Raw genomic sequence first — 57,671 nt, forward strand, 5'->3', positions numbered from 1 at the left:
TGCCCGCAGACTTGCCATCGACTACGAGTGATGCATTGGGAACGGAGCTTACGATCAGGTAAGTAGTCTCCGTGATTGCGCCGCTTCCCTTCTCCAGGGAGAATGCCAGTGCCGATTCGGAACCCTCGGTGATCTCGACTGGCAACGTCGTGGGCTGGTAGCCGGACTTCTCTAGGCGAATCTGATGGCTGCCGGCGGCTACCGTGATCCTGGCGTTCTTGCCGTGGGCTCTATCCTTTAGTTGTCCGTCGACAAAGATATCGGCACTGTCAACATTGATTGCTAGAGCCAGTATGCCCACGGGTGCTGGACGGGCTGGTCCAGCTGAAATCGCAGTGAGCGTTAGCGATTCCGTATACGGCTTGGTGACGTCGATTTGTTTCCTTACCGTCGTGTACTGATCGTGCGTGGCTTCAACGGCGTACTTGCCGGGTTTCAGCTTGGCCGCGCAGGGTGCGGAGCAGTGCTCGCCATTCACGAAAATATCAGTTCCGGCGGGATTCGCCTCGAAGCGAACTTGGATTGTCGAGCTTCCGTGAATCACTACGTAGATGATCAGCGCGGCGACTACTACGATGGCGGATCCCACGGCCGGGATCAGCCACGGTGTCTTTTTGGGAACTGGTAGCGGGGCGACCGGCTCGATTGGAACTGGACGAGGCGCTGTGCCTGTGCGCGGAGGCGCGTCGAGCCGTCGTGTTTCCTGTTCTGGTTCCCTGATCGGCGCTCTTGCTGGGGCGGCGGCGGATCCGCTTGGCGAAGTCCGGATCGTCATTGCGTCTGCATCGAATTCGGATGATGCAGGCGGCGGTGGGGCAACGGCCGATCCCTGAATGATCCTGGTCGCGGAGGTTTCCTGCTCCTGCTGGGCTCTGCGGATCTGCTGCTCGGCGGCTTTCAGCTTCGCCACTGCGGCGGGGGCAGCAAACTCGATGAAGGTCTTGGCGCGCTCGATGGCGTTGAGTGCCGCTTGGAAGCTGTTGGTATCCGCTTCCCTGTCAGCTTCTGCGATCAGCGTTTCGATGTGCGCGGTGACGTCGGCGGTGCGGGCAGACTTGATTTGATTCGCGGCTTGCGCCAGCTCGGAGCGCATGCCGAACTTGCTCGCGCTCTCCTCGATGAGCCTGACGCCGAAATCGTAATTTCCGTGTTGCGCAGCGGCTGCGGCATCGGCGATGGCCGCGTTGATTTCTTCGCGCTCGGCAGCCAGGCGGAGTGCTTCGCGCTCTGCCGCTTTGCGCTCCTCTTCCCGCTGGGCAGCCTCGCGGGCCTGGCGCTCGGCGGTGCTGCGGGCTTCGTTCAGCAGAGAGAGAATCTGCTGGTCGTTGGCCCCGAATTCACTCTGCGCCATCTCCAGTGTGACTACGGCGGAAGCAGCGTCGCCTCGTGCCAAACTGGTCCTGGCGCTCTTGATGTATTGCTCGCGGCGCTTCTCGCCGGCCTGCTCCTGGGCCTTCTTCTTGGCGGTCCCGAGAAGGCTTTCGAGTCTCGAATCGGGAACGCGCAGACGGGCCTGCTCGAGGATCGCGATCGCGTCGACGTAGTTTTTGGACTGGATTGCCTGTTCGCCGGCTCGCACCTTCTCTTCGAGAAATTGACGGCGGGCGAATTCTTCCTGCTGCTTCTCGACGGTAGCGCGAAGCTCGAGCAGCGAGCGCTCGTCAGGATACTTGGCGATGGCTTCGTCGAGCTTGCTGCGAGCCTGCTGCAGAGTTCCGGGAACAGCGAGTTGCTGCGCTTCATTCAGATAGGCCGCGATCTCGGCGCGTCGGACGTATTCGCGATATTCGCGAGTTGCGAGTTCTTTGAGCGCCAGCACTCGTTCGGACCGCGGCGCCATGCTCTCGAGTTCGCGAATTACCGTGGACGCTTCGCGGAAGCGCTGCTCGTGCACTAGTGCGCGGGCTTGTTCGACTAGGTTGTGCTCTTGTGCGCAACGGCGATCGATTTCCGCCTGAAAGCGCAGGACTTCGGTGTTGCTGCGGTCCAGTGAGGCCGCTTCTCTGATGGCGGTGCTGGCTTGATCGAGGTTTCCGCTGATCTGCGCTTGCTGCGCTTGGCGCACCAGTTCGTCGATGCGAGCTTGCACGCGGCGAATGTCGGCTAGCTTCTGCTGGAGTTGCGCAACAGTCGGGCTTCCAGGATCGATCTGCAACGCTTCTTGCAATTGGCGCTGGGCCTCGTCGAAGCGCTTTTCGTGGATGGCGCCTTCGGCGCGCACGCACATGTCGCGCAGTTTTTGATTGCGCTTGCTCTCTTCCAGCAGCTTCTTGAGTTCGAACTTCTTGCGATTCGCCGGGGTATTCTTGGGATCGACGCGGAGGATGCCGTTGACGAGTTCGTAGGCTCCGGTGGCGTCCTGTCGCTTGATGGCCGCGTCGACTTCAGCGAGGCGCTCGCTCACGTATTGTGACTTGACTATGTCATGTATGCGGGAGAGTTCGAAGAGGAACTCTTCTGCCGTCTCATACGCTTTGAGCTTTTGTTTGCAGATTGCCTTGGCAACGACTTCTTCCAGTCCCGATGGAAGGTTCGCTACATGATGGCTGAGCGGTAGAGCCGGATCCTGGCTCATCAGCTTGCCGTATGCTACGGGCAGTTCGTCGCGATCGGAGGCATAAGGGACAATGCCACCGGTGAGGAGTTCGTAGAGAACTACGCCCATGGAGAAGACGTCGCACCACGGCGTGCGGCGCTGGACAAAGTGCTCGGGCGACATGTAAGGCAAGCTGCCGGCGATGGACTGGCTTTGCGATTTGCTGGCCTCCCCCTGAGCAATGCCGAAGTCGATGAGCTTTACTACCAGTGACTTCTCGGCGCTCTCCACCACCATCAGGTTGTGCGGCTTGATGTCGCGGTGGATGACGTTGTTCTCGTGCGCGTGCTTGAGCCCTTCCGTGGCTTGGATGATGATGTCGAGTTTCTCGACCAGGTGGAGCTCGCGGCGCGTCTTGATGATGGCGCTGAGCGGCTGCCCTTGGAGGTACTCCATCGCCAGGTACGGGCGCATGTTGTCTACCCCGAACTGGTACACCGTGACGATGTTCGGGTGCTGCAGTTTGGCAAGGGTCGCGGCTTCTTTTTTGAAGACGTTGATCGTGGTAATGTCGTCGCCGAAGCCAGTCAGGATTTTGATGGCGACGTCGCGGCTGAGGGAGTCGCGGGCCTTGTAAACGGCGCCGTATCCGCCCTGTCCGAGCTTTTCCTTAAGCTCGAATTCGCCGATCTTGGTCAGCAGCTCCGGTGACATCGGAATATATGGCCGCAGTTAACCTTTCAGGAACATTGACATTGCAGGGAGCTGCTCCGGGGAGTAGCGGGGGGAAGCGCTTTAGAACTATCACCCAAAAGTATCGAAATCAAGAAAATTCAGAGACAAACGTTAGCTTTCGGTAAATAGCTTATCTTCCCTGCTATGAGTACGCAGGTGAGGATCACATAGAAGCTGTGAGCGGTAATCTTTTGACGTTGCAGGATGTCGTGACAGTAACCGCTACGGCGTTACCTTCGGTGAGGCGCTGACTCGCTGGCCTAGCGCTTGGCGGCGGACCAGTTCTTCGGCGGCCGAGATGGGATCTTCCATCAGCTTGCGGACTTGAGAATCGACATGACCGTAGGGATCGATGAGGAAGCTCTGCGCCACTTGCCCCACGCTGGTTCGAGCTGAGCCTGCGGAGAGCAATGCGGAGTTCAGAGCGTTCGTGAGATCCGTTCCTTCCGGTGCAGCGGCCAGAGCATAGAGGTTCCCCTGCAGGCCATTGAGCGAGGTGAGATACGCCTGTATGTCGGTTCCGATGGGATGATCCTCGCTTGCGCCGTTGGCGACGCGCTGCACGGCGTCGAAGGATTTGGCGGCGCCGGGGAGATCGACCTTCGTATTCACCGCGGTGATCCAAAGTAATTGCATGAGCGGGGAGCGATTGCCGGAAAGCAGGCGCAGTTTATTGGTCGCGTCGCTCACGCTCGCGAAGTGCAGAACGGTGGCGGCTTTCAGAAAATCACGCCATTGATTGAGGTAGTCCTTGGTGTAGCGCTCCGTGAGCTCTTGTCCTAACTGCTCTTTTGATTCGTTGAGCGCGCTTGCCTCCCCGAGAACCCATTCTTCTGCGCCATAGAAGCGGTCCGGATTGTTAAGTGCATCCTTCATTACCGTGAATCCGCCATGGGTGAATGCGCCGGGAACAATGCGTGAGTCGATCACGACTTGTGCCGATCCGGGATAGAGCCGGTTGAAGTCGATCTCAGGATTGTTTTTGGCTGCAGCTGCGAGCATGCCCTCATAGATACGCTCCATGCCGTTGAATTGCTTCAGGTACTGTCGCGCATGGGCGACGACGCTGCTGTCTACGTGCTGGGGTAACGGATTCGATGTAGCGAGATGTTCGCTGTAAAACGCGAATTGACCTTGCGCGAGCGATTGTTGCTCCGGCTCTGGAATGTTTCCTGCAGCCCAGAGATTCGCGAGCATGGGAGCAAGGAACTCTGCGGTGCTCTTGTCTGGATTGCTGGTCGTAATTAAATAAGCCTTAAGCTTCGTGTAGGCAGAGCCGAAGTCCTCTCCCGAAGTTGGGGATAGGCTATTCAGTTGCTGGCTCAGCGACAGTTCGGTCGGATGCAGCAACACCTTTTTGAAATTCGTGAAATAAATTCGAGAGAGGTCGTTCCTGATCTGCTCGCCGGTGTACAAGCTCAGGCGTTGCAGCATTGGCTGGGCGTTGCGCTCCGAACTCTCGATCGCGGCCAGGCTGGAGCGCAGGCGTTCGAGTTGGCGCAGTTGGTCGGTGCTCGCCAACTGCCCGGCTGCTGGTTCAGGAATTCCCGAAAGGGAACGAGCGGTGGCGATCACATTCTTCTGTAAGCTACGGCTCTGCAGATAGGAGAAGGCGAATAGTCCAGCTACACACAATAAACCGGCAGCTACTGCGAACATCATTGCCGCGGCTGCGCGGCTACGAACGCGGCTTTGCTGCCCTATCTTCAATGCCGACTCATCGCGAAGGATGACTTCGCTGAATAGCCGCGAGGCAAACGTCCACTCGGGAATCTTGCGAGCCTCTATCACCGGACCAGAAGGCTTCGAGAGCGCATTGAGTTCTTCCATGCTGAACATGCGCGTAGCGGCCGCGACCGATGCGGCGGCAGCCGAGACCATTGGAGCTGTGACCGTCTCCGAGATCATTAAGGCGCGCACTCCGGAGAAGTAAAATCCGCGCAAGAAGCATGCCGCGTCGGCATTCACCGGACGCGAGACCTCGACGAGAAAGTTCGCAACCCCTTCTCTGAGCTTGCGAATCTCGCGCGGAAACTCGTAGAGCGCCGGTAGCTTCTCCGGCATGCGCTCGCGACGAAGGAATTCGAGTCTCTTCTCCGCAAGAGCGCATGTCATTTGATCGAATGCCTTCATCACGAGCGCTTCTTCATCCCCAACAAAGAGCGCCTCGCCGACTTTTTCGCGTGCCAGAGTTATGCCGAGAACCTGAGCGGCTTCTTCTTGCGACAGTGCTCGGGCGAACTCGGCAAAGTGCGAGACTTGGTCGAGCTTAGTGAAGAGCACATAAACGGGAAACGAGGAGCCCAGAGTGTCTTCGACATCCCGCAGGCGCTCCGAGAGGCGCCGGCCCGAGGCGATGGCGAGATCCTTTGATTTGAGCCGATCACAGTCGCAACAGATAACTAATGCCCGTGGCGGCAGTCCTGAAGCGGAGAGCTCATTTGGCTGCGTCTTGCTAAGCAGATATGTCCATAACTGCGAATCCGTCGAGACCTTGCCGCCGGTCTCAATGAAGATCACGCCACCGGCGGTCCAGATATTAATGCTGGTGGTAGCTGCAATTTCGCCATTTTGTTCCGGCTCGCCGGCTAGTAGTTCGGGACGGAGGCCCCCATGCTGGATGGTTGTCGTCTTGGCAGTGTTTGACTCGCCCAGAACGTAAACAATCGGAGATTTCGCCAGCTTTCCGGCATTCGCGGCTTCCAGCTTGTTCTCGGCCTCCTGTAGCAATCGGTCTACATCAGCAAAATAAACAGCATTCTGACCGCGCATCCGTGCATCCTGTGCCAGGCGCTTCCGAAACCAGAGGAATGTGCTAGCGGCAACAATACCGATTAGGACAAGAGCACCGCGAAGGACCCACAAGCGCGCGCCGGCAAGACCCATCAGCGATGCCACAAACCACGCCGCCAAGAGGTAGAGCATTAGAACGGTGCCCGCTATGAGATTGGTCATCATGACTTCTTCTTCAGCGACTCCTTACCTTGCCAGCGAGTGGAAACTCGCTGCTTCCGACGTCAACAAGAGCTTTCCTATAACGAATGTAAGTACACATAGTGCGACGGAAACTCCAATTGCAGCGATCCCCAGACGCCGCGCTCCATCTACAGGGAGCGGCTCTATCGGCTCAGGAGGGACGCCCCAATCAGGCACTAGCGATTCGCGGGCACCCCGGATATGCAGCATCTTCGCGCTAATTTTATCGAGAAAATCCGAGAGTTCCTGCGCTCCATCCTCAGCCAAGACGCCGCGATAGCCCAGCAGAAGACAAAGGTACAAGACTTCAATCGTGTCGCCAACTTCAGCCGAGTCCCGCGTCGCTAGCAAATTCTCGAGACTTTTGTAAACGGTGTCTGCGGAAGCGTCCGGAAACAGCTCGTTTGTGAGTGGTAAAGACCAGCCACTCGAAAAAGCAGTGTTCTGTGACAGAGCGACGGTCTCATCTAAGAATGCAATCACCGCATGTCCCGCAATCCTTATGTATTCCGATTGATACCCATTGCTCTCCGCCTCCAGCGCAGACAGACGATATGCTTCACGCATGTGTGCCCGGAAGACAGCTGGTTTGGGAGCAGCCTGGCGATTAAAGCGAAGCCTTACAGTTGCCGTAAGCAGTTCCTGGAAAGCGAATGCGAGATTGCTCTTTTGCTGACTGATTTGCTTCATTGGCATCGGGATCTGCTTGCTGAAAGGTGTGTGCCGCCCGGAGTGTTGAAGACAGAGAAGAAAATTAAACTTACTCGGTTAGAAATCCGCAGACGATGTTTCTGAACGAGTGTGGCACCAGACTCCGGGAGCAATATTCGCATCAAGAGCACCATCGACAGCACCCGAGTTCATAAAGGACACTCCCGCGACGCGCTCCTGATTTTGTTGACCTATAGGCCAAACCGGAACAGTGAACTAGCAGGTGTTTATGGGGAACGAATCGTATGCACGATTCGTTCCGAAGTCAAGAAGAACGTGTTTACTGCACACAATTCCCAGAGTAAGCTAGCTGACTATCTCTGGAGACAACCTGAATGGGCGAGCACAACGATACGGAGCGAGAATTCGAACGAGTTTTCGGCATGGTGCAAAAAAACTCAGATCAGGATGCCTCTAAGTCCGAATCGATGTATGGGGCGACGCAGAAATTGCCTGGAGACTCAGATGTCCTTGGCATCCGAACAGATTCCGATCGGTTTATTTTCAAGGACCCAATTCCCGAGCGCCTGCCGGTAGTCCCCCCGGCGTCAGCGGAAGCTTCGAGTGACGGCTCAAGTCCCAAAAAGGGAAGTAATGCTCCACCCCCCGATGCAATGACGATCGCTCTCAACGTCAACGTTTTTGCAAACATTCCCAAGCCAGGCGAACCCGGAGACCTAAGCAACGTTGCGTGGTCCGAAGCCACTCAGCTCTTCGCCATGAAACCAGAGACTCCGGTAGCCAACGGTCCAACGTTTACGTCCCCACGTAATAAACAAGGCCAAGGCGGTGATATTCTCAGACGCCCATTGCAGTCAGCTTCCGGAGTTGGGGAGCCTGTGCCAGTAGCGAAATTTACACGCGTGATGCATGTGCAGGACTCAGTGTCGCTCCCGCAATCTTCGATATCGCCGCAGCCCACAAATGTATCTGCAGCTGTAGCTCCCCCTGCTGAGACTTCGAGTGATCCCACTCCTGCTGCCTCTCATGTGGAAGCTGGTCCGAGCGACTTTACTCGAATTGTGAGGGGATCGGAATTACGTTCGCTGCAGGAGAAGTTTGCTGCGTCCGAAAATCAAGCGGCACCTGTTCAAGGCACTTGGTCGGCGCAGCAGAACGCGCCTCCCTCATTAGCGGCGGGAATCGCAACGCAGATTTGGTCCGCGAGTTCCAGTCAAACTCAACGGCGGGTGATGCGAAACTCCCAGACTTGGCCGACACAACCCACGCCTGTGCCACCGACAACAAGAGAACCAGAGCGTCCTGTAGCGGAGCCCTCGAAATTTTCTCAATACCTGCCGTTGATACTTCTTCTGAATCTGCTATTTCTTCTTGCCATCCTTCTGATCGTGTTATTCGCTATTAAGAAATAATTCGAGAGCTTGGGGGATCATAATTTGTGGATCCCCATCGGCAGCTCGTGGATTGACGCGTACCTCGAAGCTCCTCATCCCGAGTAGCTGAAATAAAAACGGCACCCACCTGCGTAGCTGTTCGTGAGTTCAGTCGCGTAGCGAACTCCGCGAAGGCGCCGGTTCCTAATCTTTGTAATTAACGAGGCAAGGGCAGATTAATTCGAAAAGCAGAGCTGCACGCCTCCAGCGCACGTTATGAAGACGATGAGCGCACTCGGCAGTCGCTTGTTGCATCTTTAAGTAAATACGAAGACAGACGACACCAGTGTCTGCTGAGGAATCTGAGGAGGAAATTCATGCGAAGACTCGCATCTCGTGTTGGACTCTGCGCGATGTTCTTGTTCGGTTTTGGAGCGTTTGCGCAATCGACGACGCTGCCGGCGGGCACCGAAGTGCACGTCCGCGTCGATCAAGACATCAATGCAAAGAACGGTAATCTCTCGCCGGGAGCCCAGTTCCCCGGAACGGTCTCACGGGACATCACCGACGCCAGCGGCAATGTCGTAATTCCGCGGGGTGCGCATGCCCAGCTTGCCGTAGTGCAGGCCAGCAACAATGCTAGTGACCTGACGCTTGATTTGCGCTCTGTCGAAGTGAACGGACGCACTTTTCGTATGGATACCGAAGGCACCAGCGCCGCGGGAAGCAGCAAGCGAGGCGGCTTGGGAATGAACAAGCGCACCGGTGAGTACGTAGGCGGCGGTGCACTCGCAGGTACGTTGCTCGGCGCGCTGGCCGGGGGCGGAAAAGGCGCTGCGATCGGCGCGGTCGTTGGTGGAGCCGCAGGAGCCGGCACGCAAGTGCTGACGCGTGGCAAAGAACTCAATGTTCCCGCCGAAACCGAGCTCAATTTCCGGCTCAACCAGAGCGTGCGCCTGCCCGGATATACTGGATATCAGGGCCATGGCCGCGAACTGCCACCGCCAGACAGGTACAACGAGCAAAATCGCGATAACAGCAATCCGCCTCGCGATTACAGCAGCCCAGCTACTAACCCTCGTTAGGTATCAACAAAATGAACGCCGGGCACATAGTCCGGCGTTTTCTTTTGGTAATTGATCATCCTCGCGGCCCATCGGGCACATTTATAGCCGGATTATTTAAAATCTGTGCTAATCTCTCGCGCTCCCGACCGTACTCCTCATATGAGCGCAATTCCGCAACTTCAGCCTGAGAATTATCCCATTCGACTTGGTACGGACCAGCAGTTTTCGCGACTGCGGGAGCTGCTTTCACAAGCCGGCTATGTGGAAGAAAACATGGAGGGCCACTTCAGTCTGCGTCACGTGGGCGAAGCCGAATTTGAGGTAGAACCGCGCAAGACTGAAAAGTCGGCGTCGCTTGTACTGCTTGCAAGCCTGTTTCTTCAAGGAAAGAGCGCTGATTGGAATGAAGTGCAGGGCGTTCTGGGACAAGAATTGGCAAATTTGCTGCTTAGCTTAGGCCTCGTGGACCTGCAAAACGGGCGCTCTGTCGCAACCGTAGCTCTGTATGCGACCGGCGGCTTGTTTGTGGTCTCCGATCGCTGGTGTGGCGTTGATGGACAGAAATTTGTACCTCCGGCGGACGTTGTCTATCCCGCAGTGCTCGGCACTACTCGCGGCTACCTGGCAATGATCCCCGCGACTCCCTGCAAGAACTTCCTCGAGCTTTGTTCCGGAACAGGAATTGCTGCCCTCCTTGCCGCGAAGAATGGAGCTGAGCAGGCGTTCGCCTTCGACATCGCGGGCAGAAGCGTGCATTTCGCGGAATTCAATCGCCGGCTCAATGGCCTGCCGAACGTGATCAATGCCCAGGGTGATCTGTATTCGCCGGCCAAAGGCAGGAAATTTGACAGGATTGTGGCTCATCCACCCTACGTTCCTGTCCTGGAACCACGATTCATCTTCTATGATGGCGGACCGGATGGTGAGCAAATCACGCGCCGCATGATTCAGGAATTACCGAATTTTCTTGAGCCCGGAGGCCTCTTCATCTGTGTTTCACTCGGATCGGACCGCGCTGACGATCCGTTTGAGTCCCGAATCCGTCGCTGGCTGGGAGACAAGCATGAGGAGTTCGACGTTGCGTTATTCGTGCGAAGCGAGATGGAACCCGCGGTTCAGGCGCTGAACGACGTTGCCCACGGGCGCGGATCCGTAGAACAGGTGCAGCGCTGGAAGGAAGTGCTGAAGAAGTTGCGAATCGTCAACTTCGCCTTTGGAGGAACGTTCATTCGTCGTCACGGCGAAAACCGCGCAGGATTCACTACACGCCGGACCATGGGGAAGACCTCGGGACTTAAGCAGCTGGAGGCGCTCCTGGAATGGGAAAGGGCTGTGGCGCGCGGCGAAGACGTCGAGAGGCTACGCAGTGGCCACCTGAAAACCCTCTCTGAGTGCCGGCTGAATGCTACTTATGTATTGCGCGAAGGGAACTGGATGCCGGAAAAGCAGCGGCTGCTCGTGGATGAGCCATTCAAGATGGAACTCGAAGCTCCGGGTTGGACATTGGAGTTGCTTGCCGCTTGTGACGGAAGTCGCAGCGGAGAAGACCTGTTCGAAATGTTTAAGGCAAGCGAACGGTTAGATCCAAGTACTACATTTTCCCAGTTCGCTGAAATCCTTCGATTGTTGGTTTCCGGCGGATACGCTGTATTTGCCTAAAGAAGACCTGGTAGGCACAGCCGCATCCCCGAAACTGTTCGATTCTGAAACTCCATTCATTAGTTGCGAGCTCAGGTTGCGTGCGCTGGGCGATCCGCCCGGCGCTTATTTTTTGGCTTCTTTATGCAGCTGGCTGTTCAGTTTTTACTGCCTCCTTCACCCTCTCTGCGCTTGCGCGTCCGCTCGCCCAGGCGTAGGTAAGCTTGCCGTCCACTCCGATACCTACGGTCACTGCCTCAAGCGGCAGGCCTTCCGCCATGCGCGCCAACAATTCGCGCGAGATCTCCGGCAGCAGCGTATTGCTGAGTATGTTATCGACGTTGCGTGCTCCGCTTTCCACTTCGGTGCAGCGCTTTGCTATTTCGCCAATTAGCGTGTCGTCGTAGTGCAGCGCAACCGCATGGTTCTCCTGTAGCCGGCGTTTAATTTTGTCGAGCTTCAGGACAACGATGCGCTTGAGCGACTCGTCCCGAACGGGGAAATAAGGAACGATCATCATACGCCCAAGGAATGCAGGCTTGAACATCTTGTTTAGCTCCGGCTTCAGCGCCTGCACCAGTGCTTGAGGTCCGGGCATCGTCTCGGGATCGGCGCACAGCTTCATCAAAGTGTCAGTGCATGCATTGGTAGTGAGGAGAATGACGTTGTTTTTGAAATCGATTTCCCTTCCTTCGCCATCTTCCATCTTTCCCTTGTCGAACACTTGATAGAAGAGCTCGAGCACATCGGGATGCGCTTTCTCGACTTCGTCAAGCAGTACGACGGAATATGGACGGCGGCGTACGGCCTCGGTGAGAACTCCGCCCTCGCCGTAACCTACATATCCCGGAGGCGATCCCTTGAGCGTGGAAACGGTATGCCCTTCCTGGAACTCCGACATGTTGATGGTGATCAGGTTCCGCTCGCCGCCGTATAACAGATCGGAGAGAGCCAGTGCAGTTTCGGTCTTGCCGACGCCGCTTGGCCCCACCAAGAGAAAGACACCCACAGGTTTGCCGGGATCATCGAGACTCGCCCTGCTAGTGATGATGCGCTGGGCGATGGCATCGAGCGCACTATTTTGTCCAATCACCCGGCGCCCGAGTTGCAGGCTCAAGTCAAGTACTGAGCCAATTTCGTCCTTGACCATCTTCCCGACGGGAATGCCTGTCCAACCCGAGATCACTTCACTGACGGTCTGCGTGTCGACGCAAACTCTCATGAGTGGCTCTTCCCCTTGCAAGGCTGCCAATTCAGCCTCCAATTGGGCCAAGGATGCAGTACTGATCTCTGGATTAGCAGCCGGAGCAGCCGCCGCGCCGCTGTCTTGTGCGACAGGTGTTGCGGCAACCGCACTCTCGAGTTGAGAGCGAATGTCTCGAATCTTCTGCACCAGAGTCGTTTCTTGCTCCCACCGCGATTTCAGCGCGTTCAAACGGGCAGTGACTTGAGTTCGTTCTTCAGCAATCGCGGTCAGACGTTCCTCGTGATCCGCGCCTACAGCGCTCTCACGTTGCAGAATCCGCTGCTGAACTTCAAGATCGTCCAACCTGCGCACTGCGTCTTCAATTGCCGGAGGAGTAGCATTCTGTCCGAGTGCCAGGCGGGCACATGCAGTGTCAAGTACGCTGACAGCTTTGTCAGGAAGCTGGCGGCCGGCAAGGTACCGGGCCGATAGCTTCACCGTAGACGTTACGGCCTCGTCAAGAATACGAAGATTGTGGTGCTTCTCGAGCGACGCAATGATGCCGCGCAGCATGGTTGAGCATTGATTTTCCTCCGGCTCTTCGACTTTCACGACCTGGAATCGGCGGGCGAGAGCGGCATCTTTTTCAAAGTACTTCTTGTATTCCGACCACGTAGTTGCAGCGATCGTGCGCAACTCGCCGCGGGCGAGAGCTGGTTTTAAAAGGTTAGCTGCATCGTTCTGTCCAGCCTGACCGCCCGCGCCGATCATGGTGTGGGCTTCGTCAATAAAGAGGATGATCGGGCTGGGCGACGACTTCACCTCCTCGATCAAACCTTTCAGACGGTTTTCGAACTCGCCCTTCACTCCGGCGCCGGCTTGCAGCAACGCCAGGTCGAGAGAATGCAGGTTCACCTTCTTTAAGGGAGGCGGAACATCGCCATTGGCCAGACGCAAGGCGAAACCCTCCACCACCGCAGTCTTTCCCACCCCTGCTTCACCCGTGAGGATAGGATTGTTCTGCCGGCGGCGCATGAGGATGTCGATGATCTGCCGAATTTCAGAGTCGCGTCCCAATACGGGATCGATTTTGCCTTTACGCGCGTTCCCCGTAAGATTCGTGGTGTACTGATCAAGATGAGGGGTCTTGCCTCCTGCAACCGGCGCACCAGGTGCAGCTTGAGCGATGCCGCTATCGGCAGCGAGCGGTGACGCGGTCTCCGCCGACATCTGTGTTAAAGCGAAGAAATCCTTGCGCAAGCTCTCGATATTAATCTTGTCGACCTCGCGCGGACTGATCTCGCGAATAAGCCGCGACAAGTCATCCTCCGTGAGTAGCGCCAGCAACACGAATCCGGAACGCACCTGGCCGGCGCTGTAATTGAGGGATCCGATCGTCCATCCTTCTGTGAGCGCGCGCAGAAGCGATGGACTGATGGCAGGCGTCCTCGCATTTCCCGATTTGAATTTGTCAATGCTGCGATTCAGATCGGCGGTGAGCTTTGATTTGTCGATTCCGAAATGCTTTAACACCATGGAGACATCGCTATCGGGCCTGTCGAGCAGCTTGAGCAGAAAGTGCTCCGGTTCAATGTCATAGTGTGTGCGGCTGAGGCAGAGTCCCGCAGCAGCTTCCAGCGTTCCGCGCGTGGTATCGTTCAACCTTCCGATCAGCGACTTCAGATTGATGCTCATGGCTCGTCCTTTCAATTCAGTTGCAACACCGCTTCCGATGGGTCCCGATCCAGCGGCGCGTTCTTGATCCAAGTAGTCCAGCCCAACAAAGAGCTGGCGTTCTCTTCACTGCTCAGGTTTAGTCCTAGTGTCTCGTTACGATCGAGTACGAGCTGAACCTCGAAATCAATTTCCGTACCGCCGTAGAAATTCAAAATGGACTGCAGCACTCGATAGCTCTTTGATTCAGGGCGGGGAAGAAAATCAAGGTATCGCTCACGACCAAGCGGGCCAAGTTTCACACGCACACTCGCTTGTGTATTCCATACCTCGTCACCGACTACAGCTCCGCATCCGAGTTGTTCCGTGACTCGTTCAGCTTCCTTGAATTCTGTTTGGTCACGCGGATCCAGCTGAATCCATTTGCCCACGAATTGTTCCACGTCGACGGGAACGTCGAAGTAGTCGCCCAGAAGCTGCTTCAAGGCCAGAGCCGATCGCGGATGCTGGCCAAGTAATCCCGCGTAGAAGAGCAAAGACTCGTCTGCGATCTCCTGACGCCCAGCGAGACCCCTAGTTCCAATTCCCACGAAACTCATCAGCAGGGGTGTCAGTGAATCGGCTTCATGCCGCTCATAACGAACGAAAAAACGATACTTTTCCCAGGCGCGATAAAAAAGAGAGATCAGGCGGTGATTGAAGATGTCCAGGAAGTCGCGGAATCCGTTGTCTTTCTTCTGGGCGCGCTCGATTATCAGTTCGGTATATGGAATCGGCATCACGCCCGACGGCGAGCACAGGCCCATGAAGTTCACCTTCATTTGGGCCGGGCGTTCTCCGTGCTCTGGCCAATCCAGAGATTGAATTTCGCTGGCAGGAAATGCCAGAGTCGGATTGGCTTGAAAGCGCACCGACTCGTTGGAAGGCGGCACGAACTCTCCAACAGCTCCGCGATGTGGGAAGGTGCGGCGCAGCAAACGAACAGCCTGGAAGAAGGAAACGCTCCACGGTTTCGTTCGCAGCTCTGCAATCGACTCGTCGATTACTTCGGATTGGATCTCTACATCAGGATCTGGTTTCCGGAGCGGGGTGGCCATGCGCGGATCATCTCCTTCCTCTGTCTGCTGGAAGCAGTAAGTTGGGAAAAGCTGTTCATGGAAACGTAATGCGCAAGAAAGCGCTCAACCACGCTGCAGAAAAGGAAAACGTTTTCTCCTGCGAAGTGAACTTCATCGATGTCCATTTCGACACGAGTTCCACGAGCAAAGCTCGCACCGCCCTCATCCGAAGTTACCAGGGCATAATGCCGTCTGCTTTGAATTGCAGTGATGCTGTTGATCTGATTGCGTAAGTGCAAAGCGTCGGAGAAGTTGTACAGTCGGAGTATTTCTTGCAGCGCGTCCTTGCCCCGGTCTACCAGCGAGAGGTAGTTCAACGAGAGTTGAGATATCAATTGCCAGAGCATGGCCTTTCCAAGTGGCGGGCGAAATGTTGCCGTTGGGCGTCGCAGCGCGAAGATCTTGTTTACTGCTGGATATCCTTCCAGGCTGAAGTCTCCGGATTCCGAGCGTTCGCGCTGCGATTCATTCTGTGCCGCAATGGGGAGCTTGGAAGGCAGGTTTCCATTTGTGCAGGTACACCGCACGGTGATTGCTGTGGCATCCAGCTGCACCGGTTGTTCTGACATATCAACTACCGACAGGAACATTTCCGTCGGAGCGTCTTCGTGAAGCTCGGAAGCTTTTCTTACGGCATGCCAAAACTTGGTTCCTTCCTCGGTTCCGTTGTGGCTCAATGCGAAGAACGGCCGGTAGTCCACGAGCGCGCGTGTCCGCGCATCTTGTCCGGTGACTTCATCGATGGAATAGATTTCCGTAGCACTCTGGCGTCTGAGGTCAGGAATAATTGGATATTCGAATTTGCTTCCGTCCGCGCGAATCGGTTCAGCGGTCTGCGAAAACAAATTGATGGCTGGCGCGCAGCCCAGTTTCACAGTATTGACTGAGACTCCCAGTTCCAGCGTCTGGTACCGCTCAGGACGTTCGAAACGGGAAAACAGGAACGCTAACTCGCACTTCCCACCAAAATTCTGCGATTGCAAACTTTGAAGGGATTGCAGATCGACAAAAAAGAACTTCTCCGGAAAGGTGAAGTACTCCTGAAGCAATCGAAACCCAAGAAATGACCGGCCAGAGTATGGGAGTATCCCCTCATTTTCCTCGAACCCTACAGGGCGCAATGGTGATGCACTCCCCAAAGAGGAATCGAAGAGAACTACCGGTTTAGAGTTCGGCTTGTCCGCGTCGCGGGCCGTAACAGCAATGCAGTTATTAAAGAGCAGCTCGTAGAGCGATCCGACGATATTGCTTTCGCCCGAGAGATAAAAACGCAAGGACTTTAAGTCAAGCTTATGAAAAAAGATATCGGGCATGCATTCCAGCTGCACGTTGAGAGCTGCAGTGGCGGTTCCGGCCCCCGCCGGCTGAAACAATCCCTCGCTGGAACGAAACGTCGCCGACCTCACCTGGAAAGGCCAGATTGTCGCATCATAAGCAGTCCGGAACTTGCAGGTAATCCCGTTGAAGCGGCTGGACTGAAGCACAGAGCCCGCAGGAATTCGCAGTCCGGCAGTCAGCTTGCCCTGCTCGGGATCGAGCTGGCACTCGACCACCGTCATGGAGGGCACTGGACGAATGTAATGAGGAAACAGGACCTCAAGCAGAGCCGAGCTGATCTCCGGGAAATCGTCATTGATCTTCAAGTGAACGCGGGCAGCGAGCAGGGCAAAGCCTTCGAGTAATCGTTCGACGTGAGGATCTTCGCAGCGGTCCGGCTCCATCAGCAGGCGACCGGCAAGCTTGGGATATTTCTTGGCCCACTCCGTTCCCATTTGGCGGATGTAGGTCAACTCGCGTTCGTAGTAGTTGAGAAGGTCTTCCCGAATGCCTGCCACGCTAGCTCACCTTACATTCCCCGATGATCGGATCGAGCGAACTCTGAAATGCTACTTCCGCTGGCACCGGATCCATCATCACCACGCCGGAAATCTGGAAATGCAGGAGATGGCTGCCCAGGACAGGTGAACCGAATTCGATAGTCAAATCGCACAAACGACGATCGAAGCGCGCTACTGCATCCTCCATGTTATGAAGCAGCTCATCTTTATCATGAGTGCGGGAAGGATCTTCAGAGTTCAAATCGGGAATGCCATAGCAAAAGACGCTACTCTGCAGTTCCGGATATTTTGCCAAACGATCGTCTTTCACCCGCCGCGAATTGAACAACCACTCCAGATCTCGGCGCACAGAATCTTCGTAGCGTTTTACCGCTTCTCGGGTTCTTGCTTTGTTGGCTTGCCGCCGAATCTGACCACTGGCATCGACATCGGTGGAATCGTAGAAGTCTGGCTCATCATTGCTGAGCCGGTCGACCAGTGATGGAGTTGGGAAGCCTTCTATTTCAGTGATGGGCACCGTAGTTTACCTTGTCAAGATCGTTCAAATTGCAATGCTGCAACCGGTCCAACCCGGCACAGCAAGCTGTATGCACGCGCTCTTTCCTGCTGATCGCGCGTGGTGCGGTCGATACACTGAACCAGCATGGCCAATACTTGCGCCAGAAGTTCAGGTTCTTCCCAATCGAGCAGATTGCGCCGCTCCATCTCCTGGGCAAGTCCTTGGAGAATGGGATATGCAAGCGGGAAATGCTGAGTGGCGAGGCAAATCTGCGCCATCTGCAGTTGTCGGCGAAAGCGCTCGCGTCCGGAAGACTCACGCGCAGCTTCGCGCGCAAATCCATCGATAGCTTCGGCAACGCGACCAGCCTTGGCCAATTGCATTGCCACTTCAAAGTAATCGGCGTGGCCGTTTTCGCTTGACGATTCTTTTGGGGCGTACTCGGGAATCGAGGCGGATTGCTCGGGCTGCGTTTGTAGCGGAAGGACGCTTGCTTGCAACCAATCGAGCGTTTGCTTATCTGCGGCAGAGGTCCCGTCACTCAGATTGGCAGAGGGCAGATTCGGATAATCCTGCAACAACGCGCGAGTTTCGGCGCAAAGAGCGGTGGCAGCGGCCGAGTAGGAGAGGTTATAGCAGGATTCCCATGCGTACCTTTGCAGATCAAGCCAGGCGCGCCCGCAGGGCGTTGCCATGGCTGTTTCGGTGCCGTCCAGTAGTCCCTCCCAGTTACTCTCTCGCTGTAGGATTCGCAACTGCTGTCTTGTCTCAGTTGAGGGGCTGGCGAGAAACGACTCATCCAGGCTTTCGCCGTGCGAGCGCAGCTCTCCCCAACGCAAAGCGCGGACAAGAAGATATGGGCTTACCTGCGATGGATCCTGGCGGCGAAGGTAATGAGCGATTCGAGCTACGAGGTTACCGGCAGCTTCGGGATCCGCGGGTTCCGCCCAGACCGCTCCCGATTTGGCGCGCGCAGGAGCGGCAGCCGCACCTGCGTCGTCCATGATCGAGTCGGCGTTGAATTCCGTTCCGTCTATCGCGTCCGAGGGCTGTTCTGAATCGGGGCCGCCTTTTTCCATATACAGAACGTTCGCGAGGACCTTGACTTCTTCGAGCACCGCGCGCAGCTTTCCAAGACTCGGGCCGTCGGTGCCGTATTTTTCGTCGCAGAACAGGTCGAGTGAGGCGGTCGCTTCTAACGAAGCATTGAGAGATGCGACCAACTGCTCGTAGAATTCTTTAGCAGTTGCTGCGAAACCCTCGTTCCATTCTTCCGGTGTGAGCTTGCCATCTTTGACAGCTTCTTCGCGGATTTCGTTCTTCTTCTCATCGCCTTTAGCATCAGCTTCCGCGGGAACAGTTTTCTTGGTTTGATAGTCGATCCAGGTGAGTCCATTCTTCGTGAGAGGAAGCCGGCGAAGAATATAGTCACAACGGGCCGCAAACCACTCTTGCGGTGCACAGCGGAGTTCAGGGCTCCCATCTTCCAGCTCGGGATAGCAATTCTCCCAAAATTGTTCCTGTACCTTCTGAAAAAGAGAGATGCACTCGGGAAGAACGGCAAAGCTTTCCCGCCGCAATGTGGCCTCGCCGAGCCAGGCGGCTAGCTGAAGATCTTTGGTTTTCTTGAGGAGAGCGTCGCTGGCCAGTTTTATGACGAGGGGAAAGTCCGCCTTCTTGCGTGTGCGCTGCCATTCTCCCTGTGGCGCGTCGTCTTCGTCCTCGAAGCGCGCTTCCTTGATCTTGTCGTATATAGGATCGTAACGGAGGTTCTCCCCGCAGGGATTGTTTCCGGGAATGGGATTGAGGAGATCATCACGAAGCGGCACGGCCCTCTCCCAACGCATCCGCGAACTCGATAGTCCCAAGCTCCAGAATGGGGATCTCTTGCCCATCCAGCACAAACAGTTTCTGACCGATCGGGATGTCGCCGTATTTCTCGTCCTCGATCCAGACGGTCGATCGCCCTAAGCGGACGTCATCATCTTGGTTCTGCCACGACAAGGGCGAAATCACTGGGATAAGCACTTCGCCAAGTTCCATGGCCTTGTACTCCGGTGTTGTCGTAACAATGGCTGGAGTCCAAAGCATATCGCGCAAGCGTTTCGGTTTTGGTATTTCAACGCGCGCGACTTGTTCTAAGGCGACCCACGTGTATGAGCCGGCTACAAACAGCTCCAAAGCTCCCCCGATTCGCGGATCGGCGTCGCTGAACACGCGGCCAAATTGCCCTGCGCGGCTCACGCGGCGCGACGAGATGCGGTGGGTCATAGGAAAACTAGCTTCCGCAAACATCTGCTGCCGAATCCTCTCGGCATGCAATGCAGAGCGATACAAAAGAGCGCCCATTCCAGCAGCCTGGCTGCCGTCGGCAAGAATCGAAAGATGCTTTTCAGCACGATCGTAATCGCCCGAGAAGCAAAGCAGCTCGAACAGGAAAGTACGGCGCTTGGCGTCGAGAGGGGCGTTACGCACCTCCTCGCCAAGCACCTCAATCGCTTGCTGTAGCTTTCCCTGCTGGAAGAGCTCAGTGGCCGTCATCACAGACTAGCTCGCTTTCTGCTGCTTCAGGTCGTAGATCATCTTTGTGGCTCCGCCCAACGAACCATCGGCCTTCTGCTCTTTGTACTCGAATTCGATCTTCGCGTAGTTAAGGCTCACCTGATCCATAGGCAGGGGCGAACCCCCATCTCCGCCAGTCGAAATGTGGGAAACGATCAGGTCATTGAAGGTGACCTTGAGATACTCCTGTTGATCCTTTCCTGCCTTCCGGAGAGTCAGAACCGCTTTGGGAATATGTTGACCGGTAGCGCAATAGAGCATGAGCTTTGGGCTGCCCTTGTCCGCCGGCTTCACGAAGTTAAAATCCGCGAAACTGGCCTTGCCTGCGCCGTGGCCACCACCAACGAAGTCCCGCGCGTGCGCCTGTGTAGCGCCGAACGTGAAGTTAAGAAGTTGAAATTCGCCTTTATGCTTGGAATCCTGGCTTTCGCCGTCGATTCCGTCTAGTTTGAGAAAGAAATCCACTGCTCCGCGTGTGTCGGTAGCAAGTGCAATTCCGCCGGTACCCATAGTGTTTTATCTCCTCTGTTCCGATAACGAGTTCACTGATTCACTCAGATTGGCAACCAACTCCGACAACATTACTTTCGTGCTGATGCGGGAAGATCGGCGACGAGTCGTAGCGATACGGAAAGTTCATCAAGCTGGAAGTGCGGCTTGAGGAACGCAATCGCTCGATAAGCGCCCGGCTTTCCCGGGATTTCTTGAACTTCGATAGCCGCTTCCCGCAATGGCAGTTGCGCCTTTACCGACTGGCTGGCATTGTCATCGGCACAGACGTAATTGTTGATCCATTGGTTCAGGAATCTCTGGCAATCCGAGCGTGACATGAATGAGCCCAGCTTGTCGCGCATCATCGCTTTCAGATAGTGCGCAAAGCGAGACATAGCGAAGATATACGGCAGTTGAGCTGACAGCCGCGCATTGGCGTTGGCCGCTTCCTTGTCATATGTCTTCGGCTTGTTGCACGACTGGACACTGAAGAATGCAGCATAGTCCGTGTTCTTGCAGTGAACCAGCGGAATGAATCCGTTGTCTGCCAGCTCTTTTTCGCGGCGATCTGTAATCGCAACTTCAGTCGGGCACTTCAGAGCAACGTCGCCTTCATCCGTTTTGAACGTATGCGCTGGCAGGCCCTCAACGAGTCCACCGCCCTCAACACCACGAATTGCGGCGCACCATCCGTGCTTCGCGAAGGCGCCGGTAAGCCGTGCGCCCATCGCGTACGCGGCGTTCCCCCACAGATACTTGGAGTGATCGGTTCCATCGACGCCTTCCTCGTAAGCGAAGGCTTCGACCGGCTTGGTGTCAGCTCCATAGGGAAGCCGCATGAGAACGTGAGGAAGGGTTAGACCCACGTAGCGGGAATCATCTGATTGACGGAATGATTTCCACTTGGCGTAGGTAGAGTTGTCGAACACCTTACCGATATCGCGATGCGCCCCGAGATTGGTGAAGTTGTCAAGATTCATCATGTCGGGCGCTGCTGCCGATAGGAATGGAGCATGAGCGGAAGCTGCTACCTGTGCGATTTTCTCGAGCAGCTCCATATCTTCCGGCTTTGGCCCAAACTCATAATCCCCCACGAGTGCCGAGAAGGGTGCTCCACCGAAAACGCCAAACTCCTCTTCATACACCTTCTTGAAGAGCGCGCTCTGGTCGAATTCCGCAGCGCGTTGCAGGTCGCGAAGCAGTTCCGTTTTCTTTACGTTGAAGATCTTGATCTTCAGCCCTTCGCCAGTTTCACTCTGATCAAGCAAATATTTCAGACCTCGCCAACCGCCTTCGAGCTTCTGGAAGTCGGGATGGTGCATGACCTCATTGAGCTGAGCAGACACAAGCTTGTCAATTTGCGCGATGCGCGCATTGATCGCCGTCTCTGCATCTTTGGGGACAGTTGCTGCACGCTGCAGAACTTCCTGCACAAAAGTCTTGACGAGGTCTTTGCCGCGTTCGCGGGCCGCTTCATTGTGAGTGAAGCGCCCTTCTTCGACGATCCGGTCCAGCAAACTCGCCTGATCAACTGCCTGTGCTGCCGCCGCTGCGGCCTTCGCTGCCTCAGCCATTGCTGCCTCCATTGCTGCCCTTGTCCAGGCCCAGCTCTGCGCTTAATTTGTCGCGCTTCTCGGTGTTGGAAACGACATCCTGCAGAACCTCGTCGAGCTTCTCGTTACCCTGCAAGCTCCCCCGAAGGTCCGCCAGTTTGCGGCGCAGATCCAGCAGTTCCTTTAGCGGACCTACCTGGTTTGCGACCTGTTCCGGCTCAAAATCTGCTAGCTCATGGAAATTTAAATTGACTTTGAGTTTCGAATCGGGATCGCCTCCCAACTTGTTGTCGACGGAGAACGCGAGGTGCGGATTCATCTTATCGAGCACCTGGTCGAAGTTGTCTGGGTTCACCTCGACGAACTTCCGCTCCATCAACTTCGGCAGCGGTTGTTCGGGATGTCCGGTAAAGTCGCCAAGAACACCCATAACGAACGGGAGTTCTTTCAATTCGATCGCGTCGCCGACTTCAACGTCGTAGGTGATATGCACGCGCGGTGCACGAACGCGAGAGAGTTTCTGCTGTGTACTTTCTCTGCCCATAATGCAACCCCATGGAGGGACAGTCGGACTGGCCCTGGATTTTAGTTCCTGAAGTCAAAGACGCAACGGCGATTACGCCAGCGAAACACACCGCTGCGGGCAGCCTGGCGGGTCGGAAAGGGGGATACCCGGGAGGTTGTTCTTTTTTTCGGTGCGCGATTATATCTCACCCCGCACCAGAGTCAACTACTCTCTCGCAACTAGGCTCTGGAAATTTTCCCGAAGCGAAACATAGCTGACAAAATGCCTTCTTTGGCTTACGATTTGTGTCCCGCTGGTGGATGTACCGTTCTCCTGCCAAGGGAAAATCCGGGGTTCGGGGTTATACTCCCCGCATAGTCCATGGAGCAAAGGCTGGCTGTTTCCGTCGCGATGAAACAACTGCAGCACGTAATCTGGTCGAAGGGCACCTTTCTCACCCCGCAACATCTACAAATACAAGACCGTTACATCGAAGATAGCCTGCGCTTCCTCTTCGAATCACTTTCGTTCCGATTCTGGGGATTCGCAAGCCTGCAAATCAATGAAAGCAAACTGACAGAGGGGCTGCTAAGCATCAGCGGCGGTGCAGGCGTAATGCCTGACGGCCTACTATTCGAATTCCCGGGAGCGGACGCTGCTCCGTCATCCCGCCAACTCAACCCATTCTTCAGCGAAGAAAAGGCTAGAGTAGGCGTCTTTCTCGCCGTTCCCGAGCAACGAACGGGGGGGGTTAACGTAAGTCAGCGATCTGACATTAAAGCCCGCTACGTCGCCGAGACTCGCATGCTGCGCGATGAAAACTCAGGCACTTCGGAAAAGCCGATTCAGATCGCAAGGAAGAACCTCCGTTTGCTCGTCGACTCCGAAAGCCGCGAGGGCAGCACTGTAATGCAAGTCGCCGAAGTAGAGCAGGCCGCTGACGGTACCTACCGCCTTGTCCCCGACTATGTTCCGCCCATGATCGACGTTCACGGCAACACCTTCCTGTTGGGTGTGCTCCGCTCGCTGGTGGAGCGCCTAGCGGCCCGCAGCGCCGTGCTGGCAGGTGCCCGAAAGCAAAAAAATCAAAGCTTGGCCGACTTCACTGCCGCCGATGTAGCCAGCTTCTGGCTTCTTTACACGGTGAACTCCCACCTTCCGGTCTTCCGCCACCTGCTCCACCGGTCGGTAGTTCATCCCGAACAGATGTATTCGGCCATGCTCGAACTTGCAGGCGCGCTCACAACTTTTTCACTAACCATCCAGTCCCGTGATCTCCGCGACTACGACCACGAGAACCTGGGCAGCTGCTTTCGTGAACTGAACGAAAAAATTCGCCTCCTGCTGGAAGAGGTGGTCCCAACCAACTTCATTTCCATCCCGCTAAAGTTCGTCCGTGAATCCATCTACGCCGCTGCCATTGACGACGACAAATACCTCAAAGACACTCGTCTCTACCTCGCAGTCAACGCCGAGATGAAAGATGCGGAACTGATCACGCGCACGCCGCAATTGATGAAAGTCGGTGCCGCAGGATATGTAGAAGAAATCGTCCGACATGCACTACCCGGCTTGAAGCTCACCCACGTGCCGTCGCCGCCTTCGGAGATCCCTGTCAAGCTGAAGTACAAGTACTTCAGCCTCGACTCCTCCGGTTCAGTTTGGGAAGGCATTCAGCGCGCCCGTAATGTAGGCGTGTACGCCCCAGCAGATTTCCGCAATGTTGATTTGGAGCTGGTCATTTTGTTGCCAGTGAAGGGCCGGACCTAAACACGTCTCGATCAAATTCCAGCAATCTCTGGTTTCATTGCGGCATGAGAATTTGGCTATTGACACAACCTAACTCGAGGCGTCAGAATCCGGCGCACCTCTCCCAAGTGCCAAAATCTGTCCTAACACGAGCAACGTAACGTAGATAGGCCCGGTACTTAGCCGTTCTTTCTCGAGCTGCTGGGCTTGTTTCCCAAACCGGCGGCAGTAACTGCACGATGTGGAACCAGCATGTTGCATCCGACAAGATCACCAGCCAATTGGCCGCTTCTAAGCGTCGGCAGTCATATTGATGCCGAAGCACGATCTCTTAAAACCGTAAAGTGGACTGCGCTGCTGAGTGCCATTTCGCTGCGACTTACGCCCAAACAGGATTCAGGAAGAATTCCTGATTCGAACATAGGCGCTGCACTGGAACTAGCCGGGTTCCAAATAGGAAATATCAAAGATTTGAGCACGATCCCACACGGATTGCGAGTCGCTGAGCAAATCGGACTGAAAAGTTCGGAGATCGAAGCGATTCTGACTGACGGGACCACTACCAATAATGCGGATTACGAAACTGTGTCCAGGACGTTGCGCATGGCTTTCCGCGTTTACGTTGACAGGATCGAGCAGGAGGCGCGTCGTTGCGACGGCGGCCTCGCGGTGTGGCGGTCGCCTGCCCGCTTCGTACACCTGGGGATATCCGACCGAATCGCCCGATGGTCAACGGGCGCGCCAGATCCGCGGTTGCTTGACTGGGACGGGCGGCGAGTGATGGTTGCCTTCTCCGCTCTGGAGCGCACTGCGTCTGAATTACTTGCATGCTTAGTTTTGTTTGCAGCATTAACGAATCTCAGGCTGCGTAAAAAGGAGTCGGCGGCAGTGGCAGTCAGCGTTGGCGCCGGCAACGCACGGATGCCTGCGGGGACTGAGTCCGCTTCAGTATCCAGATCCAGTTCTGGCCCAAACTTCGGAGCCAGTGATTCTTCTGCACTTCTCAGAAAAATGTTTGCACTCGCTGCGGTTTCGATGGCAAAAGTCGACAAAACCGTCGATCGCATCCGTCTGCCATTATTCGTTCGTACACCAGGTGAGGCGGAGTGATGCCCAGTTATACCCAGGCGAATCGACATATAGCCTTTGAGACTCCTCTTGGTCCCGATGCGCTGTTGCTGAAAAGATTTACAGGCGTCGAGGCCATCTCTGCCTTGTTCAACTTCCAGCTCGACCTCTATTCTGAGGACTCGAAGCTGAAGGCCATTGATGTTGTCGGGCGGCAGGGCACGATCAGTATTACTTCGGAGAACGTAACCCGCTACATCAACGGGATTGTCAGCCGATTTTCCTATAACGGTACTGATCAGCGCTTGAGCCACTATCGTGCCGAACTGGTTCCCTGGCTGTGGATGCTCACGCGTAACGAGAATTGCCGTATCTTTCAGAACAAGTCCGCGCCTGAGATTATTGAAAAAGTCTTCAAAGATCTGGGATTCCAGGACTTTGAGCTCAAGCTTCGGGGCACCTATCACCCATTGGATTACTGCGTTCAGTACCGCGAATCAGATTTCAACTTCGTCGCGCGGCTCATGGAACATAACGGTATCTTTTATTACTTTGAACACTCCGACGATAAACACAAACTCGTGCTTGCTGATGAGGCGTGGTACCCCCCGTGCCTGAACCAGGGGAAGATTCGGTTTGACGCAGGTAGTGCCCGCAAAGTAGACGACGTCATCACATCGTGGGAACACGAGGAGGAGTTGCGACCCGGCGTCTGCACGATGACCGACTATAACTTCGAGACGCCCAACACTAACCTAAACTCGCAAATGAAGACCGTCGTGCCATTGGGTGGAAACCAGATTTTCGAGGTTTATGATTACCCGGGCTTGTACGGCAAAACGGCAGATGGCGACACGCTCACGAAAGTTCGGATCGAGGAGGAAGAATGCGTTGAAACCGTCTGCACCGGCGCGAGTAACAGTAACGCTCTTATCGCTGGGCACAAGTTCGACCTCACTTCCCATCCTCGCAGCGATCAGAACAGCACTTATGTGCTAACCCAGATGCAGCACATCGCTACCGCGCCATACGACACAACCGAGGATGAAGCCGGCTACTACTCCAACAACTTCAAATGTATGCCGGCCTCCAGAACCTTCCGGCCTCCGCGCCTCACTTCCAAGCCTTTCGTGCAAGGACCACAGACTGCATTTGTAGTCGGCCCAAAAGGCTCTGAGATTCACACTGACAAGTACGGCCGAGTGAAGGTGCAGTTCCATTGGGACCGCGAAGGAAAATACGACGACAAGAGCTCCTGCTGGATTCGCGTAGCCCAAGCCTGGGCCGGTAAGCAGTGGGGATCTGTAGGCATACCGCGCATTGGTCATGAAGTAATCGTTGAGTTTCTCGAAGGCGATCCCGATCGTCCTATCATTACCGGGCAGGTCTACAACGCCGGCGCCATGCCCCCTTACCCGCTCCCTGATAACCAGACCAAGACACTTTTCAAAACGCACAGTTCACCGGGCGGTGGCGGCTTCAACGAGCTGCGCTTCGAAGACAAAAAGGCCGACGAACAGATCTTCATTCATGCTGAGAAGAATCTTGATATCCGCGTGAAGAACAACGAATACGAAACGGTTACCAAGGACCTGCACCTGATCGTCGAACAGGACCATTTTGAACACGTCAAGAACGATCATCACGAGACCGTTGATCGCGATTACGTCCAGAAACTCGGGCGCGACCACCATTTAAAAATCGATGGCAAACAGGCGATCTCCGTGGCTGGTAGTCAATCGTTAAAGGTGACAGGCGATGTAGCCGAGCAGTTCAGCGGAAACCACTCTGAGCAGGTTAGTCAGGCGCTTTATCTCAAAGCGGGAATGACGATCGTTCTCGAAGCACCGATGGGAATTACGCTCAAGTGCGGCGGCAACAGCGTTGTCGTCGACACTGTGGGTGTCACCGTGAAAGGCAATCTCATAGTTCTCGATGGCAGCATGGTGAACATCAACTCCGGGCCCGGCTCGCCTCCCGGAAGCGGACAAGCATGCTCGCTCGTGTCTCCCACGGCGGCAAAAACAGCGCAAGAAGCTGATAAGGCCGATCCAGGGCAAATGATGGAGCTGAAGCAACAACAGATGAAGACCGGCACAGGCAAATACGCTCCGGTCCAATTCACTCCGCACAAACCGCAGGCGGGCGGGAGTTCTGGCGCTGGGAGTCAATCGAAGCAGCAGACACATTGGATTGAGATCAAGTTGGTTGATACCGACAACAAGCCAGTGCCAGGAGAGGCATATCGCATAATCCTTCCCGACGGCCAAACGGCGGCGGAAGGAACGCTCGATGAAAAAGGGTTTGCTCGCGTTGATGGAATCGATCCGGGCACGTGCAAAGTTACGTTCCCGAATCTGGACAAATCTGTCTGGAAACCGAAGTAGAGAGGTTCAGGAGGATCAAATGCCCCCAGCAGCGCGAGTGTCTGACATGCACACCTGCCCCATGGTGACTGGAACCGTACCTCACGTCGGCGGACCGATCCTTCCTCCGGGCTGCCCGACCGTGATCATTGGTTTCTTACCAGCCGCGCGCGTGGGTGACATGACCACATGCGTTGGTCCACCGGATTCGATTATTAAAGGATCGAGCAGCGTCATGATCGGGAACATGCCCGCCGCGCGAATTGGTGATCAGACCACGCACGGAGGCGTCATCGTGCTCGGGGAGTTTACAGTCATGATCGGAGGGTGAGCACGCAGTAATTAATTTGTGCTATGCGAGGCCCGAAATGCCCACTGCCTGCGATGACATTGCAATCGATTTTGGCTCCGTGCGAAACCGATTCTTCAAGTTTTTCGGATTCGACGTAACGGATTCGACTGCATCCTTGTGGGACTATACTTATGACCTCGCAAAAACGAAGTTTGAAGGTAAAACCCAACCCATACTCGGTCCAGATTGCCGCTTTACACCATTCGCGTTTGGCTGCTTTGCCGCTCCTACTGGAGTGGGTGGCCCAGAAGGACCGACGCCTTGGGATCATGTGGTCTTGCGGCCAGGTTCAGACACCTTCGTGTATATGGACGTAGGATTCTGGGGAGGTCACCGACGAGACTTCGGATTAGTATGTGGGCCTCATGTCTGGCTGTGCCAATTCGGTCAGCAACGTGGGGCGCCTGCCCCGATTAACTCCACAGACGCGCCTTCGAATGCTCTCTGGTCTTTCTATCAGTTCATGGGGAATTTTGGGGTAGCGAATTACGCGGTATCCTCGCATGTCGAGCAAGCTGCGGATTCGACTCAGATCCGATTGATACTGCCAGACATGCACATGTGGCCTGATCCCCAGGGGCTTTGCGACCGTCGCCATGAGTTTCTCCGGTTTTGGGACTTCGTTGCGCAGCCATTTTCGCAACTGGTTGCACTCCAACATCTTGAAAATGTTCCGGCGATGCATAAGGAGGAAAGAGAGCATGCTTTCGGCTCGGCAGGTTACGATCTCGTTCGTCTTTTAAGTCAAGTCCAATGTGCAAGGGAGGCCGGTTTCGAGATCGAGGTGACGCAGCTCGGTGATCTTTTTGAGATGTGGGCGCCGATCGCGACGCTCATCGATAATCTTCCACTGGATCCGGACCACTATCTGCAATCAACGGAAGTCGCGGCTGAGAATATCCCCAAATGGCTACAATTGGTCTATCAGAATCCCGCAAATCAATTAGCACTGGATCTATTGCTCGATCCTGCAATGAATTGCCAACACGTTTATGGCAATCATGACGTATACATGGCAACTGACTGGAAATCGACTGGAATTGAGAAGATAGATTGCCTTAAAGGTTCACGAGCATGGCTGCTAAAGGATTTACTGTGGATCGAGCATGGTCATCGCTTTCAAGTTAATAACAGCGACGGTTATTGGGTGGCAAAGGATCTGTTCCACCCGGCTGGGCCTGACGTGACAACCAAGGTGAATTATTGGCCTTACCTTCGGAAGTTCACGGACCTTGTTGATAATCCTCAGGAAAACCTGTATTGCAGGAATATTCCTTACGCAAGCGTCTGGTATCTTCTTGCTCACCATGCAGAGATTGAACAGGACAGCAAGAAGACGTTGTTCTTTAAACCGCCGGGATTTAGGATTTTTTGCCAAGGCCATACGCATAACCCGGTACTACTGAAGATTCACGTGTCTTGGCGCAACGTCGACGCAGTATTTGTATCTCCAGACGTTCCCGCCAAGACGGCAGCGGCCGCTGCTGGCCAAAACGTGGGCGCAAAATGAGTCAGGCAGAGCTTGGTTTTTACCATATCGTCACTTCCGGCGAATGGATTTCAAAAATCGCTGCAATATACGGCTTCGCAGATTGGAAGCAGATCTGGAACGCACCGGAAAATGCCGACCTTCGGAGCCAGCGCTCAGATCCAAACGTCATTTATCCGGGGGACCAAGTCTACGTTCCCCAGCGCAAGCTCCGCGAAGAGAGTTGTAGCAGCGACAAGCGTCACAACTTTGTTCTCGGGAAAAACAAAAAGCGATTGAAAATCAAGCTCGAGAATGCAGTCGGTGTCCCGCGAACGAATATTCCCTGCATGCTGGTGATCGACACCAAGGAATATAAGGGACTAAAGACTGATAGCAAAGGAATGATCGACGTTCTGATAAGTGACACAGCTGAAGGAGGATGGTTGTTTGTAGGTGGCGACCAACGCGAGCGGTATCAGGTTAGACTAGGCCACCTTGATCCCATCGATATGGTAAAGGGCTATCAGCAACGGCTGCATAATCTTGGTCATTACAAGGTTAGGGTCGATGGCATCACTGGACCATTTACCAATTTAGCTATTCGCGCCTTTCAAGAGAGGGAGAACTTAATCGGCCGTAGTCCCGCACTGAAGGTTGACGGGATCATGGGCCCAAAAACTCAACAGGCGCTCTTGGATCGGCACGGGTACTGATGCCTTCGAACGGGCAGAATCTTCCCCGCGTGAGAAACGGAATTGAGTAAGAAGGATGAGTACAGCAACCGCAGAAGTAATTGACCACGAAATCGCTCAAGGCGAATGCTTGTCTTCCATCGCAAAGCAGTACGGCTTTGATTGGCAATTTATCTGGAACCACGCGCTGAATGCCGACTTGCGCAAGCTGCGAAAGACACCGAATGTCTTAAAGCCCGGAGACGTTCTTCACATTCCTGCCAAAGAAATAAAGCACGAAGATCGCGCGGCTGACGCTCTACATAATTTTCAGATCACCGGCGTTCCTACCAAACTGATTTTGCGGCTGATGCGTGGTGGCAAGCCACTCGCAAACGAGAACTACACTCTACGAATTTCTAGTGGAGCCGCCATTACGGACAAGACTGACAGCACCGGAAAAATCGAGAAGGTTATCCCCGCAAACGAAACCTACGCCAGCCTCTTGTTAAGTAATGGTCTGGAGGAATATCCGCTAAAATTGGCCCATCTCGATCCAGTAGAAACAACGACTGGACTGCAGGCGCGTCTCCGTAATCTTGGCTTCTACGGTGGATCTGTCGACGATTGCGATTCGCCGCTGCTCATTGTGGCTCTGAAAGCGTTTCAGAAAAAAAACGGTTTGAATGAAACCGGTGCTCCCGACGATCCGACCAGGGAGAAACTGAAGTCGGTCCATGGAAGCTAGAAAGTAAAGCAAGGCTCTGACTGAGTTACGCCGGTACCTCTTCCAGAGGCGATACCGGGAAATCACCAGGCGCAGAGAAAGGCGGCCATGACGGTGGAGCTTCCCTCGCACGTGGGTTAGGCACATCCTTTGTTTGATTGGCGAAATCGAAGTTCCCCGGTACCTGATTATGGCTAACCTGTGCGCCTTCACCTTGGCTAGCGAGCGTATTTGCATATGCTTCCGCCTGCGGTCCGCTTCCGTTGTATGCTTTCCAAGCGCGGTGAGCCCAATCGTTCCAGTGAATATTGGCTTGATATTTATGGCGTAGGTGTTCAAAAAACTCATTGATACCTCGGCGTACGCTCGCTCGCCAATCCCAGACGGTCTCACGGCCGACAATTCTCCCTGGTAGTTTTGTGTACTGCAGAATGCCTACGCCCCAGTCGAATGAGACGTTCGGGAAATATTCCGGATCATCAGGATAGTCAAACAAAACCGCACAATCAGGCTGAGCAGCATTGTTCTGGTGGTGCTTCTGAACGAAGTGCATCGTCGCCCTTGTTTGTGCAGTTTTGAGAAACTGCTTGAACCCGCTCTCGTGTGCAGCCACGGCCCGCACCATGTGAATAATGTTCGTGTCGCGACCCGCGAGTTGCCGGTCGATGTAACTCAACACCTCCGCCTGAGCGGGATTGTTCCCGCCGATGCGTAAGTGAACGTAATCGCGCAATATGACAGAACAGGAGGGAGGAAGTGCTCCGACCTCAAGAATTGCATGGCCACCCATGACCGGTGCGTCGACGTCGTTTGAGTTGTAGTCGTAGTCAATGTCAGGATCCGTCGCGGCCTGAAAAAGAGTGAAAGCTGCTTTTCGACTCTTTCCCTGCCATTCGTCATCAAGGACCTCGCATTGTCCGCGGTAACGATAAGGACCATGCGTTGCCGGCGGCTCTACTCCACCTACATTCCAATGTCGGCACAAGACATGTCGACAATGTAGCCGCCAGTAAATTGGAACGTCCGCCGGATCAAAGCCAGATATGGTGCATTGGACCTTGATTTGCGGCATGCGCGGCTCAGTCGTAATACGGAAATCCTTGCCACTATTGTTGTTGAAAGTTTGACCGCGGGGAAAGACTCCGTCTTGATAGCCGGGTGGATCGTTTCGATCCAGATTGCTGATCTGCAGAAGGAATCCACCGCACTCGATAGTGTTGAAGTCCGAAGTACCGTTTGCCGTACGACACACCAGCAATTCTGGAGTGTCACTGGAGTTGCGCCGTTCAGGGACAGTCAGGCCCTGATCCTTTTCGGCAAATGTATTGTCAAGGATGTGATACGACGGTTGATGCGGCGCCATTCTTCTTTACTCCTGTCGCAAATGCTATACGCGAGAATTCATAAGTCGCGGTGCCGGCGCAGGGATTGGCGCCGGTTCGGCATTGCCACGTACATTCAAGTCGAACTGATGCTGCGTGCCCATCTTTTGCTTCCGTGACCGTGGGCGCACAGAATGCCTGGCCCGGCAGATCGTTCTTCAACTCCCAAGCTTGCTGGGTCTTGCAAATTTTTCCGTTATTTCCGTCTTCGTGTACCCAGTCGGCATCTCGGCTTCCTTTGCATTTCAATCCGATGAGTTCCCAGTCAATGCATCGATTTTCGCCGGAGGCAACCTCTGATACATGAGAGCGCGCTGTGCAGCTGAGGTTCGCGGCGTCCAAGTTACCGCGCATGCGGTAAAACCATTCGCTGTCAGCCAGCTTTGCTTTATCCTCGCCGTGTTCCGACTGTGCTTGAGATTCCGCCTGCGCTTCGTGAGGTAATGCTGAAGTTGCTACTCGCGCAGACGACGAGGCTATATGCGTCTCGCTAGGGCGTTGCTCGAATCTGTCGCATCCAATCTCGAAAACTGCGCTAAGCATTGCCAACGCAGTTACGATGTTTAACCTCCGCCTTCTAGCCCACACACTCATCGGACGTGCCTCTATGGTTTTTTCTTGAATTGCTTACCCCGGTCCTCAGCTTTTTTCTTGAATCGCTGTCCGCGATCCTCTAGATATTGCCACTGCGGACGCCAAGCAAGCAGGTCACTTCCAGTGTCGCGCTGTGTATGCAGCCAGTTTAATTGCTGAGTGTCGAAACTAGCTCCAAACAGCTGTGCTGCTCGCAGCGCCTTGGCTCGAACCAGTTCATGTTCCTCATCGCCGGGGTCAACAGGTTTCTCATGTTCTCTCGCACGTTCAACAAATGTTCGGGCGATATGTGCCCGCAGATCTGGTGCGCGACTCGACATGCGCAGCAAAGTTATTCCCGCCCAGTAAGCCAAAGCCGGAGTCGCGTAGTCCTCAGTCTCAAGATACAAGCGCGCCAGCCGGGAGATCTGCTCGGTAGGACTTAACTGTAGGATGCGCTGCCGAAGGGCGATTTCGCTTTCAGTCCGGGCAACATCGCCCCCCAAATACTCCTCGAGTTCATCAACCTCGTTACGCAAGCCACTGACTTGGCGGTCGCGGTGTTCTCTTTCCGCGTCCGCGAGTTGACGCTGCGCCGCTTGCATGTGTGTAGTAACCCATTGCCGATGCTGCGCGATCGCGGCAGGCGATCCCAAGGCTTGGCATACCTCCAGTATTAGCTGCCTTTGCGATTCGATGTCAGCGCGATTTTCAAGCTGCCTGAGATATTCCTGTGCGGCGTTTGCAACTTGTGTTTCATTGCCAATCCAAGCAAGTGTCACTAACAAGACGGCGGCTTTCGGGACGCCTGTCGCGTCCGCTTCCTTTTCTGTTAGCAGGTTTTCAAAGCCGCCGGATGTTTCGCTGAGCTGATAGAAGACCGCCAGCCGGGAGAGCTTGCGCAGATTTCCGAGCGACTGTGTCGACGTAAGGTGCTCGCGCACGAAGCGAACAGCTTCGGCTCGGTTTTCTATTGCCGGCGGCGGAACCACATTGTATTTCGCATTGGCTGCCAAATAGCCGGCAAGGCGTTCGCTCTCATTCAACACTTGCTGATCAATCATTTTCTGCTCTCCAGTTGCAACTACTCCGGTCGCGAGCAGCGCGGCAACGGCCGCACAGCGCGCAAATTTGTATGCTGTGCGTGGGGTTTGCTCAGGCACGGATCACCATCCATCCAACAGTGCAGCATTGCCAGTTCGAATAAACATCACCGGATTGCCTGCAGGCTTGCCATCGCTGAAGGCTATCTTCTTCGGCGGAAGAGGGTCGCTGATGCGCTTGGGACCGTTCACGACGCGCTCATGTGAGCCAACCGGCGAACCCGCGCCCATCATCTCGGTTGCAGGAATCGCATGCCCCCGGTCCATTAAGATGTGCCCCATTTCGTGCGGCACGGTGGTGTGGAAATTATCTGCCTTAACTATCGTCTGTTTGAAGATAAGTGCGCTGTTGACCATTTCGTCGATTGGTTGCTCCTTGGGCGGGTCCGCAGCATTTGGAGGAAATGCTTCCCCGCAAGAACCGGCGCTGAGCGTATCAACGATGAAAATATCTATCCGATCGGAACCGCTGTTGTAGTTCTTGACGAGTACGCGCTCTTGTAGAGTTCCCACGTGCGCATTGGTGCCATCGAATTCTTGTACCTTCGCTCCAACGATTCTGCCAACGCTCACCGGATGTTTAGCATCGTTGTTCTTGACAATTGTTAGGCGAACGTCTTCGTTCAGCGGATCGCCAATCACAATATCTGCGGTGCGATAGACCTGGCCGATGAGCGGCGGGTTCTCTGTCACCGTAACTGTCGTTGTAAGGGGCGGCAGCGCAGCCGTAAACGAAGCTCTGATAGCATCGGCCAGAGCGTTCGCGGTTGCGATTGGCTTCTCCTTTGCGACGGTTGTAGTCTCAACTGTTTCATCAAACATAGCTCCAACACGTAGGCGGATAGAGATTTTTTTTCCCCCCACCGCACGTCGCGCCCAGCCGTTTGCGACCGCTATCATGTTCGCGGGAGCGGGAACTTCGCGAACCTGCTGTACCATTGTCAAACTTAGATTCGCCTGTGCGTAGAGCTCGCGCACGTACTTCAGGCAACTTCGGCGTGCTTGGTCAATTGTTGAAACCGGGACTCCCGTTTTGCCATTTTTTAGGATATGTACCGCCATCTTGGCGCGTTGCTTCGACTCGCCAACATCCAGCTCTTCTGTCGCGTGACACTTCGTAGCACCGGTGGCAGGACATTTTGAATACTCGTAGGTTGCGCGCACTCGCTGGTCCAGGATTTCGACGGCTTCATCGCCATCGTCTACGAGCGTACCAACTAGCAGAGTCTGCTCGTTAACAGACTTTTTGTCATCGTGGTCTACAACCAGGCGCAGATACTTGGAACGATAGGCAGGAGCCGAGCGTACTTTTTTGCACTTCAATGTTGTGATCCGACGGTCAGCTTCATGTCCCACGCTTGCAAACAAGATATGGTGATCAATCGTGCCATCAGCTGCGTACACTGGTCGGAGCGCCTCCAGACGAACATTTACAGTACCTCCTGCTGCTGGATCGACGACTTCCACTTTGAAAGTATCGCCGTCGCGATCTCCTTTTGAATCGAATCCAAATCCCGGCGGCAGATCAATATCAGTCCTAATGTTGCTCACATTCAGGACTAAAAGCGTGTCATCATCAGCGTATGTCTTTGTGCCCGAACCGTGCACAAAGCGAACAGAGAATGGAGGTGACGTGAGTTTGACGAAGGTCGAAGTAGTATCAGTTGATTTGGATTCGTCCTTGATGTCCCGTTCGGGGACGACGACGATGTCGCCGGGTTCGAGGTGGCGACTTGTAACAAAATCTTTGCCAGCATTCGCATCCCGCAAACGCTGACAGTGTTCGAATCCAGCTTCGATAGCCAGCAGGCAAAGCGAATCTCCGGATTCCGCTTTCAGTTTCAGTGGCGGTCCATTATCGACAACCGTCGCCATGCTGCAGTCTCCGTTGCCAAAATGAGGATTGATCGGGAGGTCTTATATCCGAAATCCGCCTCCCACGCAAGGAGTACGGACTGAGACATCCCTGCAATGGGGGCAAGACATTCGCCTGAGTGAACGTGTGTTTCGGCATTAGGCCGCCTTGTGAAGAGAACGTAAACCGGGTGGTCTGGAGATTGCTTCGTGACAGATTACATTCACGCGCCTAATTCGCCAACGGATTATCAAAATCGAACCCATACAGCCGAGGATTCTCCCCAATCACAGCAGCGGAAGTGATGTAGAACACGTAGTCGTAGGTCTCTTGCGGGATCTTGTCTTTGTGTTTGGAGAGTAGTTGCCAGAAGTTGCGGTCTTTTGGGTTAGCTGGCATGCTGCGGACTAATGGCAGCACCTGGTTTTCGCCCCAGTTGTAGCAGGCCATTACCAGGAAGCCGGAGGCTTGGGCGTCTGTGCTGTAGAGATCCTTCAGGTAGCGGGCTGCGGCTTTGGTGGCTTTTTCGTATTGATCTCGTTCATCGGAGGGGTCTGGCCGTCTGAGGTCGACCAGAGGCCCGAGGTGCAGGCTGTACTTCACTGCAGTTTCGGGAATGAATTGCCACATCCCTTTGGCGTAGCCCTTTCTTGTCATCGGACCGCTGATATACGGGTCGAAGTTGCTCTCCTGCAGTGCGAGATAAAAGAACTGCGGCGGAAGTCCCTGGGCCAATAGTTCATTCGCAATTTTGCTCGTGTATCCGTTTGCTTTTGCTGTCTGGATTGCCTTCGCGTACCTGCCTGAACCCTGCCACTTCTTGATGTACTTGTTAATTTCCTCGCTAAAACCCGGCGGCATATCTAATTCGCTCTCACCGAAGATGCGTGCGATGCGAAGTATGTTTCGATCCTGCTCCGTCATTTTGGGATTGTAGATATGCAAGGTCGCTAGAAAGTGGTCGTAGCTTTGCTCCACCTCTTTCCGCCGATTCCGATATTTCTGGATCTCGTCGAGGCCGATTTTACTGTCCGTCTGTGCTACCAGCCTCTCCAGGTTGGCTACATCGAGATCGAGAGACTTCATCGTGTAGAACAGCTCTTGCGCAACAGCTCTCTGCTTAAGACTCTGCTGGTGCTCATAAAAGGCAAACGCTCCAGCAAGTACCACGACAAATACAAGGGCCGCGATGATGCCTCCGTACTTCCTCTTCTGCTTGGCTTGAACATAGGCAAATGCCTGTCGCACACGAAACGTATGTTCACCAACCGTTTCGCCCTCAACCGACTTTCCGAAGTAGTGCTGAAGGTAATGCGCCAGCGAGGTATTTTTCTGGACCTCTGCTTTGCCCGGCTCGCCCCACTGGAGAACTGGTTTTGGGCTGGCCAGTTTCTCTACTTCAAAGTGAACCTCAGTGCCCTCATTTCCAAGCCGGATGGTTAACCTCTGTCCGATAGACATGTGCTGGATGCGCTGCCCACTGACATAAGTGCCGTTGCTGCTTTCCAGGTCTCGAACCCACCACTGGCCACTTTCAAAAGCGATCTCGGCATGATGACGGCTAACGTGTTCGTCTTTGATGCAAACGTCGCATTCGTCAAGACGTCCGATGCGGAACGATCGTTGGAACCTAAACTCCTGTCGCCGACCGGGACTCTTCTCAAAACTGATTTTCAGCAGAGGAACTAGACCGGCCTGTTTGGCGACAGACGACATGAGGGTTGGTAGTTTATAACAACGACTTGATGCTGGACTGACTTCGTCAGTCTTCTCAAAGCCGCGAAAATTCGTTACTTGGCTGCGCAACGCAAGCCATCCAAAAATCCTTTTCTGAAGACCTGGGCGCCTTGTGTGTCGAGCTCGTAGCGCACAGCAGTGCGTGCGCCTTCACTGATGCTTTTGTGGCCGAACTGAAGTTGCAGGGGCCACTCTAGCGTGGCGGGATTTCCTCCGGTCCAGTCGGCACTCTGGAAGAACTCGAACAGTGACCATGGACCTTGTCCCGTGAGAGGTGGCAGCGTTACGGCTCCTGAGGTTGCGGTTAGCGACACGCTTGATGTGTCACTGCCAGTCCACACGAACTGTTGGCGGGCGGCGCTGGCCAGGGTCTGGCCATCGATCACGATCGTCGCCTGATCGATTCCTTTGCTTGGCAGTTGGCGTAGTGCGAAGGTTAGGTGGATCGTCGGTGAATTGTTCGGAAACAGCGTCTCGCTGAACTGGGCTGCCCTCTCCATGAAGCTCACAAAACGAGGTGAGACCGGGACTGTACCGGTGGGAATGAATTGATTTCCCTGGCGCTGGAGAATGCTCTTGAGCTGTGAGTCGTAGAGCGTCCACAGCCTTCCCGTTTGGGGACGGAACAGATCCTGTACCTCCTGCAAAGTGGCTCTTTGGCTTGCCTTGGGATTGAACGGGTATTTCGCCGTTACCTGATTCACAATGTGGCATGCGTCGTCCGCGCCCATGGCTCCGGCGGCAGACAGGGCCGCCTCGGTCTTGATGATCGGATCATCCATCAGCTGCTTTACATGCGCGTCAATTCGGCCTTGGGTATCGATGCGGAAGCCCTGAGCGATTTGCGTAACCGTGCCGTGCGCAGTAGAGGCCGCCTGCGAGCCCTGCCCCAAAAGTGCCGGATCGGGCTTAGGAGCACTCGACACTGCAGTAATCACCGATGTCAACTGCGACAGAGCGCCCATATACACCTGGTTCCCCGGACCTAGCAACTTTTCCTGGCTCGAATCCTTAGCCAACGTCTGCACCGAGTCGAAGACCTCGCGAATTGCGGGCGCCTCCACTGCGGTATTTTCTTTTGCCAGCCAGAAGAGCGCCAAAAGGGGAGAGTCATTGCCGATGAGGCGCGAGAGCTTATCTGCTGCATCTTTCAGATCCTGGTAGTTGACTACGTGCGCGGATCTGAGGAATGCGCGCCACTTTGCCGCATAGTCACTGTAGTACCGGATGGGCAACTGCGATCGCAATGATTCCAATGAGATATTCAGCGCGGTCTGGGGACCTAAGACCCACTCTTCTCCCCTGAATTTTTCAGGATTCTGCATGGACTTCTCCATGGCCTGAAATGCATTTTTCGTAAAGGCTGCGGGAACCTCATAGGTGTCGACGACGACCTGTGCCGATCCGGGAAACTGGCGGTTGAAGTTGATGCCGGATTTTCCGCGTGCGGCATCATCGAGCATTGCCTGATAGACGGTCTCGATACCGCTGAACTGCTTCAGATAAGTCCGGCTTCGCTCCACAGCCACTGTGTCGATTTCAGACGAGTACGGATTCGCCGCAATCAGCTCGGCGGAGTAGAACGCAAACTGTTTGCGGATCAAGTCCTGTGTGGCTGGGTCCGTCGTGCGCCGGAAGGTATTCGAGCGTTCCAGCAAGGCCGGAACAAACCCAGTCCAATCGGCCTTCTCATGATGCGACGTGGTTATCAAGTAAGTCTTCAGCGTCGTGTACATCTGCTGAAAGTCATCGCTGCTGCGCGTCGCCGGAGGCTGCTTCAGACTAACCAACATGTTTGCCTGGCCGGAAGAGAGGAGTAGGCGTTGGAAATAACGGATGTACAGTGCGTGTGCGTCTGGATAGATGCGATCTCCGGAATAAAGACCCAGGCGATAACCGAATGGCGCTCCGTCTTTCTCGTACGACTGCAGATCAGCGAGCCCCGCGCGCATCTTCTCGAGCTCCTGTAATTGATCCAGAGAAGGCGTGTCGGTCGGAGCAGGAGAAGTCTTTGCGAGAGATTCGGCGGAGGCCGCGATACTCTGCTCGAGCGAGCGATTGTTGGAAAAGGAAATCGCAGCGAGCATAAGCACCACTAGACAAAGCAGCGCTGCGATTCCAAACAGAATGCGGCGCGTAACTTGCACGTGCGCGCTCTCGCCACTCGCGCCCAGCGCTCCGCGATCGCGCAGAATGACTTCATTGAACAAGTGCGGCAGGAAGGTCCATTCCGGGACTTTGCGCGATTGCACGACTCGCGCCGCGGGCTGAGCTTGTGCCTGGACCTGAATATCGGAGGTTCGGAACATTCGTGTCGCCCCTCCGCCGGCGCTCGCAAGCGCGGCGGAAGTGGCTGGGGCAGCAGCCGCGACAGACTCCATTATGATTACGGGCCTTATGCCAGAGAAGTAATAACCGCGCAGAAAGCAGTTGGAGCCGAGTTGTGTGGGTTTCGTCAGCTCGATGAGAAATGGGGAAACGACACTGCGCAGTTTGCGGAGTTCGCGGGGAAACTCATAGAGCGATGGCAGGCGTTCAGCCGCGGCTTCGCGCGGCAGGTATTCGATGCGTTTCTCGGAAAGTGAATAGACAAGCTGATCAAAAGTCTGGTTAACGCGATTGTTCTCTTCTTCAACGAAGAGACCTTGACCGCCTTTGCGCCGGGGAAGCGTTACTCCCAAGATTTCGCCGGATTCCGATTGAGTCAAATTTGAAACAAATTCAGTAAAGTGCGGCAACCGGTCCATGCGCGTGAAGAGCGTGTACACCGGGAAATCCGCACCCAGGGAAGCGGCCATTTGCCTTAGGGACGAGGCGAAGCGCCGTGCTGAAGCAGCGAGGGCATCGCCGCCGGACGCAAACTTTTCGCTGTCGAAGCACATGAGCACCGCGCGGGAGGCAAATTGTCCCTTCCCAAATGCGGACTTTATCTGGCTTGGACGCGTTTTTTGCAGAACACGAGCCCAGCTCCCGGCATCGGACGCAATCCTTGCTGAGACCTCGATAAACACCGTCTTGCGGGTAAACCACACATTAAGGACGCCGGTTGAAGCAACATCAGAGCCGTCATACACCTGCCCGGCGAGAAGCTCCGGCTCGAGTCCGGAATGCAGGATGACGGAGGTCTTTGCGCTTCCACTCTCGCCAAGAATAAAGATGACGGGCATGGACGCGATGGTCGTTGAAGCGGCCCGTGAGGCCTTTAGTTTCCTGTCCGCTTCCCTCAGCAGTACATCGATTTCAGTCCCGGCTGCGGCAACGCCCGCTCCGGACTCTTCCCGCTTCACCTTGCGATCAAACCAGAGAAACAGCCCGGCACCTGCGAGGCAGAGCAAGGAAAGGATTCCGCGAAGCACCCACACACTCGTACCCTGCAGGTGAAGGATCGAGCCGACCAGCCATGAAAGGACCAGGCAAACAAGCAGCACGACGGCCGTGATGATGTAAATCCCCATTTCGAGCCCCTTACAGGACGCTTGCGAGTTGCAGCGTCATGAATTCCCATTGCGACATTCGCAATTGGTTATGGACCGCGTCACTATCCGCCAATCCCGTGAAGTGTTGAAGCGCCAGAGATCAACCCAAACAAGAACGCGGCATAAGCAGCCAACGTAATGGCCGCAGTTGCTACGGCCGCGATCATGAGTCTGCTTACCCACGGGTCGGAACGCCTGGGGGGAGCCGCTTCGGAAGGTATAGCCCACTGCGGCGACAGAGGAGCGTTCGAGCCGCGAATCCGATGAATCTTGTCGCGAATGTTGTCCATGACAGCCCGCAGTTCGCCGGATGAACCCATCCCATAGCGACCACGGTAACCCAATAACAAGCTCAGATAGAAGACTTCGAGAATGTCGGCAGTCTCAGCAGAATCGCGGCGCGCCAGCAGTTGTTGCAAATACTGGAAGAACGCCTCTCCACCCATGTGCTGTCCGAACAGCTCCTCCTGAAACGGCAATCGCGACCAGGTGGAAAAGACAGGATTGGTGGAAGCTAAAACAGATTCGTCGAGAAAGGCGATGACGGAGAAAGCGGCGAGCTTTACGTCGTCAACGTTATAGCCTTTTTGTACTGCTTCCTGCGATGCAGTCTTCAGAGCATGGCGGATGTGATCGCGAAAGCTGTCGGCGCTCGGCACGGCTTGGCGATTGAATCGCAAGCGGACAATGGCGGTGAAGATCTCCTGAAAGCTAAGGGCCAGGTTCGATCTTCTTTCTATGGCTTGAGCCGACATGGTTCCTCCCTACTCTGAAAAACCCACAGTGCTAGCTGGATCGCCAGCGACTCTACAGGACAACCTGCAATTCAAGCTCGACTGACGGCAAATCGTCGTCCGGAACGTAGACGCCTACTTCTCGCGTGCTCGAGATGTGTTCCCAGCATGGCCCCATCTTGTCGAGCGAAAAGTATTGGAATTCAGCTTTCGGCGAAATTGCCGACGGGGGAACGGTAAGGTATCTCATCACCAGTCCGGGCAGTGCGCGGGTGACTAGTTTGCTGATCCACTCGTGCGAGCACACCTTCACAATCTCCGGGACTCGCCCGATCAGGCGCGCCTCACTCCCGGAAGAACGGATTCCCAGCACCCATGTCGAGCGACCAAAACAACGCTGATCCTGCACCACACCTCTATAAAAGTTACGCTGCACCGGCGTCAGCTGGATGTTAACCGTATTCGTGGGTACCAGGATTTCCAGGTGTCTACGAATATGAGCTTCCAGGACTCCGAAGCACTGTTCCAATTCACGGTGGTTGTAAAGCGGCAGACTGTCCGGATGCGAATCCATCCCAAAAGTGCACAGCTCACCGGCAATACGGGACAACTGTCCAAACAACTCTTCGGGATGACCACGCTTCGACGTGTACAGGTGCCTCAACGCCGCAATCGCGCTGTTCACCGTATGCAGAAACCAGAAATTTGCGACATCGAGCTGACGCGTGCCGGCCTGAAATACACCGGCGGCATTTTGCGTGCGCGAGAAAAACTTTTGCTTTTCCTGCAGGGTCTCTAGTAATCGCCGGATCATCCCCAGCAACGGTGAGCTGGCCGTAAGTTTCGTGCACGGAGGGATGAATTTGGGATCGTATACGAGATGCCCTCCTCCATCACGGCGGACCCGCGCTATTGGAATAGTTTGCAGCGAATCATTACACTCAGACTCAACCAGGATTCGGATATTCTTCTGCCCAACGCGAACCTCTTTTTCGTCGCTGCCGTTGTTTATGTCGGCCACGGCGCGCTTCACGGCCACGTAACGAGCTGACCCGTTTCGACCTTCCAGATCGCAGTTGGCCTGATTTGGCTGCCGTTTCGGAACGCCCAGCATTAATAACACTTCCTGGCTCAGAGGAGAAAATTGCTCACGAATGTCCCGCGACGCTGGTAACTCGTCTGATGAGGGCATGTCGAAGACTAATCCGTCTTCGAAAATTCCGTGGGCGCCAAGTAATAAGACGCGGCCGTTTTGAATCGCCGAATCATCCAGCTTGCAGGAAACCACGCCCCAAGGTTCAAACCAGCATTGCTCCACGGCGAAGTGGATGGAGTCTTCGAAGTACCGGCTCTGTGTTTGGAAGTGGTGGGGCCCAAGGTACATTCCCTCGGACCACACAACCCGGGAAAGTGATTTCATAACTTAATCCGCAGGCTTTGCCCGGGTCCCTGGTGAATGAAACTCGACAACACCACACTGACCTTCAAAGTGAAGGACCGAGGGTAAAAACTGAAGTGATTCGGGAACTGCATCGTATGCGGGTTCTCCTTTACTGTCAAGGACAACCAGAGTAAGCTGTCGCCTCGTACTTATATGTAAAAGCAGCCCCCATCAATCGAGGGATAGGTGTCAAGTAACGCGAATTCCAACCGAGAGGATGACGAGTTCTTTTCCCCAGGAACCGCCGATGACAAACCGAAGGCTCCTGGTTCGTTTACTCAGTCGTTCATGGCTACCGGCACTCCTACCGGACCAGCGTCTCTCTTAGATCCAAAGACTCCGGCATCTCCAACACCCTTTACCGCAGAGTTTGGAAACGTGAATTCGTTGGGCTCTTTCCCTGAGAGTGGCCCAGATTGCGTTCCGGCCCGGGTGAGCGGAGCCAGCCAACAATCCGCTTCTGCTGGATCTGGAGCATTCACGACAATGTTTGGGTCGAACGCGCCGGCTCAGAAGCAGTCTTCTGAACCCCAAACCGAGGTCACGCGCGTCTTCGATCGTCCGGCCACCAACCCGCCAGTTCCAAGTGAGGCAAGACCAAGCGAATCCAGAGAGATGTTTAGCTCGGCTCCACCAGCAGCACCTGAGAATACGCAGCCCTCAGTTGCTTCTAGTCCGTCTGGAGCGAAAACACCGAATTTTACGGAGCTTTTCAAATCTCCGGCTGCCGCAGCACCATCAACGCCGGCGGCGCAGGTGCCGCTCTCTCCTTTATCTGCTCAATCTGGAACAGGCAGATTCACTGAACTATTCAAAAACGAGTCGACTTTCGTCGCGCCGAAGCCGGTCTCATCACCGACACCCTTCTCGTCGGGGCCGAGCGGCTTTACGGGGCTGTTCAAAAGCTCCTCGATTTCAGCTCAGCCATCTGCGACGCCACCGACGACCGTACCGGCCACTGAGTCGACGGCAGGCGGATTTACGCAATTGTTCAAAGGTTCGCTTCCTTCCGCTCGACCAACGCCAACCCCGCCGAAGCCTGCCGGAGAACTTACACAAATGATCTCCGGTTCTGGCCTGAGTCCATCTTCGGCAAGTCCTGGAAGTACACCCCAGGCTGGAGCAACAAGACTCTTCAGCGGAGAAAGCAGCGCGCCGGCGATGGCTCCTCTGCCGTCGGGTCCGAGCGAGTACACACGTGTTGTGAGTCCTCGTCAGTTGAGGGAATTGCAGCAGACAGCACCAGCAGCAAACAACTCCGCGCCGCCCGCAGCCACGGGCCAAACACCGGCAATGCCCGGAGCTCCGCAGATGCCTGCGTGGCCAACAGCATCGGCGCCTCTGATGCCCACGGTCGCACCTGCGCCAGCTCCGCAATTCGCATCGCCTCCAATGCCGCAGGGTGTGCCACCTTGGCAGCCGCCGCAAGTGCCCAACCTGGCTGCAGCCTTTCCTCCTGCGACTCCACCCCCGGTTCCGAAAGCGGAATCGAAGATTTTGACTTACCTGCCACTCATTATTGGGCTCAATGTCCTCTTCCTGATAGCCGTGCTCTTGATTCTGCTCTTTGCCCTGAAGCGGTGAGAGTGAGTCCTACACGCATCCGAACCGAATCGGCGTTCTTCTGTAATCTAGAAGGTCGTGATCAGTCTCCCTGTCATCTCACCAAAAGCTCCAGCTTCGTCGAAACTGTCGCGCCGAACACTCCTGAAACGGGCTTCGCTAGTGGTGGGCACAGCGAGTTTGGGGCTCGCAGGTTATGCGTGGGCAATTGAACCGAATGAGATTGATATCAGGCACGTAGATCTCAAAGTTCAACGACTCTCGGCAGCTTTTGATGGCTTCAAAATAGCTCTGCTTTCCGACCTGCATTTTGGTCCGTACACTGGGGAAAGGGAGATCGGCGCAGCCGTGGACACGGTGAACAATCTCCATCCTGACATGGTGGCTTTGCTCGGCGACTTTGTTTCGCAACCGCTGGTAGGCAACAGGAGGGCGGCTGCCAAAAAAGCCGAACCTTGTGCCCAGGTGCTTGCGCGGTTGCAGTCCCGACTTGGATCCTTTGCGGTGCTCGGAAATCACGATTTCGCAACAGATGCCAGCTTCGTCGCTTCTGCGCTTACGTCGCATGGAATTTGCCTTCTGCAAAACGCTAGACATGCCATCGAGCAGGACAGGAGTAGACTCTGGCTCCTTGGAACTGACGACGCCCTTCAGGGAAATGCGGACCTCGATGCTGCAGCATCGGGAATTCCTTCTCAGGAAACAAAAATCCTACTTGCGCACGAACCTGACATCGCAGACGGTCCGGCAAAATTGGGGATCGACGTTCAATTTTCAGGGCATTCTCACGGCGGGCAGGTTCGTGCTCCTGGTCTGCCACCTCTGTATTTGCCTCCAATGGGAAGGAAGTACTACGAAGGCTACTACCGTGTCGGAGGTCTGCAGTTATATACCAACCGCGGCATCGGGACGGTGGGAGTTCCATTTCGATTTCATTGTCCGCCCGAGGTCACGCTTGTCACCTTGCATGCGGCGTAAATCTAATCGGTTTGTCATGTTATGAAAAACATAGGAATTGTCGCCTGCAGCGCCGAGGGTGCTGCGCTCTGCTATCGGACGATCGCCCAAGCGGCGGAACCATACCTCGGCGAGTACAACCATCCGACGGTGACGCTACACTCAATTGCCATGTCGCAGTGGATGCCTGCGTTCAACGCCGGCGACTATCGCGGAGTTGGCGAGCTCATGCTGAGGTCAGCAAAAGTGGTCGCGGAAGCTGGAGCTGACTTTGCAATTTGCCCAGACAACTCCTGCCATCTTTCGTGGGCATACTTCATCGATCGCTCGCCCATTCCCTGGCTGCATATCGGCGATGTTGTGGCCCAAGAAGCGCAACGCAAGGCATCGAAGAAGGCGGGATTACTTGGAACTCGCTTCACTATGACTGGTCCCATGTATCGCGACGCTTTCCGCCGTCACTCCATTGATGTACTTCCGCCCGAACCTGAGGACCAGCAGATGATTGATGAGGTCATCTGGAGCGAACTCGTCCACGGCAGTTTTCCGGAAACATCCAGGCTGCGATACAACCAGGTAATCTCGCGCCTCAAAAAGAAAGGATGCGATTCGGTGATACTCGGCTGCACCGAGATTCCCCTTTTGGTCCGACCCGACGACTGCCCTCTGCCTACTCTGGATTCCACGCGGCTACTTGCACACGCTGCCGCCGAGTATGCCATCGGAGTAGGCAAACCATCAGTGCTTGCTTCCCGCAAAGTGGGAGGCAACCTTTAACTTGCGCGCCACTGGAAACAAAGCTCGTAATCATCAGGATCTTTGAGGTACATCTGCTTCATGCCGTACCACGCCACCTTTGGTTCCTTCGCGTCCACTTTCATGCTACGCAAATACGCATAGGCCCCATCGACATCGGGACAGCCGAAATACAGCGTGACATCTCGATGGCCGCGGGTGCGTTCCAAATCCGGTTTTGCTGGACGGTTCGCTCGCTCATAGGCCGTATTCAGCATGAGTTCTACACCCTCAAGCCTTAGCAGCACCCAATCAAAGTCCGGCTCTTGCTTCCCATCCGAGGTGACAATCTCGAAGCCCAACTTATCGCAATAAAAGGTGAGTGAAGTGGGCATGTCGAAGACCTGCAACAGCGGCGCCATACCGCGAACATTGATCGCCACTCCCATCCTCCTTGTTCCGCTCAGGAGTTGCTAGAACGACAAATTCAAAAAGGAACTAATAATTTACACGTGCACTGGGCTGCGAGGAGCCCCATTGGCTATTCACTTCTCCAGATCACCCGATCACCCGATTTGCCGATTTCTGCGGGGGGGCGTCAATGAATCTTCCGCCGCTTGCCTTCAGAAAAGTACGCTTATCTAACTTGCCTTCGCAGCGACGGTTTGCGGCGCTGCTTCGAGATGACTGAGTTGGTTGCGCTTTGTCCAGAAGAGCAGGGCACAGCCGGCGGCGCTGAGTGCGAGTGCGGCTCCGAATTCGGTGGTTAGCCAGAGTGTGCGGCCGGTGTCGCGCATGAAGTTGTCGAAGACGGCTTGCACGAACAGATTGTGGCTGGCGTGCAGGATGGCGCCGGTCCAGAGACTGCCGGAGGCCAGGCGCATCCAGGCGAAGATGAAGCTGATGGAGATGACCATCACGCTGAAGCATGCCAGGCCATACCAGCGGTTGGTGCCGGCGTTGTAGTCGGCGAACAGAAGAATTGGAGTATGCCAGGCTGCCCAGATCACTCCGCTGATCAGGCTGACCTTGGTGAACGACGTGACCTTCGCGAGTTCAGGGACAAGGAATCCGCGCCATCCGATCTCTTCTCCCAAAGCGGAACTGACGCTCTGAATGACTCCCACGGTCGATGCGAGCACCAGATAAAGCACCAGCACGCCGGCGGGCGGCATCCCGCTGAGTCCGAAACGGGAGACGAGCCGGGTGACGAAATCGGAGTTGAATCCGCCTTGGCGGGTAATCCAGACTGTGCCGTAAGCAACGGCGGCGTATGCCAGTGGAATGACATAGCTCAACACGACATATTTGCGCTGCGGCCACGTCCAGCCGAGAGAGCGGACGTCGCGCTTGAGGATGCGGCATGTGAGCAGGGCCGCTGCGCCAGGGCTCCACATCAGTCCGAAGACGTAGCCAAAGCCGGCGGAGAGGTGCTTGCTCCAGATGATGAGTGTCCAGAAAATCGCGCTGATGGCGAGCGTGAGTACCAGGTAGACTGAGAGTGCTTTGCGGCTTGTCATGTCAGTACCAGTGGCGGCAGCCGCTGGGTATTCAGAAACCCTGCGGTAGCGGGCGGGTGCATTTAGTCGTTAGCGTTGGCGAGGTTACACGAGACGAGCCCAAAGGGCCAGCGGGTTGGGCTCAGGTCAGCGCCGGTAGCCGGAATCTGGCAATTACGTTTTTCATGGCGAGCGACGCTACAAGTGTTGACTCGGGACTCCGAGTCGGGGTAAAGAAGAGGATGCTGTGGGAGAGATGAGCAGGATCGCGATGAGAGGACGAGAATCCCGTCGGTTGCGATTCACTGATAATTCACTGTTAATTCACTGCCCATTGAAGAATCCTCCAGTGTTTATACGGGTTTGACGCGGCACAAAAAAATTCGCTGTTCTTTTCGCTGTTAAATTCGCTGTTATCTCGCTGATCAGCGAATTAACAGTGAACTCTGCGGAGCTGACTGACACTTCATTCGTAACGGAGCGCCTCCATCGGATCAACTGATGATGCGCGCCTTGCCGGCATCGCGCAGGCGAGCCCCGACGTGATTACCAGCAACGCCGTAACCCCGAGCAGCATCAGAGGATTCCGCGAGCTGCCTTCAATCCAGGTCGCAAGCAGCCGGTTGAGCGCAAACGCGAGCACCAGTCCTGCGAGCACTCCCGATCCGACGCTGAAAGCCGCCGAGCGGAAAACCATCAGGACGACATCTTCGCGCATGGCGCCGAGCGCCATGCGAATTCCGAACTCGCCGGTTCGCTGCGCCACCGTATAGGACACGACACTGTAGAGTCCGGTCGCTGCCAGTCCCAGCGCAAGCAGAGCAAACAGAGCGAATAGGAAGGCAATCATGTGTTCGCGCGCATACTCCGGCTGGTTCGTAATCCACTCCTCCAGGCTTCTGGTTGGCTTAAACACCTGCTGATCCGGATCGACAGTCTGTATTTGTTGACGTATCGAGTGAAGAAGCGCCAAGGGATCTTTCTGGGTGCGCACTAAGACCTGCGTCCATACCGGCATTGACACGGTATAGGGAACGTAGAACTGTGGTTTGATCGGCTTGCTGAGTCCATCGTCGCGAGCGTCTCCGACGACTCCTACGATTCGTATCCAGAAATTGCTTTCCGGAACAGTGAGCTGAAACGGTGGCTCGCCTTTCAATTCGGGAATACGGAGCTGGCTGCCAACCGCGTCTCCATTTGGGAAGAACCGCTGGGCCATAGTTTTGCCGATAATGGCAACCTTATCTCCCCGAGCAGTCTCCGCCTGATCGAAGATTCTTCCTTGCAACAAAGGAATGTGGAGAACAGAAAAGTATTCCGGACTGACGAAGTTCAATGTTCCGCGCTGCTGCTCGGCTGCCGGCTTGCCTGAAATCTCAAAGCGCAGCTCCCATCCGTTATTCGGCGGGGTAGCGTTGGTGGAGATGCCGGCAGAGACTACCTCCGGCATGGCCGCAATTTTCTGCTTCAGCTGTTCAAAGAACGTGGCGCGCGCCTGCCATGTTGTGTAAGTGTTGTCGTGAACTGGAATTCCCACGGACATCACATTGTGCGGATCGTACCCAAGCTCGATATGCATCACGCGTACGAAGGCCTGCATCGCGGCTCCAGCGGAAGCAAGAAGAAGGAGAGTGAGTGCCATCTGTCCGGCGATCAAGCTTCTGTGCATGTAACGGCCTTTCACATCAGCCGTTATCTTACGTGTGCTGGATTGCATTACCTGCGCTATATCCGGACGCGACGATTGCAAGGCCGGGGCAATCCCGAATCCGATTCCCGTTAACAACGCCAGCCCGACACTGAACACCAAAACGGGAAGGTTCATCTTGATGGCAGCTTCGTGAGGAAACGAAAACGCCGGTAGCCAGTTCACAATCAGGTTCAGCAACAGGTAGCCAAGCAAAACGCCTAGCAGCGTACCTGTAAATGAAAGGAGCAACGACTCTGTGAGGAGCTGGCGAAGAATCCTGCTCCCTGCCGCGCCGATCGCGGAGCGCACCGCCATTTCGTGCTGGCGGGCGGTTCCACGAGCTAACAGCAAAATAGAGACGTTGCCGCAACCAATGAGAAGCAATAACGCTACCGCGATAAATAGCAGGCGAAGTGTCCCTCCCAGCCTTTCGATGAATTGATCGTTGAGTCCCTGAATGGCAGTTTTAAACTGTTCCGGAAAATGCTTCGGAGTTTCCTTAGCAAATTGCTCGAGCAAAACTTGGAACTCCGCGTTGGCCGCGGCGTGACTCACTCCGGGCTTTAACCTGATCATGGGCATCACTGCCCGTGCAGGATCATTCACAAACTTCCACAATAGATATACGTCCCCATCGCCCCAGGTGAACCGCGACGGAGCAACACCAACCACGGTGTACGACTTGTGTGTGAGCTGAATCGTCTTGCCGACGATGTCTGGATCGCCGTTGTAGTGTCGTTGCCAGAACTGATAGCCCAATACTGCCACCGGCTGCGGATCTTGACCTTCGGGTGCGTCGGTGGGCAGCAGCGCACGTCCTAAAAGCATCGGGACGCCAAAATGGTTGAAGGCATTTCCCGTGAAATAAATTGCTGTGAGATCTTCCGGGACATCACCGCCGGTCGTTGTGAGGTTCCACTCGTCCATCGCGGCGACACTCTCGACTGAATTTGCATTGCGAAGTTGCTGAAGCTGCGGTCCGCTCAAGACTATCCACCGCTGGTTTTCGCCTTTGTCTTTCACAACCAGGTGCACCATACGGTCTGAGTCCGCATAGGGATACGGGTTCACGAGCACCGCGTAGACAACGCTAAACACAGCGCAGGTCGCGCCAATCCCAAGCGCAAGAGAAAGAATCGCGACTACAGTAAATCCTGGTGAGGTGCGCAACTGCCGCAGAGCAAAACGGAGGTCCTGAAGCAACGTCTGCATAGTGTCTCCGGTCGTGAGCCGGTATGTATGGGCAAGTGTTAGACCGAAAGAAGAGGTAAAGGTTGGAGCTTTTTTTCTGCGATTACGTCTACGGCGCAGCGAGGGACCGATCCACGATTATCCTGAACTGGAATGAGCTGTGCGGCGCCGAACAGATGCTGCAGCACTGTTCGTCTTCGAACAGTGCTGTGCGAAATCGTGAAGCTCACCATCTAACACCTGAACAAAGTTGCAGGAATTCAGCGACTTAGGTTCGCGGCAAGTTCTCTCTCCGTACAGAGAGCTCCAAGATGGATCCTATGGTCGCGTTGAGAGGGGAATAGCTCTTTGAGATCCCGAAATTGCAGGCTCTTCGCCGCTAGAGACACAGCATGCTGCGCCGCTGCTAGGTGGCATCGAGTGCTGGTGAGATTGTTTCACACGCCTCATTTTGAAGACGCAGCCTGCTGCGTGTCTACCCGGAACTCTTTCGCCGCTCCGCTTACCACAGTAACTCCATCCGGATTCACCCTGAATGGAAGTACTCGGCCTCCATTCTTACGGGTTGCTTCAGCAACCTTCTCGTGACTGCCTTCGCGAACAAATAATACAAAACAGCCTCCACCGCCCGCACCACAGACTTTTGCGGCTAATGCGCCTTTGCGCTTCGCCACTGCGATCAGCTTGTCGATTAGAGGCGTCGTAATGCCGGGAGCGTTGGTGCGGCGGAGTTTCCATTCTTCGCCCAGCAGTCGCGCAACGTCGTCCCACTTTCCCGATTCGAGAGCTGCGTGCATCTCTCGCGCAATGGCGCCAATCTGTTCGAAGTTGCGGAAGACTCGCTTCTCGCCGTTGATGTGCGCCTTAAACACTTCCCAGTTGTTGATGCCGGATTGGCGCGGGGCTCCGGTGTACACGAGCACAAATCTCGATTCAATGTCTTCAGGCGGGACTGCAATCGACTGCCGGTGAATGCCATCCACGTCGAGGTGAATGGCGTTTGCTCCGCCATAAAGCGCTGGATAGTAGTCCTGGCATCCAGTTGGAACTTTGATCAGCTGCGCCTCTACGTTCTGTGAGATCACGCGAATCTGCTCTCGATCGAGTGCTCTTCCCATGTACTGAGCCAAAGCAGCCACCGTGGCCACCATGAGCGCTGAGGATCCTGAGATGCCTGCGCCGGCGGGGGATTCGGAGTTCGTCTCGAGAGTGAATCCTCTTCCATTTCGCGGTCCTTCCGGAAGGAAGAAACGCACAAGATGCTCGGCCAAATGATGCTTCGTCGCTTTCGCGCGGCAGAACTCATCGAAGTTTCGGAAGTGATCTTCGCGTCCGGTATCGATCGACTTGAAGTGGATCGCCTGATCGGCCGAAGGAGTAATCTGGCAACGCGTGAGAATGTTGACCGCAAAATTTACGGTCACAGCGCCGGGATGAAACAGATAGAGTGGCCACAGATCGAGTGTGCTGCCCGCCAGATCCACCCGGCAGGAAGCATGAGCAACGATGGTGTCGTTTCTTGTTGCTTGAGGTGAAGAGGTTTGAGATTTCGGCATCAGCGCTCAGTGAAGAACTGCGCGATGTTGCGGAACTTGGTGTACCGCGACTCGAGTAGGCGATCTGCCGGCAGGGACAACAATTCCTTTAAGGTACTCTGAAGGACTTCGTCGACCACGGCTGCCGCCGCATCGACGTCGGTGTGAGCGCCGCCATCCGGCTCCGGAATAATTCCATCAATGCACTTGAGATGCTGAAGGTCCAGAGCAGTGATCTTCATTGCTTGCGCAGCAATTTCCTTCTTTGTCGCATCGCGCCACATGATCGAAGCACAGCCTTCGGGTGAAATTACGGAATAAATTGCGTTCTCCAGCATCAGCACGCGATCGGCTACGGCGATCGCCAGTGCGCCGCCGCTTCCGCCTTCACCGGTAATGATGGCAATCGTTGGAACACGCAGGCGTGCCATCTCTCGCAAGTTAAGCGCGATAGCTTCGCCCTGACCGCGTTCTTCCGCTCCCAATCCAGGATAGGCGCCCGGAATATCGATGAAGGTAATAATCGGACGCGTAAACTTCTCCGCCAGCTTCATCGCACGTAGCGACTTGCGATAACCTTCCGGATTCGCCATACCAAAGTTGCGCTGGACGCGCTGCTTGGCGTCGCGACCTTTCTGTGTCCCGAGCAACATCACTTCGTGGCCATGAAAGCGAGCCATACCGCACAGCAGCGCTGGATCGTCCGCGAAACGCCGATCTCCGTGAATCTCGCTCCAGTCGGAAAACAAGCGTTCGACATAATCGAGGAAGTAAGGACGCTGCGGATGCCGCGCCAGCTCCGTCTTCTGCCAGGCCGTGCTCATTTCGAACTGCGTGCGCAGGCTCTCGACTTGGCGGTGGAGTTCGTAAAGCTGCTGCTTGGTTTGCACATCTGCGCCGGTCACCGATTCCAGGTGCGCGATCTGCCGTTCAATGCTTTCAATGTCTTTTCTGGCTCTGGTAGCTGCGTCCATGAATGGGGAATAGCTGAGGGCAAGAGACGATCAGTCAACGACCTGAACGCTGCCGCGGCCGCAGAGTTCTTCTGCGCGTGCGATAAAAAGCCGATCAGCCTGAACATTATAGCCGTCAGCTTCCATCACTACCATGAAATCACCGGGACGTTCCAAGTTGAACAGCACCTTGGCTTCGCCGCGACGGTCACGAAAGAGCTTGTGCAGAGCATCGACTGTTTCAGGCTGCGCGATATCGAGCGGCAAGCGGATGCGCACTGAGCGCGGGAGCTTTGGCTTAATTTCGTCAAGCGATGAAATCGTGGAAATCGCCAGTTTCGGGTTTGCTCCTTCTTCAACACGCACGGCCCCACGCACGAAGACTGGAACTTCCATTTTCAGTTTGTCGGCGAGGCGTTTGTAAGCCTCCGGAAATACGATCACCTGGACCGAACCTGCCATGTCTTCGAGCGCAGCCTGCGCGTACAGATCCCCTTTTCGCGACTTGATCACACGAACTCCCGAAATGATTCCAGCCGTCGGAATTTCGTCTTTACCGGTTCCCTGTTTCATCGCGCAGATGGCTGCGGTATCCAAATACCCGCTGAAGTCCTGCAGCTTGTCACGGTACTTCTCCATCGGGTGACCTGTGATGAAGAATCCAAGGATTTCTTTTTCGGCGGCAAGGCGCTGATGCTCGTCCCATTCTGGGACCTCGGGCAGACGGTCGTTTTGCTGCGGCATGTCGGAGGCAAAGACGCCAAACAATCCGTGCTGACCGAATTCTGCATCGCGCTGCGTCTTCTGTCCGCGTTCGATGGCGCGATCGAGTCCAGCCATGAGTTGCGCGCGAGTTCCGAGCGAATCCATGGCGCCGCTCTTGATCAATGATTCGAGAACGCGTTTGTTCAAAAGTCGCAGATCGACTTTTTCGCAGAACTCGAAGAGCGAAGAGAATTTCTCGACCTCCGCCCGTGCCTGAATGATGGAGTCAATAGCATTGCGGCCCACGTTTTTTACCGCAGAGAGCCCAAAACGGATCGCTTCACCGTGCGGCGCGAAGTCGGCATCGCTGAAATTGATGTCCGGTGGCTCGACCGGAATTCCCATTTCGCGACATTCGTTGATGTACTTCACGACTTCGTCGGTGCTGCCCGCCTGAGAGGTCAGCAACGCGGCCATGAACTCCATGGGGTAGTGCGTCTTGAGATAAGCGGTCTGGAATGCGAGAAGCGCATACGCAGCGGAGTGCGACTTGTTGAAGCCGTATCCGGCAAACTGCTCCATCAGGTCGAAGATTTTTACGATCTTCTTCTCCGGGAAGCCTCGCTCGACCGCGCCTTTTACGAAACGGTTGCGCTGCTTGGCCATTTCCTCCGGATTCTTCTTGCCCATGGCGCGGCGCAGAAGATCAGCTTCGCCGAGTGAGTATCCAGCCAGCCGATTGGCGATCTGCATCACCTGCTCTTGATACACGATGACGCCGAGCGTCTCCTTCAGGATCTCTTCCAACTCCGGTAGCTCGTATTCGACCTTGCGGCGTCCGTGCTTGCGCTCGATGAAATCGTCGATCATGCCTCCCTGAATTGGTCCGGGACGGTATAGCGCGTTCAGGGCCGTGAGGTCTTCTATAACCGTGGGCTGATAGCGGCGAAGCACGTCGCGCATGCCCTGCGATTCAAACTGGAAGACGCCAGACGTAAGTCCTGTATGGAAGACTTTTTCGTAAGTCTCGCGGTCGGTGAGAGGCAGCGCCAGCAAATCGAGCTTCACGCCACGCGTTTGCTCGATCAGCCGCAACGCGTCTTCAAGAATCGTTAGCGTCGTAAGCCCAAGAAAGTCCATCTTGAGCAAACCGATCTTCTCGACCGCCTTCATATCAAAGGCGGTGACGATTTCATCGTTTTTGGTCTTATGTAGCGGAACCAAATCGGTGAGTGGCTGCGGCGAAATCACAACTCCTGCAGCATGAACTCCGGAGTTCCGCACCAAGCCTTCGAGCCTGCAGGCAATGTCGATCAGTTCGCGGACCTGTACCTCATTCTCATACGCCTGCTGCAGCGGGGGAGAATCGGCCAGTGCCTGATCAATCGTGATATTCAGAGTATTCGGCACCATTTTGGCGATGCGATCTACATCGCCGTAAGGAATATCCATCGCGCGGCCAACATCTTTGATTGCGGCTTTCGCAGCCATGGTTCCGAAGGTGATAATCTGCGCGACTTGCTCGCGTCCGTATTTACGCGTCACGTAGTCGATGACTTCGCCCCGCCGATTCATGCAGAAGTCAATGTCGATATCCGGCATCGAGACGCGTTCCGGATTCAGGAATCGCTCGAAGAGCAGTTCGTTCTGCAAAGGATCAATGTCCGTGATCCCCATAGCAAAAGACACTAGTGAGCCCGCAGCAGATCCGCGTCCCGGCCCCACCGGGATGTGGTTTTCCTTTGCGTAACGAATGAAGTCCCAGACGATCAGAAAGTATCCCGAGAACTTCATCTGCTTGATGCAGTCGATCTCGCGTGAAAGCCGCTGCTCGTAGTCCCCGATTGACTTTCTAAGCTCACCCTTCGCCTGCAGAGCGCGAATCATCTCCAGGCGCTTCGCAAATCCCTCGCGGCAGACGTGCTCAAAGTAGCTGTCGAGATCTTCTCCCGCGGGAATATCGAATTTGGGAAATGGATTCTTAACCTTGTCGATCTTCGCATTGCAGCGCTCCGCGATAGCCATCGTGCGCTTCAGCGCATCCGGAATCTCGCCGAAGAGGCGCTGCATCTCGTCAGCCGACTTTACATAGAACTGATCGCTCTCGAACTTGAAGCGCTTCTCGTCGTGAATCGAGGAAGCGGTCTGGACGCACAGCAGAACTTCATGTGCGTAGGAGTCCTCACCACAGATGTAGTGGCTGTCATTCGTGGCGACTAAGGGGATATCCAAGTCCTTCTCGAGCCGCAGGAGATCAGGACGAATATGTCTCTCGAGTGCAAGGCCCTGGTCCTGAATCTCGAGAAAGAAATTTCCCCGTCCGAAGATGTCGTTGTATGTCCCTGCTGTTTGCCGAGCGGCCTCGTACTTCCCTGCCATGAGGTTCTCGCAGAATTCTCCGGCCAGGCAGCCCGACAGTCCGATCAGTCCCCTTGCATGATCAGCCAAAAATTTCTTGCTGACGCGCGGCTTGTAATACATGCCATGCAGCGATGCCTCGGAGGTGATCTTTACCAGATTGCGATACCCCTCATCCGTCTCGGCCAGAACTAGCAGATGGTTGTACTCATCGCCTTCAGGCGCCGCGCGATGATCGTCCTTCTTACAGACGTAAAGCTCGCAGCCGATGATCGGCTTCACCCCAGCTTTGGTGGCGGCGTCATAAAAGGCAACTGCACCGAAAATGTTGCCATGATCGGTCATGGCGACCGATTTTTGGCCAATTTCGGCTACGCGTTTGACCAGTTTTTCGACGTCGCAAGCCCCGTCGAGCAGAGAGTAGTCGGTATGCAGATGAAGGTGGGTAAACTCGGACATCGTTTGGAGGGCTCGTCATCTCGATTCTAATCGGATAGCAATTCGCCGGAGGCTGAGGAATTCTTGGTCAATTCGTGGAAAAGAAGTCCCATGCTTCCTCTGTCTAATGGCTTTCTGCTCTTCTCCCCAACCTGCTTGAGCTGTAGTAGCGCCAGTATCGAGAGGTTTCAGCTACCCTACCCCTTCCCTCCTTCTTCTGCGAGCCAAATTGATTTGAAAGGAGTTACTCTTAAATTCCAGCGCTTTTCCCGATTTTGACCACACTATGTTCTGATTCCGAAGTTGAAATCACAAAATCTAGTGATTTACGTCTTCAGGTCTTGTCATTGTTTGCCCGTTTCGACGCCCATAAGCGTGGATTTTTACAGCCACGAAGATTGATCTTCAGTAGGCGGCATTGTTCTCTATTTGTTCGCCTATGACAACTGAGATGGAACCATACTCTCTCCGGTGAAGTCAAGGATTGACTGAATGGCTGGAATTGAAGAAAGGGCCGGCGGAACGGGAAATCTAAACAACAAAAAAGAGAAGAGGCACGATTCAACGATTCGCGTGCCTCTTTTTGGAATGAAACTCTACTTCGGACAGGGGATCGCCGAATGCGGCAGAGTGCTCTCATCTGGGAAGCTAAATGCACCATCGATCGCATTAGAGGTTGGTCCCATTTCAAACCATTGCAATAACGGGATCACTTGAGGATGGTAGATGAACGGCTGACCTTTCTCTTTGATGGTGATTGGGATCGACGCAACCGGCAAGGTTTCGATCGGATCGCCCTCTTCCAGGTTTGCCTGACACGTCTTGGAAGTGGCAGGAACACCGGCGAATTGCCAGGAGGCGGTTGCATTGTCGACAAATGGATCTGCAAAGGCTTCGGTTATCTCGTGCGATAGAGCG

At 55.1% G+C, this 57,671-nt stretch carries 41 protein-coding genes (1 of these 41 running past the window's edge); 14 read left to right on the top strand and 27 right to left on the bottom strand.

What is annotated here, in order from left to right; all coding sequences use genetic code 11:
• The 3 genes from DMG62_07295 to DMG62_07305 all read right to left on the bottom strand — a co-directional run.
• The coding region (locus tag DMG62_07295; protein ID PYY23466.1) for a hypothetical protein at nt 1–3,250 on the bottom strand (3,250 nt) is incomplete at its 3' end.
• A 243-nt stretch (nt 3,251–3,493) separates the two neighbouring features.
• Nucleotides 3,494–6,229 (bottom strand): hypothetical protein, encoded by a 2,736-nt coding sequence (locus DMG62_07300; GenBank protein PYY23467.1) that lies wholly within the window; start codon nt 6,227–6,229, stop codon nt 3,494–3,496.
• Between the two features lie 21 nt (nt 6,230–6,250).
• Entirely contained in the window at nt 6,251–6,943 is a 693-nt protein-coding gene (locus tag DMG62_07305) for a hypothetical protein (protein PYY23468.1), read from the bottom strand.
• A gap of 350 nt (nt 6,944–7,293) precedes the next feature.
• On the opposite strand from DMG62_07305, the gene DMG62_07310 reads away from it, so the two are divergent.
• The 3 genes from DMG62_07310 (at nt 7,294) to DMG62_07320 (ending at nt 11,018) form a co-directional block, all read left to right on the top strand.
• On the top strand, nt 7,294–8,331 hold the full coding sequence (locus DMG62_07310; GenBank protein ID PYY23469.1) for a hypothetical protein: 1,038 nt from the start codon (nt 7,294–7,296) through the stop codon (nt 8,329–8,331).
• A 338-nt stretch (nt 8,332–8,669) separates the two neighbouring features.
• Nucleotides 8,670–9,377 carry a hypothetical protein gene (locus DMG62_07315; protein PYY23470.1) on the top strand — a complete coding sequence of 236 codons (708 nt, stop codon included), beginning with the start codon at nt 8,670–8,672 and terminating at the stop codon, nt 9,375–9,377.
• A gap of 141 nt (nt 9,378–9,518) precedes the next feature.
• Nucleotides 9,519–11,018: a hypothetical protein gene (locus DMG62_07320; GenBank protein PYY23471.1), complete on the top strand. Its 1,500-nt coding sequence runs from the start codon at nt 9,519–9,521 to the stop codon at nt 11,016–11,018.
• 121 nt (nt 11,019–11,139) lie between these two features.
• Here the strand turns inward: DMG62_07320 and clpV are convergent, their stop codons facing one another.
• From clpV to tssB, 9 genes are all read right to left on the bottom strand, one after another.
• Entirely contained in the window at nt 11,140–13,878 is a 2,739-nt protein-coding gene (gene clpV / locus DMG62_07325; GenBank protein PYY23472.1) for a type VI secretion system ATPase TssH, read from the bottom strand.
• Nucleotides 13,879–13,889: 11 nt separating this feature from the next.
• Nucleotides 13,890–14,954, bottom strand: a complete 1,065-nt coding sequence (gene tssG, locus DMG62_07330) for a type VI secretion system baseplate subunit TssG (GenBank protein ID PYY23473.1) — start codon at nt 14,952–14,954, stop codon at nt 13,890–13,892.
• Nucleotides 14,918–16,801, bottom strand: coding sequence for a type VI secretion system baseplate subunit TssF (gene vasA / locus DMG62_07335; protein ID PYY23632.1), 1,884 nt, complete (start codon nt 16,799–16,801; stop codon nt 14,918–14,920). Before vasA ends, tssG begins: the two co-directional genes overlap by 37 nt.
• A 10-nt stretch (nt 16,802–16,811) precedes the next feature.
• On the bottom strand, nt 16,812–17,330 hold the full coding sequence (tssE, locus tag DMG62_07340) for a type VI secretion system baseplate subunit TssE (GenBank protein ID PYY23474.1): 519 nt from the start codon (nt 17,328–17,330) through the stop codon (nt 16,812–16,814).
• A 14-nt stretch (nt 17,331–17,344) separates the two neighbouring features.
• Nucleotides 17,345–19,207: a type VI secretion system protein TssA gene (gene tssA, locus DMG62_07345; GenBank protein PYY23475.1), complete on the bottom strand. Its 1,863-nt coding sequence runs from the start codon at nt 19,205–19,207 to the stop codon at nt 17,345–17,347.
• Nucleotides 19,128–19,853 carry a virulence protein SciE type gene (locus DMG62_07350; protein ID PYY23476.1) on the bottom strand — a complete coding sequence of 242 codons (726 nt, stop codon included), beginning with the start codon at nt 19,851–19,853 and terminating at the stop codon, nt 19,128–19,130. The genes tssA and DMG62_07350 overlap by 80 nt, the downstream gene beginning before the upstream one ends.
• Nucleotides 19,854–19,859: 6 nt before the next feature.
• A complete protein-coding gene (locus DMG62_07355; GenBank protein ID PYY23477.1) occupies nt 19,860–20,384 on the bottom strand; it encodes a type VI secretion system tube protein Hcp in 525 nt (174 codons plus the stop codon).
• 71 nt (nt 20,385–20,455) lie between these two features.
• Complete coding sequence (gene tssC / locus DMG62_07360) at nt 20,456–21,940, bottom strand: type VI secretion system contractile sheath large subunit (protein PYY23478.1); 1,485 nt, start codon at nt 21,938–21,940, stop codon at nt 20,456–20,458.
• On the bottom strand, nt 21,933–22,463 hold the full coding sequence (gene tssB / locus DMG62_07365) for a type VI secretion system contractile sheath small subunit (protein ID PYY23479.1): 531 nt from the start codon (nt 22,461–22,463) through the stop codon (nt 21,933–21,935). The genes tssC and tssB overlap by 8 nt, the downstream gene beginning before the upstream one ends.
• A 372-nt stretch (nt 22,464–22,835) precedes the next feature.
• Between tssB and tssK (DMG62_07370) the strand changes: the two genes are divergently transcribed.
• The 7 genes from tssK (DMG62_07370) to DMG62_07400 all read left to right on the top strand — a co-directional run bounded on the left by tssK (DMG62_07370) (nt 22,836) and on the right by DMG62_07400 (nt 30,849).
• Nucleotides 22,836–24,194: a type VI secretion system baseplate subunit TssK gene (tssK, locus tag DMG62_07370; protein PYY23480.1), complete on the top strand. Its 1,359-nt coding sequence runs from the start codon at nt 22,836–22,838 to the stop codon at nt 24,192–24,194.
• Nucleotides 24,195–24,425: 231 nt separating this feature from the next.
• Complete coding sequence (locus tag DMG62_07375) at nt 24,426–25,283, top strand: hypothetical protein (GenBank protein ID PYY23481.1); 858 nt, start codon at nt 24,426–24,428, stop codon at nt 25,281–25,283.
• Entirely contained in the window at nt 25,283–27,628 is a 2,346-nt protein-coding gene (locus DMG62_07380) for a type VI secretion system tip protein VgrG (GenBank protein ID PYY23482.1), read from the top strand. Before DMG62_07375 ends, DMG62_07380 begins: the two co-directional genes overlap by 1 nt.
• Nucleotides 27,629–27,647: 19 nt before the next feature.
• Entirely contained in the window at nt 27,648–27,938 is a 291-nt protein-coding gene (locus DMG62_07385; GenBank protein PYY23483.1) for a type VI secretion protein, read from the top strand.
• A gap of 37 nt (nt 27,939–27,975) precedes the next feature.
• Nucleotides 27,976–29,469 carry a hypothetical protein gene (locus DMG62_07390; GenBank protein ID PYY23484.1) on the top strand — a complete coding sequence of 498 codons (1,494 nt, stop codon included), beginning with the start codon at nt 27,976–27,978 and terminating at the stop codon, nt 29,467–29,469.
• A complete protein-coding gene (locus tag DMG62_07395) occupies nt 29,466–30,143 on the top strand; it encodes a hypothetical protein (protein PYY23485.1) in 678 nt (225 codons plus the stop codon). Before DMG62_07390 ends, DMG62_07395 begins: the two co-directional genes overlap by 4 nt.
• A 55-nt stretch (nt 30,144–30,198) precedes the next feature.
• On the top strand, nt 30,199–30,849 hold the full coding sequence (locus tag DMG62_07400) for a hypothetical protein (GenBank protein ID PYY23486.1): 651 nt from the start codon (nt 30,199–30,201) through the stop codon (nt 30,847–30,849).
• Between the two features lie 25 nt (nt 30,850–30,874).
• Here the strand turns inward: DMG62_07400 and DMG62_07405 are convergent, their stop codons facing one another.
• The 8 genes from DMG62_07405 to tssK (DMG62_07440) form a co-directional block, all read right to left on the bottom strand.
• Entirely contained in the window at nt 30,875–32,191 is a 1,317-nt protein-coding gene (locus DMG62_07405) for a hypothetical protein (GenBank protein PYY23487.1), read from the bottom strand.
• Complete coding sequence (locus DMG62_07410; protein PYY23488.1) at nt 32,157–32,753, bottom strand: hypothetical protein; 597 nt, start codon at nt 32,751–32,753, stop codon at nt 32,157–32,159. Before DMG62_07410 ends, DMG62_07405 begins: the two co-directional genes overlap by 35 nt.
• Nucleotides 32,754–32,815: 62 nt before the next feature.
• Complete coding sequence (locus DMG62_07415; protein PYY23489.1) at nt 32,816–33,946, bottom strand: hypothetical protein; 1,131 nt, start codon at nt 33,944–33,946, stop codon at nt 32,816–32,818.
• A gap of 3 nt (nt 33,947–33,949) precedes the next feature.
• Nucleotides 33,950–35,761 carry a hypothetical protein gene (locus DMG62_07420; protein PYY23490.1) on the bottom strand — a complete coding sequence of 604 codons (1,812 nt, stop codon included), beginning with the start codon at nt 35,759–35,761 and terminating at the stop codon, nt 33,950–33,952.
• A 211-nt stretch (nt 35,762–35,972) separates the two neighbouring features.
• A complete protein-coding gene (locus DMG62_07425; GenBank protein PYY23491.1) occupies nt 35,973–37,457 on the bottom strand; it encodes a hypothetical protein in 1,485 nt (494 codons plus the stop codon).
• 74 nt (nt 37,458–37,531) lie between these two features.
• Nucleotides 37,532–40,933, bottom strand: coding sequence for a hypothetical protein (locus DMG62_07430; GenBank protein ID PYY23492.1), 3,402 nt, complete (start codon nt 40,931–40,933; stop codon nt 37,532–37,534).
• Between the two features lie 83 nt (nt 40,934–41,016).
• On the bottom strand, nt 41,017–41,709 hold the full coding sequence (locus DMG62_07435) for a DotU family type IV/VI secretion system protein (protein PYY23493.1): 693 nt from the start codon (nt 41,707–41,709) through the stop codon (nt 41,017–41,019).
• A 52-nt stretch (nt 41,710–41,761) separates the two neighbouring features.
• Nucleotides 41,762–43,108 (bottom strand): type VI secretion system baseplate subunit TssK, encoded by a 1,347-nt coding sequence (gene tssK, locus DMG62_07440; GenBank protein PYY23494.1) that lies wholly within the window; start codon nt 43,106–43,108, stop codon nt 41,762–41,764.
• A gap of 207 nt (nt 43,109–43,315) precedes the next feature.
• Between tssK (DMG62_07440) and DMG62_07445 the strand changes: the two genes are divergently transcribed.
• From DMG62_07445 to DMG62_07455, 3 genes are read left to right on the top strand one after another with little or no spacing between them, the layout of a single operon-like run.
• Nucleotides 43,316–44,713 carry a hypothetical protein gene (locus tag DMG62_07445; protein ID PYY23495.1) on the top strand — a complete coding sequence of 466 codons (1,398 nt, stop codon included), beginning with the start codon at nt 43,316–43,318 and terminating at the stop codon, nt 44,711–44,713.
• Between the two features lie 57 nt (nt 44,714–44,770).
• Nucleotides 44,771–45,670, top strand: coding sequence for a hypothetical protein (locus tag DMG62_07450; GenBank protein PYY23496.1), 900 nt, complete (start codon nt 44,771–44,773; stop codon nt 45,668–45,670).
• A 21-nt stretch (nt 45,671–45,691) separates the two neighbouring features.
• Nucleotides 45,692–46,426, top strand: coding sequence for an aspartate racemase (locus tag DMG62_07455; GenBank protein PYY23497.1), 735 nt, complete (start codon nt 45,692–45,694; stop codon nt 46,424–46,426).
• Here DMG62_07455 and DMG62_07460 read toward each other — a convergent pair.
• Both DMG62_07460 and DMG62_07465 read right to left on the bottom strand, forming a co-directional pair.
• Nucleotides 46,423–46,827 (bottom strand): glyoxalase, encoded by a 405-nt coding sequence (locus DMG62_07460; protein ID PYY23633.1) that lies wholly within the window; start codon nt 46,825–46,827, stop codon nt 46,423–46,425. The two genes, DMG62_07455 and DMG62_07460, sit on opposite strands and share 4 nt — an antisense overlap.
• Before the next feature lie 198 nt (nt 46,828–47,025).
• A complete protein-coding gene (locus tag DMG62_07465; GenBank protein PYY23498.1) occupies nt 47,026–47,904 on the bottom strand; it encodes a CPBP family intramembrane metalloprotease domain-containing protein in 879 nt (292 codons plus the stop codon).
• Here DMG62_07465 and DMG62_07470 point away from each other — a divergent pair.
• Nucleotides 47,898–48,143, top strand: a complete 246-nt coding sequence (locus DMG62_07470; GenBank protein PYY23499.1) for a hypothetical protein — start codon at nt 47,898–47,900, stop codon at nt 48,141–48,143. The genes DMG62_07465 and DMG62_07470 overlap by 7 nt on opposite strands.
• A 206-nt stretch (nt 48,144–48,349) precedes the next feature.
• On the opposite strand, the gene DMG62_07475 is transcribed toward DMG62_07470, so the two are convergent.
• The 5 genes from DMG62_07475 to DMG62_07495 all read right to left on the bottom strand — a co-directional run.
• The gene (locus tag DMG62_07475) at nt 48,350–50,785 is read right to left on the bottom strand and encodes an ABC transporter permease (protein PYY23500.1); all 2,436 of its coding nucleotides are present in this window, start codon (nt 50,783–50,785) and stop codon (nt 48,350–48,352) included.
• Nucleotides 50,786–51,210: 425 nt separating this feature from the next.
• Nucleotides 51,211–52,320, bottom strand: a complete 1,110-nt coding sequence (locus DMG62_07480; GenBank protein ID PYY23501.1) for a GHMP kinase — start codon at nt 52,318–52,320, stop codon at nt 51,211–51,213.
• On the bottom strand, nt 52,320–53,273 hold the full coding sequence (locus tag DMG62_07485; GenBank protein ID PYY23502.1) for an acetyl-CoA carboxylase carboxyl transferase subunit alpha: 954 nt from the start codon (nt 53,271–53,273) through the stop codon (nt 52,320–52,322). The genes DMG62_07480 and DMG62_07485 overlap by 1 nt, the downstream gene beginning before the upstream one ends.
• A 30-nt stretch (nt 53,274–53,303) precedes the next feature.
• Nucleotides 53,304–56,774, bottom strand: coding sequence for a DNA polymerase III subunit alpha (locus DMG62_07490; protein ID PYY23503.1), 3,471 nt, complete (start codon nt 56,772–56,774; stop codon nt 53,304–53,306).
• 575 nt (nt 56,775–57,349) lie between these two features.
• Nucleotides 57,350–57,671 carry the final stretch of a hypothetical protein gene (locus tag DMG62_07495; protein ID PYY23504.1) on the bottom strand. The gene runs 1,037 nt beyond the window's last position, so only the last 322 of its 1,359 coding nucleotides appear in the window; its start codon lies off the right edge, out of view; it ends in the stop codon at nt 57,350–57,352.

It is taken from the genome of Acidobacteriota bacterium (assembly GCA_003225175.1).
Lineage (GTDB): Bacteria > Acidobacteriota > Terriglobia > Terriglobales > Acidobacteriaceae > Gp1-AA112.

Coding starts and splice junctions, on each gene's coding strand:
- DMG62_07465 (PYY23498.1), bottom strand. CDS start 47,904: ATGACAAGCCGCAAAGCACTCTCAGTCTACCTGGTACTCACGCTCGCC.
- DMG62_07455 (PYY23497.1), top strand. CDS start 45,692: ATGAAAAACATAGGAATTGTCGCCTGCAGCGCCGAGGGTGCTGCGCTC.
- DMG62_07350 (PYY23476.1), bottom strand. CDS start 19,853: ATGACGGCCACTGAGCTCTTCCAGCAGGGAAAGCTACAGCAAGCGATT.
- tssA (PYY23475.1), bottom strand. CDS start 19,207: ATGGGCAAGAGATCCCCATTCTGGAGCTTGGGACTATCGAGTTCGCGG.
- DMG62_07420 (PYY23490.1), bottom strand. CDS start 35,761: ATGGCGACGGTTGTCGATAATGGACCGCCACTGAAACTGAAAGCGGAA.
- DMG62_07355 (PYY23477.1), bottom strand. CDS start 20,384: ATGGGTACCGGCGGAATTGCACTTGCTACCGACACACGCGGAGCAGTG.
- DMG62_07480 (PYY23501.1), bottom strand. CDS start 52,320: ATGCCGAAATCTCAAACCTCTTCACCTCAAGCAACAAGAAACGACACC.
- tssK (PYY23480.1), top strand. CDS start 22,836: ATGAAACAACTGCAGCACGTAATCTGGTCGAAGGGCACCTTTCTCACC.
- DMG62_07375 (PYY23481.1), top strand. CDS start 24,426: ATGTTGCATCCGACAAGATCACCAGCCAATTGGCCGCTTCTAAGCGTC.
- DMG62_07430 (PYY23492.1), bottom strand. CDS start 40,933: ATGGGGATTTACATCATCACGGCCGTCGTGCTGCTTGTTTGCCTGGTC.
- DMG62_07380 (PYY23482.1), top strand. CDS start 25,283: ATGCCCAGTTATACCCAGGCGAATCGACATATAGCCTTTGAGACTCCT.
- DMG62_07490 (PYY23503.1), bottom strand. CDS start 56,774: ATGTCCGAGTTTACCCACCTTCATCTGCATACCGACTACTCTCTGCTC.
- DMG62_07400 (PYY23486.1), top strand. CDS start 30,199: ATGAGTACAGCAACCGCAGAAGTAATTGACCACGAAATCGCTCAAGGC.
- DMG62_07300 (PYY23467.1), bottom strand. CDS start 6,229: ATGATGACCAATCTCATAGCGGGCACCGTTCTAATGCTCTACCTCTTG.
- clpV (PYY23472.1), bottom strand. CDS start 13,878: ATGAGCATCAATCTGAAGTCGCTGATCGGAAGGTTGAACGATACCACG.
- tssB (PYY23479.1), bottom strand. CDS start 22,463: ATGGGCAGAGAAAGTACACAGCAGAAACTCTCTCGCGTTCGTGCACCG.
- tssG (PYY23473.1), bottom strand. CDS start 14,954: ATGGCCACCCCGCTCCGGAAACCAGATCCTGATGTAGAGATCCAATCC.
- DMG62_07395 (PYY23485.1), top strand. CDS start 29,466: ATGAGTCAGGCAGAGCTTGGTTTTTACCATATCGTCACTTCCGGCGAA.
- DMG62_07385 (PYY23483.1), top strand. CDS start 27,648: ATGCCCCCAGCAGCGCGAGTGTCTGACATGCACACCTGCCCCATGGTG.
- DMG62_07425 (PYY23491.1), bottom strand. CDS start 37,457: ATGTCGTCTGTCGCCAAACAGGCCGGTCTAGTTCCTCTGCTGAAAATC.
- DMG62_07485 (PYY23502.1), bottom strand. CDS start 53,273: ATGGACGCAGCTACCAGAGCCAGAAAAGACATTGAAAGCATTGAACGG.
- DMG62_07475 (PYY23500.1), bottom strand. CDS start 50,785: ATGCAGACGTTGCTTCAGGACCTCCGTTTTGCTCTGCGGCAGTTGCGC.
- DMG62_07310 (PYY23469.1), top strand. CDS start 7,294: ATGGGCGAGCACAACGATACGGAGCGAGAATTCGAACGAGTTTTCGGC.
- DMG62_07435 (PYY23493.1), bottom strand. CDS start 41,709: ATGTCGGCTCAAGCCATAGAAAGAAGATCGAACCTGGCCCTTAGCTTT.
- DMG62_07405 (PYY23487.1), bottom strand. CDS start 32,191: ATGGCGCCGCATCAACCGTCGTATCACATCCTTGACAATACATTTGCC.
- tssC (PYY23478.1), bottom strand. CDS start 21,940: ATGGCTGAGGCAGCGAAGGCCGCAGCGGCGGCAGCACAGGCAGTTGAT.
- DMG62_07390 (PYY23484.1), top strand. CDS start 27,976: ATGCCCACTGCCTGCGATGACATTGCAATCGATTTTGGCTCCGTGCGA.
- DMG62_07315 (PYY23470.1), top strand. CDS start 8,670: ATGCGAAGACTCGCATCTCGTGTTGGACTCTGCGCGATGTTCTTGTTC.
- tssK (PYY23494.1), bottom strand. CDS start 43,108: ATGAAATCACTTTCCCGGGTTGTGTGGTCCGAGGGAATGTACCTTGGG.
- DMG62_07305 (PYY23468.1), bottom strand. CDS start 6,943: ATGCCAATGAAGCAAATCAGTCAGCAAAAGAGCAATCTCGCATTCGCT.
- DMG62_07410 (PYY23488.1), bottom strand. CDS start 32,753: ATGCTTAGCGCAGTTTTCGAGATTGGATGCGACAGATTCGAGCAACGC.
- DMG62_07320 (PYY23471.1), top strand. CDS start 9,519: ATGAGCGCAATTCCGCAACTTCAGCCTGAGAATTATCCCATTCGACTT.